General features: G+C 57.5%; 48 protein-coding genes and 1 tRNA gene (1 of these 49 cut by a window edge). 17 read left to right on the plus strand and 32 right to left on the minus strand.

The genetic code is table 11. The annotated features are described in order from the left end of the window. Nucleotides 1-1,560, minus strand: the 5' portion of a protein-coding gene (locus tag F0155_RS01300; RefSeq protein ID WP_208999071.1) for a M3 family oligoendopeptidase. 267 nt of this gene lie to the left of the window's left edge; the window shows 1,560 of its 1,827 coding nt (coding positions 1-1,560); it begins with the start codon at nucleotides 1,558-1,560; the stop codon falls past the left edge of the window. Nucleotides 1,561-1,764: 204 nt separating this feature from the next. Here F0155_RS01300 and F0155_RS01305 point away from each other — a divergent pair, with 204 nt between their 5' ends. Together F0155_RS01305 and mepK are read left to right on the plus strand one after the other, a co-directional pair. Beyond that, nucleotides 1,765-3,342, plus strand: coding sequence for a sigma-54-dependent transcriptional regulator (locus F0155_RS01305; RefSeq protein WP_150522663.1), 1,578 nt, complete (start codon nucleotides 1,765-1,767; stop codon nucleotides 3,340-3,342). A 255-nt stretch (nucleotides 3,343-3,597) separates the two neighbouring features. Further along, the gene (mepK, locus tag F0155_RS01310) at nucleotides 3,598-5,397 is read left to right on the plus strand and encodes a peptidoglycan L,D-endopeptidase MepK (RefSeq protein ID WP_244303444.1); all 1,800 of its coding nucleotides are present in this window, start codon (nucleotides 3,598-3,600) and stop codon (nucleotides 5,395-5,397) included. A 94-nt stretch (nucleotides 5,398-5,491) separates the two neighbouring features. On the opposite strand, the gene F0155_RS01315 is transcribed toward mepK, so the two are convergent. The 3 genes from F0155_RS01315 to F0155_RS01325 all read right to left on the minus strand — a co-directional run bounded on the left by F0155_RS01315 (nucleotide 5,492) and on the right by F0155_RS01325 (nucleotide 7,012). After that, complete coding sequence (locus tag F0155_RS01315) at nucleotides 5,492-5,752, minus strand: DUF2312 domain-containing protein (protein WP_150522665.1); 261 nt, start codon at nucleotides 5,750-5,752, stop codon at nucleotides 5,492-5,494. Between the two features lie 113 nt (nucleotides 5,753-5,865). Beyond that, nucleotides 5,866-6,162, minus strand: a complete 297-nt coding sequence (locus F0155_RS01320) for a DUF1244 domain-containing protein (protein ID WP_150522666.1) — start codon at nucleotides 6,160-6,162, stop codon at nucleotides 5,866-5,868. A gap of 52 nt (nucleotides 6,163-6,214) precedes the next feature. Beyond that, complete coding sequence (locus F0155_RS01325) at nucleotides 6,215-7,012, minus strand: N-formylglutamate amidohydrolase (protein WP_150522667.1); 798 nt, start codon at nucleotides 7,010-7,012, stop codon at nucleotides 6,215-6,217. 433 nt (nucleotides 7,013-7,445) lie between these two features. Between F0155_RS01325 and F0155_RS01330 the strand changes: the two genes are divergently transcribed. After that, nucleotides 7,446-7,862 carry a DUF1036 domain-containing protein gene (locus tag F0155_RS01330; protein ID WP_244303449.1) on the plus strand — a complete coding sequence of 139 codons (417 nt, stop codon included), beginning with the start codon at nucleotides 7,446-7,448 and terminating at the stop codon, nucleotides 7,860-7,862. After that, nucleotides 7,859-9,295 (plus strand): pyruvate kinase, encoded by a 1,437-nt coding sequence (pyk, locus tag F0155_RS01335; protein ID WP_150522669.1) that lies wholly within the window; start codon nucleotides 7,859-7,861, stop codon nucleotides 9,293-9,295. Before F0155_RS01330 ends, pyk begins: the two co-directional genes overlap by 4 nt. Before the next feature lie 91 nt (nucleotides 9,296-9,386). Here pyk and F0155_RS01340 read toward each other — a convergent pair whose 3' ends face one another. From F0155_RS01340 to cpdR, 4 genes are all read right to left on the minus strand, one after another. Next, the gene (locus F0155_RS01340) at nucleotides 9,387-10,025 is read right to left on the minus strand and encodes a tetratricopeptide repeat protein (protein WP_208999072.1); all 639 of its coding nucleotides are present in this window, start codon (nucleotides 10,023-10,025) and stop codon (nucleotides 9,387-9,389) included. A 110-nt stretch (nucleotides 10,026-10,135) separates the two neighbouring features. Beyond that, a complete protein-coding gene (ykgO, locus tag F0155_RS01345) occupies nucleotides 10,136-10,261 on the minus strand; it encodes a type B 50S ribosomal protein L36 (RefSeq protein WP_008551489.1) in 126 nt (41 codons plus the stop codon). Nucleotides 10,262-10,422: 161 nt separating this feature from the next. Beyond that, nucleotides 10,423-10,497 (minus strand) — tRNA-Val (locus F0155_RS01350). A 135-nt stretch (nucleotides 10,498-10,632) separates the two neighbouring features. Beyond that, complete coding sequence (gene cpdR, locus F0155_RS01355; RefSeq protein ID WP_150522671.1) at nucleotides 10,633-10,992, minus strand: cell cycle two-component system response regulator CpdR; 360 nt, start codon at nucleotides 10,990-10,992, stop codon at nucleotides 10,633-10,635. Nucleotides 10,993-11,213: 221 nt separating this feature from the next. On the opposite strand from cpdR, the gene F0155_RS01360 reads away from it, so the two are divergent. Continuing rightward, nucleotides 11,214-12,101, plus strand: coding sequence for an N-formylglutamate amidohydrolase (locus F0155_RS01360; RefSeq protein ID WP_150522672.1), 888 nt, complete (start codon nucleotides 11,214-11,216; stop codon nucleotides 12,099-12,101). A gap of 311 nt (nucleotides 12,102-12,412) precedes the next feature. Further along, nucleotides 12,413-13,201 carry a histidinol-phosphatase gene (gene hisN, locus F0155_RS01365; protein WP_150522673.1) on the plus strand — a complete coding sequence of 263 codons (789 nt, stop codon included), beginning with the start codon at nucleotides 12,413-12,415 and terminating at the stop codon, nucleotides 13,199-13,201. 7 nt (nucleotides 13,202-13,208) lie between these two features. On the opposite strand, the gene F0155_RS01370 is transcribed toward hisN, so the two are convergent. Both F0155_RS01370 and F0155_RS01375 read right to left on the minus strand, forming a co-directional pair. Continuing rightward, entirely contained in the window at nucleotides 13,209-14,255 is a 1,047-nt protein-coding gene (locus F0155_RS01370) for an alpha/beta fold hydrolase (RefSeq protein ID WP_150522674.1), read from the minus strand. A gap of 107 nt (nucleotides 14,256-14,362) precedes the next feature. Beyond that, the gene (locus F0155_RS01375) at nucleotides 14,363-14,815 is read right to left on the minus strand and encodes a hypothetical protein (RefSeq protein ID WP_150522675.1); all 453 of its coding nucleotides are present in this window, start codon (nucleotides 14,813-14,815) and stop codon (nucleotides 14,363-14,365) included. A 271-nt stretch (nucleotides 14,816-15,086) separates the two neighbouring features. Between F0155_RS01375 and F0155_RS01380 the strand changes: the two genes are divergently transcribed. Continuing rightward, entirely contained in the window at nucleotides 15,087-15,542 is a 456-nt protein-coding gene (locus F0155_RS01380) for an Hsp20 family protein (RefSeq protein ID WP_150522676.1), read from the plus strand. An 88-nt stretch (nucleotides 15,543-15,630) separates the two neighbouring features. On the opposite strand, the gene F0155_RS01385 is transcribed toward F0155_RS01380, so the two are convergent. The 5 genes from F0155_RS01385 to F0155_RS01405 all read right to left on the minus strand — a co-directional run bounded on the left by F0155_RS01385 (nucleotide 15,631) and on the right by F0155_RS01405 (nucleotide 19,422). Further along, nucleotides 15,631-16,686 carry a threonine aldolase family protein gene (locus tag F0155_RS01385; protein ID WP_150522677.1) on the minus strand — a complete coding sequence of 352 codons (1,056 nt, stop codon included), beginning with the start codon at nucleotides 16,684-16,686 and terminating at the stop codon, nucleotides 15,631-15,633. Nucleotides 16,687-16,732: 46 nt separating this feature from the next. Beyond that, nucleotides 16,733-17,317 carry a DoxX family protein gene (locus tag F0155_RS01390; RefSeq protein ID WP_150522678.1) on the minus strand — a complete coding sequence of 195 codons (585 nt, stop codon included), beginning with the start codon at nucleotides 17,315-17,317 and terminating at the stop codon, nucleotides 16,733-16,735. Between the two features lie 49 nt (nucleotides 17,318-17,366). Beyond that, entirely contained in the window at nucleotides 17,367-18,131 is a 765-nt protein-coding gene (locus F0155_RS01395; RefSeq protein ID WP_150522679.1) for an HvfC/BufC N-terminal domain-containing protein, read from the minus strand. A gap of 1 nt (nucleotide 18,132) precedes the next feature. Continuing rightward, nucleotides 18,133-19,023: an MNIO family bufferin maturase gene (bufB, locus tag F0155_RS01400; RefSeq protein WP_150522680.1), complete on the minus strand. Its 891-nt coding sequence runs from the start codon at nucleotides 19,021-19,023 to the stop codon at nucleotides 18,133-18,135. Between the two features lie 78 nt (nucleotides 19,024-19,101). Further along, nucleotides 19,102-19,422, minus strand: coding sequence for a BufA1 family periplasmic bufferin-type metallophore (locus tag F0155_RS01405; RefSeq protein ID WP_150522681.1), 321 nt, complete (start codon nucleotides 19,420-19,422; stop codon nucleotides 19,102-19,104). 602 nt (nucleotides 19,423-20,024) lie between these two features. Between F0155_RS01405 and gltB the strand changes: the two genes are divergently transcribed. Continuing rightward, nucleotides 20,025-24,752: a glutamate synthase large subunit gene (gene gltB, locus F0155_RS01410; protein ID WP_150522763.1), complete on the plus strand. Its 4,728-nt coding sequence runs from the start codon at nucleotides 20,025-20,027 to the stop codon at nucleotides 24,750-24,752. An 81-nt stretch (nucleotides 24,753-24,833) separates the two neighbouring features. Next, nucleotides 24,834-26,264, plus strand: a complete 1,431-nt coding sequence (locus tag F0155_RS01415) for a glutamate synthase subunit beta (protein ID WP_150522682.1) — start codon at nucleotides 24,834-24,836, stop codon at nucleotides 26,262-26,264. 73 nt (nucleotides 26,265-26,337) lie between these two features. Here the strand turns inward: F0155_RS01415 and F0155_RS01420 are convergent, their stop codons facing one another. The 3 genes from F0155_RS01420 to F0155_RS01430 all read right to left on the minus strand — a co-directional run bounded on the left by F0155_RS01420 (nucleotide 26,338) and on the right by F0155_RS01430 (nucleotide 30,300). Further along, the gene (locus F0155_RS01420) at nucleotides 26,338-27,474 is read right to left on the minus strand and encodes an SGNH/GDSL hydrolase family protein (protein WP_208999074.1); all 1,137 of its coding nucleotides are present in this window, start codon (nucleotides 27,472-27,474) and stop codon (nucleotides 26,338-26,340) included. Nucleotides 27,475-27,508: 34 nt separating this feature from the next. Beyond that, complete coding sequence (locus tag F0155_RS01425) at nucleotides 27,509-28,756, minus strand: lytic murein transglycosylase (RefSeq protein ID WP_150522683.1); 1,248 nt, start codon at nucleotides 28,754-28,756, stop codon at nucleotides 27,509-27,511. Nucleotides 28,757-28,842: 86 nt separating this feature from the next. Continuing rightward, nucleotides 28,843-30,300, minus strand: a complete 1,458-nt coding sequence (locus F0155_RS01430; RefSeq protein ID WP_150522684.1) for an outer membrane beta-barrel protein — start codon at nucleotides 30,298-30,300, stop codon at nucleotides 28,843-28,845. 210 nt (nucleotides 30,301-30,510) lie between these two features. On the opposite strand from F0155_RS01430, the gene F0155_RS01435 reads away from it, so the two are divergent. The 3 genes from F0155_RS01435 (at nucleotide 30,511) to F0155_RS01445 (ending at nucleotide 33,295) form a co-directional block, all read left to right on the plus strand. Beyond that, on the plus strand, nucleotides 30,511-31,524 hold the full coding sequence (locus F0155_RS01435; RefSeq protein ID WP_150522686.1) for a KpsF/GutQ family sugar-phosphate isomerase: 1,014 nt from the start codon (nucleotides 30,511-30,513) through the stop codon (nucleotides 31,522-31,524). A gap of 128 nt (nucleotides 31,525-31,652) precedes the next feature. Continuing rightward, on the plus strand, nucleotides 31,653-32,420 hold the full coding sequence (locus tag F0155_RS01440) for a motility protein A (RefSeq protein WP_150522687.1): 768 nt from the start codon (nucleotides 31,653-31,655) through the stop codon (nucleotides 32,418-32,420). Nucleotides 32,421-32,440: 20 nt separating this feature from the next. Next, the gene (locus F0155_RS01445; RefSeq protein ID WP_150522688.1) at nucleotides 32,441-33,295 is read left to right on the plus strand and encodes an OmpA/MotB family protein; all 855 of its coding nucleotides are present in this window, start codon (nucleotides 32,441-32,443) and stop codon (nucleotides 33,293-33,295) included. A gap of 75 nt (nucleotides 33,296-33,370) precedes the next feature. Here F0155_RS01445 and F0155_RS01450 read toward each other — a convergent pair whose 3' ends face one another. From F0155_RS01450 to F0155_RS01495, 10 genes are all read right to left on the minus strand, one after another. After that, nucleotides 33,371-33,826 carry an NfeD family protein gene (locus F0155_RS01450; RefSeq protein ID WP_150522689.1) on the minus strand — a complete coding sequence of 152 codons (456 nt, stop codon included), beginning with the start codon at nucleotides 33,824-33,826 and terminating at the stop codon, nucleotides 33,371-33,373. Then, nucleotides 33,823-34,809, minus strand: a complete 987-nt coding sequence (locus F0155_RS01455; RefSeq protein ID WP_192913734.1) for an SPFH domain-containing protein — start codon at nucleotides 34,807-34,809, stop codon at nucleotides 33,823-33,825. Before F0155_RS01455 ends, F0155_RS01450 begins: the two co-directional genes overlap by 4 nt. Nucleotides 34,810-35,007: 198 nt before the next feature. Further along, the gene (hemH, locus tag F0155_RS01460; RefSeq protein WP_208999088.1) at nucleotides 35,008-36,039 is read right to left on the minus strand and encodes a ferrochelatase; all 1,032 of its coding nucleotides are present in this window, start codon (nucleotides 36,037-36,039) and stop codon (nucleotides 35,008-35,010) included. Between the two features lie 150 nt (nucleotides 36,040-36,189). Continuing rightward, entirely contained in the window at nucleotides 36,190-37,425 is a 1,236-nt protein-coding gene (locus F0155_RS01465; RefSeq protein WP_150522692.1) for a phenylacetate--CoA ligase family protein, read from the minus strand. Nucleotides 37,426-37,464: 39 nt separating this feature from the next. Continuing rightward, nucleotides 37,465-38,322, minus strand: a complete 858-nt coding sequence (locus F0155_RS01470; protein WP_150522693.1) for an ABC transporter ATP-binding protein — start codon at nucleotides 38,320-38,322, stop codon at nucleotides 37,465-37,467. A 69-nt stretch (nucleotides 38,323-38,391) separates the two neighbouring features. Further along, nucleotides 38,392-39,723 (minus strand): ABC transporter substrate-binding protein, encoded by a 1,332-nt coding sequence (locus F0155_RS01475; protein ID WP_150522694.1) that lies wholly within the window; start codon nucleotides 39,721-39,723, stop codon nucleotides 38,392-38,394. 107 nt (nucleotides 39,724-39,830) lie between these two features. Continuing rightward, nucleotides 39,831-40,907 carry a branched-chain amino acid ABC transporter permease gene (locus F0155_RS01480; protein ID WP_150522695.1) on the minus strand — a complete coding sequence of 359 codons (1,077 nt, stop codon included), beginning with the start codon at nucleotides 40,905-40,907 and terminating at the stop codon, nucleotides 39,831-39,833. A gap of 6 nt (nucleotides 40,908-40,913) precedes the next feature. Then, nucleotides 40,914-41,867: a branched-chain amino acid ABC transporter permease gene (locus tag F0155_RS01485; RefSeq protein WP_150522696.1), complete on the minus strand. Its 954-nt coding sequence runs from the start codon at nucleotides 41,865-41,867 to the stop codon at nucleotides 40,914-40,916. Nucleotides 41,868-41,883: 16 nt separating this feature from the next. After that, nucleotides 41,884-42,705 carry an ABC transporter ATP-binding protein gene (locus F0155_RS01490; RefSeq protein WP_150522697.1) on the minus strand — a complete coding sequence of 274 codons (822 nt, stop codon included), beginning with the start codon at nucleotides 42,703-42,705 and terminating at the stop codon, nucleotides 41,884-41,886. Then, nucleotides 42,702-44,687: an AMP-binding protein gene (locus F0155_RS01495; RefSeq protein ID WP_150522698.1), complete on the minus strand. Its 1,986-nt coding sequence runs from the start codon at nucleotides 44,685-44,687 to the stop codon at nucleotides 42,702-42,704. The genes F0155_RS01490 and F0155_RS01495 overlap by 4 nt, the downstream gene beginning before the upstream one ends. Nucleotides 44,688-44,939: 252 nt before the next feature. Between F0155_RS01495 and F0155_RS01500 the strand changes: the two genes are divergently transcribed. Beyond that, nucleotides 44,940-46,904 carry a PAS-domain containing protein gene (locus F0155_RS01500; protein WP_150522699.1) on the plus strand — a complete coding sequence of 655 codons (1,965 nt, stop codon included), beginning with the start codon at nucleotides 44,940-44,942 and terminating at the stop codon, nucleotides 46,902-46,904. Then, a complete protein-coding gene (locus tag F0155_RS01505; RefSeq protein ID WP_150522700.1) occupies nucleotides 46,901-47,647 on the plus strand; it encodes a response regulator transcription factor in 747 nt (248 codons plus the stop codon). Before F0155_RS01500 ends, F0155_RS01505 begins: the two co-directional genes overlap by 4 nt. Before the next feature lie 92 nt (nucleotides 47,648-47,739). On the opposite strand, the gene F0155_RS01510 is transcribed toward F0155_RS01505, so the two are convergent. The 3 genes from F0155_RS01510 to F0155_RS01520 all read right to left on the minus strand — a co-directional run bounded on the left by F0155_RS01510 (nucleotide 47,740) and on the right by F0155_RS01520 (nucleotide 52,648). Continuing rightward, a complete protein-coding gene (locus F0155_RS01510; RefSeq protein WP_150522701.1) occupies nucleotides 47,740-50,406 on the minus strand; it encodes a TRAP transporter large permease subunit in 2,667 nt (888 codons plus the stop codon). Between the two features lie 20 nt (nucleotides 50,407-50,426). Then, a complete protein-coding gene (locus tag F0155_RS01515; protein ID WP_204934370.1) occupies nucleotides 50,427-51,464 on the minus strand; it encodes a TRAP transporter small permease subunit in 1,038 nt (345 codons plus the stop codon). Between the two features lie 83 nt (nucleotides 51,465-51,547). After that, nucleotides 51,548-52,648 carry a TRAP transporter substrate-binding protein gene (locus F0155_RS01520; RefSeq protein WP_150522702.1) on the minus strand — a complete coding sequence of 367 codons (1,101 nt, stop codon included), beginning with the start codon at nucleotides 52,646-52,648 and terminating at the stop codon, nucleotides 51,548-51,550. 194 nt (nucleotides 52,649-52,842) lie between these two features. Here F0155_RS01520 and F0155_RS01525 point away from each other — a divergent pair, with 194 nt between their 5' ends. The 3 genes from F0155_RS01525 to F0155_RS01535 are packed head-to-tail and all read left to right on the plus strand — an operon-like array spanning nucleotide 52,843 to nucleotide 55,668. Next, nucleotides 52,843-54,201 carry a cache domain-containing protein gene (locus F0155_RS01525; protein ID WP_150522703.1) on the plus strand — a complete coding sequence of 453 codons (1,359 nt, stop codon included), beginning with the start codon at nucleotides 52,843-52,845 and terminating at the stop codon, nucleotides 54,199-54,201. A gap of 25 nt (nucleotides 54,202-54,226) precedes the next feature. After that, complete coding sequence (locus tag F0155_RS01530) at nucleotides 54,227-54,892, plus strand: response regulator transcription factor (protein WP_208999076.1); 666 nt, start codon at nucleotides 54,227-54,229, stop codon at nucleotides 54,890-54,892. A 26-nt stretch (nucleotides 54,893-54,918) separates the two neighbouring features. Next, nucleotides 54,919-55,668 (plus strand): gamma-glutamyl-gamma-aminobutyrate hydrolase family protein, encoded by a 750-nt coding sequence (locus tag F0155_RS01535; protein WP_150522704.1) that lies wholly within the window; start codon nucleotides 54,919-54,921, stop codon nucleotides 55,666-55,668. Between the two features lie 19 nt (nucleotides 55,669-55,687). On the opposite strand, the gene F0155_RS01540 is transcribed toward F0155_RS01535, so the two are convergent. Further along, nucleotides 55,688-57,523 carry a HoxN/HupN/NixA family nickel/cobalt transporter gene (locus F0155_RS01540; protein WP_150522705.1) on the minus strand — a complete coding sequence of 612 codons (1,836 nt, stop codon included), beginning with the start codon at nucleotides 57,521-57,523 and terminating at the stop codon, nucleotides 55,688-55,690. Nucleotides 57,524-57,671: the final 148 nt, after the last annotated feature.

Genomic DNA, 57,671 nt, shown 5'->3' on the forward strand with positions numbered 1-57,671 from the left:
GGTCCAGAAAGTCTCATACCCTTCGTTCAGGCGGATCGCCGGCCCAAGGCTTTCTCCCTGAACGGACATCCAGAGTTCGCCGATCTGTTCGGATGTCAGCTCCCCCTTCTTGCGCTCTTCATGAAGTTTCCGCTCGAAGGAATAAAACGCAATCTGCCGCACGACCGTATTGATCATGTCCTCGGCCTTTGACGCCAGAAGGATCTTGCGCATCTCCGGCGTATCCGCCTTCTGCAGCAACGCCTGAAACGTCAACATTTCCCCGAACACGCTGGCCGTTTCGGCAAGGGTGAGCGGCGTTGGCGCCATGAGCGGACCGTTCTCGGCAGCCAGCACCTGATGCACACCATGCCCCAGCTCATGCGCAAGCGTCATCACATCGCGGGTCTTGCCCTGATAGTTGAGCAGGACATAAGGATGAGCGCTGGGAACTGTCGGGTGTGCAAAAGCTCCCGGAGCCTTGCCCGGCCGTGCCGGTGCATCGATCCAGTTTCGATCGAAAAACCGGCCTGCAATCTCGGCCATTTCACCGGAAAATCCGCCATAGGCATCCAGAACCATAGCTTTCGCATCAAGCCAGGGGATCACGCGATTGTCCGACTTGGGCAGCGGCGCGTTGCGATCCCAAACATTGAGCTGGTCAAAACCAAGCCACTTGGCTTTCAGTTTGTAATAGCGATGGGACAGACGCGGATAGGCTTCGCGCACTGCCGAGACCAGCGCATCGACCACATCGCGCTCAACCCGGTTGGCGAGATGGCGGCTGTCGGCAATGTCCTCAAATCCGCGCCAACGGTCGGAGATTTCCTTGTCCTTGGCCAACGTGTTCGTGATGAGCGCAAAGGTACGAAGGTTTTCACCAAAAGTCTTTGTAAGCGCATGGAATGCTGCTTCACGATGAGGTTGATCCGGGCTCTGCAGCTGATTGAGGGTGGGCTCCAGCGTCATCGTCTCGCCGGACACGTCAAAAGATAGGCCCGCCATTGTCTCGTCAAAAAGACGGTTCCATGCACCCCGCCCTGTAACCGACTTCTCGTGGAAGAGTTGCTCCACACGATCTTCGAGCTGGAAGGGCTTGTCCTTCCTCAGATCGTCGATCCAGGGGCGATAGTGAGCCAGACCCTCATGTTTCAGGGCCTCATCAAGCACCGCATCATCGATCTGGTTGAATTCCAGAGTAAAGAACAACAGGTGTGTGCTGGCCGCAGTTATGCGCTCCTGCACATCACCATAGAATTTCTGCACCTTCGGATCTGTGGTCGCACCGGAATAAACGAGGCCTGCATAGGAAATCAGCTTGCCCAGCCCGTCTTCCAGCGCCTCATAGGCGCGGATGGCCGTCACGAGGCCGTCGACATTGTTCGCCGCAAGATCCGCAAGTCGCCCCTTGTACGCACTTTCGAAGGTCTGCGCCTTTTCCCCGGCACCGCGCAGGTCGTCTTCCACTTCCGGTGACTCCATCGCCGGATAGAGATCGGTCAGATCCCATGTCGGCAGGTCTCCCATGGCGGCTGCCTTTGATTGGGCGTCTGCAGCACGGGCGGTTTGCGGAAAAGGCATGCAATGATCTCCACGACAATCGAAATAAGCCTAATCCCTAGCATGAAGTGCGGCAGATTGGTGAGGGGTCAATCCACACTAAATCCACGGCATTTCCGTCAGGGTCATTTTTTGGGCTCAAGCAGGAAGATTTATTTACCAGTCTACGACCAGAATGGTCCGAATTGACACACATTTTCAAAAAACCGGAAGACAGGGACACCCATGCAGGCAACACACGGCAAGATTCTCATCGTCGACGATGACCCGATTCAACGCCGCCTGTTGCAGGAAGCCGTTCACAAGTCAGGTTACAAAAGCCGAACAGCGGAAAATGGCGTCGAGGCAATCTCCATCATGATGGGCCCCGACGGATCGGACATCGATCTCATTATCCTCGACATGGTGATGCCCGAGCTGGATGGACTTGGTGTGCTCGCTAAACTGCGGTCGGAAAAAATTTCAACACCGGTCATCGTTCAGACGGCCCATGGCGGCATCGATGTTGTCGTCAACGCCATGAACGCCGGGGCGCAGGATTTCGCTGTGAAGCCGATCTCGCCCGAGCGACTGAATGTTTCGATCCGCAATCTCCTGAAGACTTCTGCACTTGAAGGCGAGATCACCAGATTCCGCAAGCAGGCTTCGGGCACCCTCACCTTCGATGACATCATCACCCACTCTCCTGCCATGGAGAGAGTGATCAGCCTGGGTCGCCGAGCAGCCTCCTCGCAAATCCCGATCCTGATCGAGGGAGAAAGCGGTGTCGGCAAGGAGCTGATCGCAAGCGCCATTCAGGGCTCGGGCGATCGCAAGTCCAAACCCATGATCACGGTGAACTGCGGCGCTATCCCGGAAAATCTCGTGGAATCGATCCTGTTCGGTCATGAGAAAGGTGCCTTTACCGGCGCGAACGACAAGCATGTCGGCAAATTCCAGGAAGCAAACGGCGGCACACTTTTCCTTGATGAGGTGGGAGAACTTCCACAGGACGTTCAGGTCAAGCTTCTCAGGGCCATTCAGGAAAACGAAATCGACCCCATCGGAGCAAAACGGCCGGTGAAGGTCGATTTTCGCCTGATTTCGGCAACCAACCGCCGACTGATCGAGGAAGTAAAGGACGGAGCGTTTCGCGAGGACCTTTACTATCGCCTGAATGTCTTCCCGATCTGGATCCCCCCGCTGCGTGATCGCCGCGAGGACATCCCGGCGCTGACCCGTCATTTCCTGGCGCGGTTCTCTGCCGAGGAAGGCAAACCGCAGGTTGCCGGTGTCGCAGCAGATACGCTCGACCTACTCCAGTCCTATCACTGGCCGGGGAACATACGGCAGCTGGAAAATGCGGTGTTCAGGGCCGTTGTCCTTTGCGATGGTGCTCAGCTGACGATTGACGATTTCCCGCAAGTATCCGCAGCAGTCGAGCAACCGCACTATGTGCGGCAGCCTCGCCTGCCCGAAGCCGTAGCACCGGAGCCTGCGCGCCAGAACCCGGCACCAGCGCCGGTGCAATCACACATGCAAGCAGGCGCAGCGCTGGCCCAGCCCCAAAGACAGGAGCCTGATGCAGGCGGGGCATCCGCCTTCGGCTCACGGGCTCCTTTCGGCTTCATGAGAAGCCTTGATGATGAGGGGCATGTCCGCAACCTTGCAAATGTCGAAGAAGAACTCATCCGCGCTGCCATCGATCACTATTCCGGACGCATGACGGAAGTGGCTAAACGACTCGGAATCGGACGCTCGACGCTGTACCGCAAATTGAAGGAATACGGGCTGGATGAAAGTGATGAAGGCGAAGCCGCTTAACCCTATCTGCGGGTAACACCATCATCCACCTTGCACCAAACCGTGCATAACGCTAATTTTCCGGAAATTCTGTGGAAGCGTTGCAATTCTGCCACGATCTTCTCGCATCTACAATCAAGGTAAAGGCTTCTTAACCACCACCGGTTTAAGATGATGTCCTGCTGGGGATTTTTTGGGACGTGGCCCGAGGGCCTTTCACTACGGCGAGTCAGATTATTGCGTAAACGATCGGGTGCATATGGTGCCGTATCTGGCGTGCAACGTATTACGGCTATTGCTGTAATATGTTCGGCATTCCTGTTCGGCACGTTTCAGGGCGCTGCAGAGGCAGAGACGCGGACCCTGAAGCTGTACAACAACCATACCAAGGAAAGCGTCTCCATCACGTTCAAGAAGAACGGACGATACGTTCCGTCTGCCTTGCGAGATGCAAACCATTTCCTGCGCGACTGGCGCCGGAACGAAGCGACCAAGATTGACCCGCGCCTCCTGGACCTCGTTTGGGAAGTCTATCAGGAAGTGGGGGCCAGCAAGCCGATCCACGTTGTTTCCAGTTACCGCTCTCCGGCAACGAACAATATGCTTCGCAGCCGCTCCAAGGGCGTTGCGAAGAACAGCCAGCACACGCTCGGCAAGGCGATGGACTTCTTCATTCCCGGCGTAAACCTTTCAAAGCTGCGGCAAACCGGCATGCGCAAGCAGGTTGGTGGCGTCGGTTATTATCCGAAGTCCGGATCACCCTTCGTTCACATGGACACCGGCAACGTACGCCATTGGCCGAAGATGACCCGCCAGCAATTGGCGCAAGTGTTCCCGGACGGCAAGACACTTCACGTACCCTCCGACGGCAAGCCGCTTTCCGGCTATAAGCTGGCATTGGCAGATGCCAAGTCAGGCCGCCTGGCAAAGCTGAACAACGGCCGCTCCTCACGCCCGACCATTGTTGCCTCAAACGACGCACCAGCACCGCGGACAACGGGGCAGAGCCTCTCCAGCGGCGATGTCGTACGCCCGAGCGCAGCCCCCCGCAGTCAATCTGGCGGTGGTGGCAGTCTGCTGGCCTCCCTGTTCACCAACGACGATGCCAGCCCGCAGGACCGGCCGACGCCTCCAGGCGCTATTGCGGCACGAACAGTCAACGCAACGCCAGCCGCCTCCGCTCCTTCGCCGGTTCTTCAGGCCCCGCCGATACCGTTGGCTAAAGTCGGGGACGAACCTACTCCTGCGCCCGAGGCTCTCCCGGCACCGGAACAACAGCCCGCGCCGGAAGTACAGGACATTGTTGTTCTGGCGAAGATTGCACCGGCACCGAAGCCGAGAAACTTCACGGCTCCCGGCATTCAGGTCGCAAGCGCCCAGCCTCCGGCACCCGGCACGCTTGACGCTCAGCGTGTGGCCCTTGAAACCGGTGCGCCGAATCCGGCGGCACCGCCACCGTCACCTGCTCGGTTTGAAGTTGCAGCAATCGTTCCCAACCAAAAGCCGCAATCGGAACTCATCACCGCCAGCCTGAACGCAGCAGTGAAACAGAAGCAGATTGCAGCGGGCATTCCGATCCCGCCGGCCTCTCCGGTTGATGATGCGGTTTCTGCAATAGCTGCTGCCACAAGTACAGGACCCGCTCCGACACCGGCCCTTCGCCCGGCAACGACGCTTGCCTATGCTTCTGCATCGGCGACACCGGTCGCACTTCGGGCAAGTCTTGAATCAAAGGCCATTGCCCACGCGCCGCAAAAGCCGGTTGCCCAGCGCAAGGCCCAACCGCAGCAGTCGGTCTCCGGTCGCATCCCGAAGGACCAGATCCAGGATCCGCTGGCTGGCTTTGCAGGACTGCCTGACAAGAGCGAACCGAAGCTGCTGTCCGGTGAAGGCACCATGCGCCGCGCGCTCTTTGCCTCTCTGCACCATCCGAACCAGCGCAAGATGAAAAACTTCTTTGCGCCGACCAATCGGTTCGTAACCGGCGGTTTCAGTGCAAGCCCATACGGCTCTCTCAGAACCGATCGGTTTGATGGTCCGGCAGTGATCGTGCTCCCCGTGACTTACACGCGGTAAAAGCTTCACAGAACAAAAACAAGAAAAGGGCGGCTCTGGAGCCGCCCTTTTTCGTATTCAAAACCACTGCCGCCAAAGGCGGCAGGCATCAGCCTCAGTTGCCCGAACCTGCCATCATGCCCAGTGCCTGAAGGTAGAGATCGAGAACAGCTTCTTCTTCCTCACGCTCATGCGGCTGCTTCTTGCGAAGAGAAACCACCTTGCGCAGGATCTTCACGTCAAAACCGTTACCCTTGGCTTCGGCATAAACGTCCTTGATGTCATCGGAGATGACTTTCTTTTCTTCTTCGAGGCGCTCGATGCGCTCGACAAATGCGCGAAGCTGATCGCCAGCTACTCCGCCCGGATCGGACATGCATATTCTCCTTGTTGGTCTGTCTTTTCGGAAAGGCAGTACACACCTGCCTCACCGAATCAAAGCGAGGGCATTATGGAGCCCGTTGATAGATCGACTTTCCTGACAGCCGCTTAATGAGACGGCTTGTTCAGTTCAAAAGCGGCCTTTTGTTCGTCACTTGCCTCAAGCTGGTGTTTCGCCTTCCACTCGTCATACGGCATGCCGTAAACCATTTCACGGGCAGCAGCCTTGTCGAGTTCAACACCCTTTGCTTCGGCAGCATCCAGATACCAGTTTGACAGGCAGTTCCGGCAAAATCCGGCGAGGTTCATCATGTCTATGTTCTGAACATCGGTCCGCTCGCGCAGATGGCTGACAAGCCGACGGAATGCGGCAGCTTCCAGTTCTGTTTTGGTCTGGTCGTCCACTTTCAATTCTCTTTCTGGCACTGGCCTCGCAGCAACCGAACGCAAAATCAGGTCAGTCGCACCGAGACGGGAAATGACGGATTTCGCGGCATTCTGCCCGCTCGGCGAGCCCAGTCAAGATCGGTTCAAGACGATCCGCCCATTCCACAATCCCGGCTTCATGCCCAATCAGGTCCTGCCGCACTTCCAACAGGGCATGAGCAAGGCCACGCGACGTACAATGTCTGTACATCGTGTCATTCTTGAGAGCGCCGTCATAAGGTTCATTATCGGCAACGACAAGATCTCCGCGCTCCTGCAGACCGTCCAGAAACGGGAATATCGCTCTTGGGTCCGAATCCCACAGCACTGTTCCATGCCAGGGCCGCGGGACACCCCGCCAGACCGGGGTGAAGCTATGGATGGAAATGATAACAGGTGGCGGCGCAACTTCCAGCATCGCATCAAGCGTGCGGTCAATCGCATCATGATACGGGCGGTGATAGTGCTCGATCCGGTGGCGTCGCTCATCCGCATCCACCTTGGCATTTCCCGGCACAACCGCACCGTCAGAAAGGCGCATGATGATTGTCGGATCGTCTTCCCCGCGGTTGGGGTCGATAAACAGGCGAGAATAGGTCGTCAGAAGCGCCGGCACCCCCAGGCGCTCTGCCAAGAGATGTGTCAGTGCCCTTGTCCCGATATCATAACCGATATGGCGCTCGAACTGTTCTTTCGGCACGCCCAGATCCCCGTAACCGGGTGGAACCGTGTTGCTGGCATGATCGCAAAGCAGCAACAGGCCCCGATCCAGATTTCCATCCAGCGCTTCATAGGGAGCGAAGGGTTCTGATGATAGGTGTGACGACATGATCGATGGGTGGCCCGCAGATTGGATTGCGGGTTCCATATCCGCCAATGTTGGCACGGGGCAAGGTAAATTTCATCTTTGTCGCCTAAGAGTGCCTTACCCGACAGGCGGTCACTCAACCAGGAAAATGTCGCCCAAGTATTTTCCACCAATGGTTATGCAGCCAAAAGAGTTTCCCCGCCTTCATACGGCCTCAATCATGGGGGTTAAAGCATAAGGAGCCAACATTTCTTGTTCCTGCACTTCACGCCCCGAATTTCCCACGCTTCTGTCAACGGGTTTTGCCATGGGAACGTTGACAATAGCCAGGTAGACGCGCAAAAAGCTAGAGTCTACAAAGCCGCAAGACGAATGATCAGCGATGCTTGAAACCACAAAACGACGTCAAGTCGTCTCCCGTCGCAAGTCGGGTAAAATGTCTAAAGCGCTCGCAATGATGGGCCTTGCAATGGTGGCCCTGGCTGCCGGCAGCAATTCGGCATGGGCAGATCTCAGACTGTGCAACAAGACCGAAAGCAAGGTTGGTGTTGCCATAGGTTACAAGGACAAGGAAGGCTGGGTCACCGAAGGCTGGTGGAACATCGGGTCCAACAGCTGCGAGACACTGTTTCCCGGCGCCCTTGTGTCACGTTACTATTACATTTACGCAGTTGACTACGATCAGCTTGGTGAGTGGGGCGGGCGGGCCTTCATGTGCACGCGCGACAAGGAATTCACCATTCGCGGTATCGAGGACTGTGTCGCTCGCGGCTATGAGCGAACCGGATTTTTTGAAATAGACACGGGAGAACAAAGCAGCTGGACTGTCCAGCTGACGGAACCCGTGCAACAGGGGACAGGTGGGCGATGAGGCGTAACCGACGAGTCAAGATTCTTGCAACGCTCGGCCCCTCCTCCTCAGAACAAGACATCATCGAAAACCTGTGGCGTGCTGGTGCGGATGTATTTCGTATCAACATGAGCCACACGGATCATGATCGTCTGGCAATGCTGGTTAACCGCATTCGTTCTGTCGAGGAGAAGGTTGGGCGTCCGATTGGCATTCTGGCGGACCTGCAAGGGCCGAAACTGCGCGTTGGCACCTTTGCCGATGGCCCGGTGATGCTGGAGAACGGGGCAACTTTTGTCCTCGACAACGACAAGGCGCCGGGCAACGCAGAGCGCGTGTACCTTCCGCATCCGGAAATCCTGAAAGCTCTTGAGCCGACACATCGCCTGCTTCTGGACGACGGCAAGATCCAGCTTCGGGTGACCGAAGCCAGCGCGACCCGCGCGGTGACCGAAGTCATCGTGGGTGGCAAGCTGTCAGACCGCAAGGGCGTATCGGTTCCCGATTCGGAAATCGCGACGAGCGCGATGACCGAGAAGGATCACCGCGACCTGATTGCAGCCCTCGAGCAGAATGTCGACTGGGTAGCGCTCTCCTTCGTGCAGCGGCCGGACGATATTGCCGAAGTCCGCAAGATCACCCGTGGCCGGGCCGGCGTTCTGGCCAAGATCGAAAAGCCTCAGGCGGTTGGCCGCCTTGACGAGATCATCGAGCTATCCGACGCCATCATGGTGGCCCGCGGTGACCTTGGCGTGGAAATGCCGCTTGAACAGGTTCCTGGCCTGCAAAAGCAAATCACCCGCGCGGCTCGCCGCGCCGGCAAACCGGTTGTCATTGCAACGCAGATGCTGGAATCAATGATTTCCGCTCCGGTGCCGACCCGCGCCGAAGTATCCGACGTTGCGACTGCCGTGTTTGAAGGTGCCGACGCCGTCATGCTTTCGGCAGAATCGGCTGCAGGTTCGTTCCCGATCGAAGCTGTCTCGACGATGGACAAGATTGCTCAGCAGGTCGAGCAGGATCGCAATTACCTGCAGATCATTCACGCCCAGCGGACCGATCCGGAAGCAACCGGTGCCGACGCGATTTCTGCAGCTGCTCGCCAGATCGCCGAAACGCTGAAACTTGCTGGCGTCATCTGCTACACGACCTCGGGTGCCACCGGTCTTCGCGCGTCCCGCGAACGTCCCTCCACGCCGCTTATCGTGCTCTCGCCTGTACTGGCGACCGCCCGCCGTCTTGCCCTTGCATGGGGCCTGCACTGCGTCGTCAGCGAGGATGCGGCAAACGAGGACGATATGGTTGATCGCGCTTGCCACATTGCGCATCAGGAAGGCTTTGCAAAGCCGGGACAGCGCATCATCGTCACCGCAGGTGTTCCTTTCGGCACACCGGGAACAACGAACATGTTGCGCATTGCCTTTGTCGGCAGCGACGGGCGCAGCGCCGTTTGACCATTCAATCGATTAGGTAGAGTGGAAGAAGAAGGGCGGCCCGGAGCCGCCCTTTTTGCTGTGCAAAAATTCGGAATTGGAGAGGCCTTGATCAGGCAGGCTCACCCTCAGCCTTCTCTTCGAGGTCCTTGACCGCTGACTTGGCATTATCAAGCTCGGGATGAATGGCCAACGCTCGCTTGAAAGTCTCCAGCGCAGACGCATCTTTCCCCAGCCGTCGTTGAATGATCGCCAGGCCGGAAAGAGCGCCCCAGTGGCGCGGCTCCAGCGCTAGCGTGCGCTCAATATCCGCGAGAGATTTGCCAAACTGCTCTTGCATGTAGAAGACCGACGCCCGGCGGTTCCAGCCTTCCGCATATTCCGGGCGCAGGCTCACCACAACATCAAGCAGGTCGAGTGCAAGACCGGTGTCATCGGAACGCAAAGCGGTCGCTGCGCGCTCCATAAGAACATCCACGGTATCACTGCCCGACTGAAGCCAGGCGATCTGGATATCGCGGGCAATCTTGTCCGCCTCAGGTTTTGATTTCGCAGAAGCGAGCTTGGAAAAGAGGTCATCAAGCTCGTTGATATCTTCTTCGCCGTCCGACACGACCTTGGCCGTGTCTTCCACGTCCAGATCAGGAAGCGCGTGAAGATCATCAAGAGACGGAGGAGTACTCTCCGGCCCAAGGTCAGGCGTAGGCTGCGCGATAGCCGCGCTGCACCCTGCAACAATAAGGATTTTCAACAAGAACAGCCGCATACCCGTAATTATGAACCACTGGATGCGGCGGTCAACTGGCGAACCGAGCGAAAATCGCGTTGTCCCAAGCCTCGCTCACACAAGGCGGGCCAAAATCAGCCCTGACGAGCCTTGAAGCGCGGGTTCTTCTTGTTGATGATGTAGACGCGGCCCTTACGACGAACCATGCGGTTGTCACGGTGACGGCCCATCAGAGCTTTGAGCGAGTTCTTAATCTTCATGACGCTGTCCCCCGAAAGGGCCTCACTTGCCTAACATAAAAAGAGCGCCACCGGCGCTCAGCTATTTGATCCCCAAGTCCGGCGGCGACAGCTTCCCGTCGCTCAAGCCTGCCCCTTTGGGACCGGTTCAAAGCTTCTCAACCCTACAAGAAGCCAGAAAATGGTGGGCGTGACAGGGATTGAACCTGTGACCCCTTCGATGTCAACGAAGTGCTCTCCCGCTGAGCTACACGCCCGAATTTCTTCGGCCAACGGCGTCTTACCGCCGTGGTGGGGTGCGGTATAACGAGGTTCCGCCGCCCTTGCAAGTCCCCTTTTTACTGATCTGTGAAAGAACTTCACAACCGGGGACAAAAACGGCAGATACCGGCCTATTCGGCCAGCATTTTATCCACTTCGTGCACCAGATCCTTCAGGTGGAACGGCTTCGACAGAACCTTCGCATCCTTGGGCGCATTGGACTCAGGATTGAGGGCTACGGCAGCGAAACCGGTGATGAACATGACCTTCAGATCCGGGTCAAGTTGCGTGGCCCGCCGAGCCAGCTCGATCCCGTCCATTTCCGGCATCACGATGTCGGTCAGGAGCAGCGAGAACGGCTCCTCGCGCAAACGCTCATAGGCGCTCTTGCCGTTGTCAAAGGACACCACGTCATGCCCGGCATTTTCCAGTGCCTTGGCAAGAAAGCGGCGCATATCGTTATCATCTTCCGCAAGAAGAATACGCGGCATTGTGTCAAACCATTATTGTGCAGTGTTGATTGAGGCGAGAGCCCCACGCGGATTTCTCATTTTCCGGTTATAATCGGAACTGGCCGTAAAGATAGGGTGAAACCGCTATCCAGAGGATTCCTTCCGGAATTTGTGGACTGCATGTTAATTCCTTGGCACCATACTTATCCAGTAGGGAACAAAAAACGCCTGAATGAAGATCAACGGACACGCGGGGACACGTGGCACATCCGGATTTCAATAGCTTTCCACCTTTTGAGGTCCTGACGCCCGCAGACCAGCGGCTACCCTTCGTCTTCAACTCGCCTCACTCCGGGCGACAATATCCCAAGAGCTTCCTCAACGCCTCTCGTCTGGACGAGACGTCCATCCGCCGATCAGAAGATGCCCATGTGGACGATCTTTTCAGTGGTGTCGTGACGCTTGGCGCTCCGCTCCTGAGAGCGCATTTTCCGCGCGCCTATCTGGATGTGAACCGCGAACCCTACGAACTCGATCCGAAGATGTTCGACGGTCGGTTACCATCCTATGCGAATGTCCGATCCATAAGGGTGGCCGGCGGGCTTGGAACGGTTGCCCGGATCGTCAGCGAAAACCATGAGATCTACAAGCACCGCCTGCCTGTGTCGGAAGCCCTCCAACGCATCGAGGACATCTACAAGCCGTACCACTCGACGCTGCGTAGGCTACTGGCGCAAACGCATGTAACCTTTGGCTACGCTGTTCTGATCGATTGTCATTCCATGCCATCCACGGTCAAAACCCAATCCGGCGAGGCGCGACCGGACTTTGTTCTGGGTGATCGCTACGGAACGAGCTGTTCGGTTGACCTGATGAACTTTGCCTATGAGACGCTGACCGGACTTGGCTATCGGGTTTGCCGAAACAAACCCTATGCGGGTGGGTTCATCACCGAGCATTACGGGCGTCCGAACAGTGGATTGCACGCGCTGCAGGTCGAGATAAATCGCGGTCTTTATCTGAATGAAGGCGACCAGACGCTCCATTCCGGCTTCAACCGGCTAAGGGACGATCTCGTCCATTTTGCGCGCGAGCTGACAGCAATGCCGGACGCGACACTACCGGCCGGAGCTATCGCAGCGGAATAACACGCTGTTCTGTCGACCACTTTGCACAAAAAAAGAGGCCGCCCAAAAATAGGCGGCCAGAGTCTAGGGAGGAAACGCCCATTGAGGGCGGCGGTACTCGGCCGAAGCCTTTCGCGCTGCAGCAAATGTACATTGCAACGCACAAAGTTCAAGTCCCAAAAAGTACGTAGGGGAAATTTTTCTGATCATGTCTCGAACAAGGTTCGCGAAAGGCATCCCTTTTTTCTTCGAAGAAGCTGCTGAAATCACAATTGAAATATGGCAGAAGACCTCAAGTTCCCTTCTTTGTGCCTGCAGCAGCGAGAACCGACATGACCTCTTCCGATGCCTTTCGCCCCTTTCTGGATGAGCTTGCTGATGCGGCCATCAAGGCAACCATCCCCCACTTTCGCGCTCAAAATGCCGTCGAAAACAAGCTCTCCTCCGGGTTTGATCCTGTCACTGTTGCTGATCGGCAAGCGGAAAAGGACATGCGGGCTCTGATCAATGCACGATTTCCCGACCATGGCATTCTGGGTGAAGAATATGGGCCGGAAAATCTGAACGCCGAAAATGTCTGGGTTCTGGATCCGATCGACGGCACCCGTGCCTTTATCACCGGGCTGCCAACCTGGGGCACGCTCATCGGTCTCACGACGAATGGCAAACCCAGCCTTGGCATGATGGTTCAGCCCTATGTGAACGAGCGCTATGCAGGCGACGGCTCGTCCGCCTGGTACACCGGGCCGCTTGGTGATCGCACGCTGCAAACACGCGCCTGCTCGCAGCTCTCCGACGCGATTTTGTTCACCACCACTCCGGCGCTCTTCACTGCCGAGGAACGGCCTGTCTATGACGCGATAGAGGCAGACGTGAAGCTCGCCCGCTATGGTACCGATTGTTATGGATACTGCATGGTGGCGGCCGGTCTCGCCGACGCCGTCATCGAATCGGGCTTGCAGGCCTATGATATTGTTGCCCTTGTCCCGATCATCGAAGGAGCAGGAGGTGTCGTCACGAGTTGGACGGGCGGCTCACCGGCAAATGGCGGGCGCATTCTTGCAAGCGGCTGTGCAGAGCTCCACGAGATCCTGCTGAAACGCCTGTCAAAGGTAGGTTGATCTTCGATCACCCATCCTTGCCGGGAATAAAGGCGTCGAAGGCTGCAAAGAGCTGGTCCCGATATCTGTCTTTTTCCATCAGGATTTCATGCGCGGCTCCGGGAATCTCCAGATACCCCGCCGCCGCCGTTCGTGAGCAGAAATCCTCAATGGCAGGCGTCGAGACAATGCGGTCATGCCCTGCGGCAACAATCAGGCTAGGCAGTTTCATGGACGGCCCGAATTCCCGGGCATTCAGCTGCGCCATGCAATTGGCCGCAGCCTTGACCCATCCGATGGTCGGCGCTCCGATCCCAAGTTCCGGAGATTGGCGCAAGACCTCGTTGAACCGCTTGAAACGCGCAGGATCGGATGTCTGCAGGTTCGTCTCGAAGCTCACATGGAGCTCGGCCTTGCCCCCTGGAATGAAGGTGCGACCCAGCCCGAGAAGACAAAGCAGCCGAGCCAAAGGAAACGCGAAACGCTCGATCGCCGTCGACGGCGCGCCCATACGCCGTTCAGAATAGTCTTCTTCATGACGACCGAGGCTCAGGACCTTCCGCAAGAAGCGCAAGGGAGCCAGCAATCGCCCTTCATGCCCGCTTCTTGGGAAAGCCAGCAGCGGCGCAGTGATGACAGCCCGGTCAAGCATTGTGCGAAGTCGAGCGGTATCGGACAGAAGAATCGCCCCGCCGGTTGAGTGAGCCAGGGCAAAATGAGGACCGGGATACTCGGCGAGCGAAACCTGTTTGAGGACCGTTCTGAGATCGTCCCGATACTGTCCGAAATCCGAAACGTGTCCTTTTCTCGGATTGCGGGTCAACCTGTCCGATCCACCCTGCCCTCGCCAGTCAAACGTGATCACGGCAAAGCCGCGGCCACGTAGATCCGAAATCACTTCAAAGTATTTTTCGATGAATTCCGCCCGCCCCTGAAGGACGGTCACAGTGCCGTGGCGCACCGGACCAAGAGCCGGCCAATGTGCGTAGCGCAACCTGACACCGTCGGATGCTTTCACATATCCGCAGACCGCATCGGCGGGAATCGGATTGTCGGGATGATCGATCAGCTTCATTCAGGCTTCGCACGAAACTCAGGTGATTCAGTGATATCCCCTGCAGCCTTCCCCCACAAGCGCGTTGGGCGCAATCTGTCTGGCCGATTGCGCCCATCAAGAACCTTTTACCAACGGTAGCTCCATTCGAAGCTGCCGCCCGGGCCGCCGCGACCACCCCCATGGTGGATGGGCTTGCGCCGCAGGATTTCTGCAGTCCGCGCATCAACAACAAGTTTGACCGGATGCCCGCGCCAACCAATGGCATGAACGATATAGGCTCCACGACGGCGATCAACGATATCAATCGCGCGGAAACCCCGATGGCGCAGGCTTCTACGAATCTGCCGCGGGTGCAGGGGACGGGCTTCCGAGCCGCCGTCATGCCAGCCGGGGCGACCCCGGCGATCGCGATAGTCGACATCCTGCGTTGCGGATGCACCCTTCTTGGCAACGGTTACATACGGCGAAGGGCTCAACTGCATCGGCGATGCAGCCTGTACCTGGGTTGCTCCAAGGACTGCGCCGGTGATCAGCAATCCTGCGAAGAGGGAACGGGCGGCTGTCTGCAAATTGGTCATGGCTATTCTCCTTCGGTTCGCTTGCCGTTTCCAAGCGTCAAGAAAAGAATAGGCCTGCCTCCTTGAACCCAACCGGAAGGCATCGTTCATCTGGCGTTCAGCGCATTTTTCCGTCCGCGAAGCACCTCTTGACACGAAAAAAGGGAATACCCATCTCACAAGAGCGGGCGCCGGAATGCCGGGTCCGCATGAGACTTCACCGGCTTTGCCACTTAATTCGGGAAGCTGGTTGAAACACGTCAGATGTTGCTCAAGATGAGGACACGAAACCATGCGTCACTTTGATTTCTCACCCCTTTATCGCTCCACCGTTGGCTTTGACCGCCTATTCTCCATGCTGGATGCGAACACTTCCGACACACAGACCTATCCGCCGTACAACATTGAGCGGACCGGCGAAAATGCCTACCGGATCACAATGGCAGTCGCAGGATTTGCAGAATCCGATCTGAATATCGAGGCGAAGGAACACACGCTCACCATCAAGGGCGAAAAGTCCGAGGACAGCGAAAAGGACCGCGAGATCCTTTATCGCGGCATTGCCTCACGCGCCTTTGAACGCCGCTTCCAGCTCGCGGAATACGTCCGCGTGGAGGGAGCGCACCTGGAAAACGGGTTGCTGCACATTGATCTGGTTCGCGAGCTGCCTGAAACGATGAAGCCGCGCAAGATCGAGATTGGCAACGGGACTGCGTCTCCCAAGCAGATCGACAACAAGCCGCACTAAGCGCTATCCGGCGAAGAATCAGCCATACGGGCTGAGAGCTGGCCGAAATCAGGGGCGTCCGGTTTTCCGGGCGCCCTTTGTTTTTGTGTCAGGACTTCATCAGGTCAAGAAATGCCGTGCAATCGGCTTCCGTCGTGGCAAAACTGGTCACAAGGCGGATCATCACCTCGTCTTCGGCAGGCTGATCTTCCTGTCGCAAGGAGCCGGTCGGGTATCCATAGAACTTGGCGCCGCCCGCTTCCAGTTTTTCAGCCATCGACCGCTTGATGATCGGAAGCAACTCGTTCGCTTCTACCGGCCACGGGAATCTGGCACCTCCAACAGCATCAATGCCCTGCTTGAGAACCTGTGCCATGGCATTTGAATGCCGCGCAGTATCCAGCCAGTTATCATTTTCGAAATAGCCTTCAAGCTGGGCTGAGACGAACCGGCTCTTTGAGAACAGATGTCCGCCGCGCTTGCGGAAATACTCGAAGCCGCGCGCAGCTTCCAGGTCGAAGAAGATAACAGCCTCCGCGCACCAGCATCCGTTCTTGGTTGCGCCAAAGGACAGAACATCGACACCGGATTTCCAGGTCATTTCGGCAGGCGTCACGCCAAGTGCCACCAGCGCATTGGCAAAGCGGGCCCCATCCATGTGCAACGGGATCTTGCGGGCTGTCGCCTCGGCCTTGATCGCCGCGATCTCATCAAGTGTGTAGATGGTCCCGCATTCGGTCGCCTGCGTGATGGAAACGGCAGCGACCTGCCCGTGGTGCACAACACCATCGGGATAGGCCGCCATCTTTTCCCGTAAGGCCTGCGGGGTGATCTTTCCGTTTTCGCCCGGAACACCAACGATGCGACCACCCGCCGTCATGAATTCCGGACAGCCGCATTCATCCACCTGAATATGCGAATCCTGATGGCCAAAATAGGCGCCACCCGGTTTTGCATAGGCGGCCAGCGCCAGAGAATTGGCAGCAGTCCCCGTGCCGACATAATAGACGGCAACATCCCGCTCGAAAATCTCGGCGAACCGCTTCGTCATCGCATCGGTGAGCGGATCGGTTCCGTAACCGGAGGCAACGCCGGTATTGTGACGGGCAAGGGCCGCCATCACGGCGGCTGTTGCACCAGTCCAGTTATCACTCGCAAAGTTCATGACAATCGGTGTAGGTCACCCCGTTCGAACGAAGCAAGTGCTCTGTTCAATAATACTGTTCCCGCTTGCGATAATAGGCGTCCAGCAAACTGTCGACCGACAGGAAGCCAGCCCCTTTCAGCATCGGCACCATCAGCAGGAAGATCCACAAAAGCCGATCATCTGAGATCACGCTGTAAGGGTCGCCGTCAAACAGCGCCCCGATGGTCTTGGCGTCAGCCCCGTGACCCGTGACATCGACATAGGACATCACGACGATGAAGACGATCATTCCCAAGCTCGCCGCCCGAGTAAACAGACCAATCACCACCAGTGCAGGCAGGATGAATTCAGCCCAGGTGCCCAAAAGGACGATCAGACCGTAAGGAAAGAAGGCAATCTGGCTGATATCGTAGCTGACTTCTTCCATCATCAACGGAAACATCTGCGCATAGGCACCTGCTCCCGGAGCGAAAATGTTCATGAAACTGCCGTCGATCTTGGTCATCGCCGAGTTCCAGAAGAAAACCAGCAGCACGGACGCAAAGATCGCTCTGGCGGTGACCCCCAGAAACCAGCCATCGGTCAGCCTCTCCAGCAGTCCGAAAATGCCGTTATAGAGCCGATAAAACACCCCAATCAAACCACTCATTTCGCCTCCACGCAGCTGTCTCTGTCTTTAATTCTGATTGCAGCCTAGCTCACATCAGAGCGGCAAACGCCCCTGTTTTCAAGGCATCAGCCAGATTTTCAGAAAGATCAAAGCCCTCATTGGCCTCAAGAGCCATCGATGCAGCGCTACCCAGCGCCTCACCGTCCAGCAGGGCTTTGAAAAACACATCTCCTCCTGCTCGCAGGGCAGTCAGCGCCACATCCACATCCGGGCGCGTTACAAGAACTGCCTCCCCCGAGGCCATATCGACCGGCTTGTTCGACCCGACAGAAAAACGGTTCGCTTCGACAAGCGTATGAATTGGCCAGAGTGAGCTGAGGAGTTGAGTGGCTGGATGAGCCTGAAACCTTGCTTCTGGCAGTTCTTCCGTCGGCAAACTGCCAAGCACGGCGGGGTCCAGCGGGGCAGCATCTGCGCTATGATAAGAAACCAGCCAGCTCCATTCGAGCCGAGCCACATCACCAAGATAAGGATAATCGGCGAGCGGGGGAAACGCATCGATAAAGCTCGGGAAATCGCCACCGTACCAGAGCATCACCGCAGAAGTCGGAGGGTGCTGTGTCACGAATTCTCTCGCGAGGGCCGTGAAATACTCCTCGCCGACCAAGTTCTGGATAGCCGGATACGTGGCCGCCATCGCTTCGCAAAGGCTCACCACCACATTATTGCGGTAGACGTTGAAGCGTTTGGGAGCAGGTTGACCATCCGGACCAACAACACCTTCCGGCACCGGCACATTCGCGGATAACAACGCATCACCAAATGTGTCTGAAAACCCCCGACTGGCTGGCATGTCAGACAGCTTTCCGCAGTGCAGTCGATCCCGCCCTGCTCAGGATCGCATCCGCGGCCTGCGCTTCTTCCACCAGAACAGGCCAGTTCGGCACATCATTGTCCCACTCAACGAGTGTCGGAATCGGGCCAAAGCGGGTGATCACATCTTCATAAAGCCGCCAGACTTGTTCATCCACCTTCCGGTCATGCGCATCAATCAGCAGCGGACGACCAAGATCATCCACATCAGGGGCATGGCCACCCAGATGGATTTCCTGAACCAATTCCATGGGAAAATCGTGAAGGTAATCTGCCGCGGACCGCTCATGGTTCGTGCAGGAAACATGCACATTGTTCACGTCCAGCAACAAGCCACATCCCGTCCGCTTTGCAACATCGGCAATGAACTCGATTTCACCCATGGTCGATTGGGCAAAGGCGACATAAGTGGACGGGTTTTCGAGCAACATCTGCCGCCCGACCTCGTCCTGCACTTCATCAATATGATCACACACGCGGTTCAGCGTTTCGCGAGTATAAGGCACCGGCAACAGGTCATTGAAAAAGGTCGTGTCATGCGTGGACCACGCCAGATGCTCGGAAAACAATCCCGGTTCGTAGCGTTGATTCAGGCTTTTGAGGCGCGCAAGGTGCTCGCGGTCCAACGGGCCTTCTCCGCCGATGGACAATCCGACGCCGTGAAGAGAAAGCGGATACTTCTCTCTGATGGCTTCCAGAATGCGATGCGGTGCACCGCCTGCCCCCATGTAGTTCTCGGCATGCACTTCAAAGAAGGAAACGCTTCGCACCCGCGACAGAATTTCAGGCGCATGTTCCGGCTTGAAGCCGACGCCCGCGCGCGCCGGGATGACATGATCCGCTCCAAATGGCTCGTTTTCACGTGTCGGCATGTCAATCCTCCCTGCCCCGTCTGGGGTGCGCCGGGCGGACCTGTTGGTCCACCCGAAGCAAGTCTAAGAATCCGCGGCTTACGCTTCAGGCAGATCGCGATCAAGCTCGGAAAGAGACCCCTTGCGGCCATCCGGCAGGCTGAAATCACCACCATCGACGCCGAACTTTACGCAATCGCCCTTCGGCACCAGAGTCCAGGCATTGCCCTGATAGTCGACGGTCGACGTTCCAGCGCAGGTCGTTCCCGGGCCTGCCTTGCAATCATTCTTGCCCTTCAGCGAAACGCCGTAGCACTTTTCCTTCGCCTGGGCGTGGGCCGGGATAGACGCGGACATTCCGGCGAGAGCGGTAGCAACGGCACCTGCAACGACTGCTGCGGACATGGCCTTGTTTTTCATCATGTTCTCCTCTGCGAGCGACTAAACTCCTGGTGGCAGACATTCCCTGACATCTGCCTCACCCCTGAATGTGGTACGCAGCCCTCCGGTTGTGAAATAAAAGCCCGATGACATTACCGCGATCAGACTGTGAGCAATATATCCGGACGTAATTTAATTTCGCAAACTGACTGAACAGCGATCCTTTCGAATAAATAGAAACACCATTCTGGAACTTATATAATACCCAGCCAAATAATCTCTCTTGCCCCCGGCAAGGAAACGTGGCATGGTCGCGCCGCTCGGAATAGGACAGGATCACTGTCCCATCTACATCACTTCCTGCAAGTTCTGCCAGTGAAGGACATGATATCCGGGCACCAGGCCAAACTGCCACTGGTTGCAGGGCAGGGTCTTTGGGGAACGACGTTTCCCGGCAGCGAAATTATCCACGCTGCGTCAAAGGGAGCGGTTCGCCTGGAGGCGGCGAGACGTTAAATACTTCGGCAAAGCCACGGCCGACGGCCTGGGTAGTCGCACGAGCCGCGTTTCCGAAAGGAGCGTGACCCGAACGGACCCCGGCGCTGTGATGGAGAGTGGCTATGAACATTGAGGGCGCGCACATGACGAAGATAGAGCTGACGACCAGCACAGCCTTGAGAACCGGGAGCGAAACGACCACCGCGTCGAAAACCGCCCTGCGAACTCGGTTGGATCTGGCCGCCAAAAACGGGCTCTACAATCCGTCTCGCGAACACGACGCCTGTGGTGTGGGCTTTGTCGCCCACATGAACGGAGAGCGCTCTCACAAGGTTATTGCTGACGGTCTTCAGGTTCTCGTCAACCTGACACACCGCGGCGCTGTGGGCGCAGACCCGCTGATGGGTGACGGTGCCGGCATGCTGGTACAAATCCCCCATGCATTCTTTGCTGCCGAACTGGCACAGGAAGGCAAGACGCTGCCCGCAGAGGGCGAATACGGCGTTGGCTTCTTCTTCATGCCACAGGACGATGCCCTTCGCGCGAAGTGCGAAGAGATCGTTGAACGGGTTGTAGGTCTGGAAGGTCAGGAACTGCTGGCATGGCGGTCCGTACCGGTCGACAACTCCAGCCTTTCGAAGGCACCGGACATTGCGGCAACAGAACCGGTCTCCCGCCAGATTTTCATTCGTCGCAAGAGCGATGAAGATCAGGATGCCTTTGAGCGACGCCTCTATGTGCTCCGCAAGGTAATCTCGAACACCGTCCGCGCTGAAACAGACGCCGTGAAGGAAGGTTTCTACGTGGTCTCCATGTCGAGCCGGACCATCGTCTACAAGGGCATGTTCCTCGCATACCAGCTGGGAGCCTACTACAAGGACCTGACGGACGACCGGTTCGTCTCCGCCCTTGCTCTGGTTCACCAGCGGTTTTCGACCAACACGTTCCCGTCCTGGGATCTGTCGCACCCTTACCGGATGGTTGCCCACAACGGCGAAATCAACACCCTGCGCGGCAACGTCAACTGGATGGCAGCCCGTCAGGCGTCTGTGTCGTCCGAGATCCTCGGCGAGGACATCTCCAAGCTCTGGCCGATCTCTTATGAAGGCCAGTCCGACACGGCATGCTTTGACAACGCACTCGAGTTTCTCGTCATGGGCGGCTACTCGCTCGCTCATGCAGCCATGATGCTGATCCCGGAAGCCTGGGCCGGCAACCCGCTGATGGACGACAACCGCCGCGCATTCTACGAGTATCACGCTGCCCTGATGGAGCCGTGGGACGGCCCGGCAGCGGTTGCCTTCACCGACGGTCGCCAGATCGGCGCGACGCTGGACCGTAACGGCCTGCGTCCGGCCCGCTATATTGTCACGGACGATGGATTTGTCATCATGTCTTCTGAAGTCGGTGTTCTGCCGGTCGAAGAAGAAAAGATCATCCAGAAGTGGCGCCTCCAGCCGGGCCGCATGCTCTTGATCGACCTTGAGCAGGGCCGCATCATTTCCGACGACGAGATCAAGCGCGAGCTGTCTACAGCCAACCCCTACAAGGACTGGCTGCATCGCTCGCAGATCGTTCTCGAAGACATGCCGGAAGTGCGTGGCCGCGCGCCTGTTGCCGGCGAAAGTCTACTCGATCGCCAGCAGGCCTTTGGATATACGCAGGAAGACATCAAGCTCCTGATGCAGCCGATGGCAACCATTGGTCAGGAAGCAATTGGCTCCATGGGCACGGACACGCCGATTTCCGCGCTCTCGGACAAGTCGAAGCTGCTCTATACCTATTTCAAGCAGAACTTTGCGCAGGTAACGAACCCGCCGATCGACCCGATCCGCGAAGAGCTGGTGATGAGCCTTGTGTCCTTTATCGGACCCCGGCCAAACATCTTCGACTTGAGGGGTGCTTCCACCTCCAAACGTTTGGAAGTACGCCAACCGATCCTGACGAACGAGGATCTGGAGAAGATTCGCGCCATCGGGGACATTGCCGACAACCAGTTCTCCGCAAAGACGCTGGACATCACCTACAATTCCGACAAAGGCGAAGAAGGCATGTCGTTTGCCCTCGACCGCCTGTGTGAGCGGGCAGAGAAGGCTGTTCTGGACGGTGACAACATCATCATCCTGTCGGACCGCCTGATCTCGCGGAACCGCATTGCCATCCCGGCGCTGCTTGCGACGGCCGCTGTCCACCATCATCTGATCCGCAAAGGTCTGCGCACGTCCGTGGGACTCGTTGTGGAAACCGGCGAAGCCCGGGAAGTGCATCACTTCTGCGTCCTTGCAGGCTATGGTGCCGAGGCCATCAACCCGTATCTTGCCTTCGAAACCCTTCTGTCCATGCATGCAGAGCTGGATTTCCCGGAAGAGGTTGACGCGAACGAAGTGGTTCGCCGCTACATCAAGTCCATCGACAAGGGCATCCTGAAAGTCATGTCCAAGATGGGCATCTCGACCTACCAGTCCTATTGCGGCGCGCAGATCTTCGACGCTGTTGGCCTTTCCAGCGATTTTGTCAAAAAGTTCTTCTTCGGAACCGCTACGACAATCGAAGGCATTGGCCTTGCCGAAGTCGCCAAGGAAACGGTCAAGCGTCAGGCAGCTGCCTTCGGCAATGTCCAGATCCTGCGTCGTTCGCTGGAAGTGGGCGGCGAATACGCCTACCGCACACGTGGCGAGAGCCACATGTGGACACCGGACTCCGTTGCCTACCTGCAACACGCTGTGCGCTCCAACCTGCCGGAAAAATATCGGGAGTTTGCCAATGAGGTGAACAAGGAGAGCGGGCGCTTTGCCATCCGCGGCCTGTTCCGGGTGAGAAGTGCGGAAGAACTGGGTCGCTCGCCGATCGATATTTCACAGGTGGAACCGGCAGAAAACATCGTGAAACGGTTCGTCACCGGTGCCATGTCATTCGGCTCGATTTCCCGCGAGGCTCATACGACCCTTGCCATTGCGATGAACCAGATCGGTGGCAAGTCGAACACTGGTGAAGGCGGCGAGGAGCCCGAACGCTTCAACCCGCTTCCGAATGGCAAGATGAACCCGCAAAGGTCTGCCATCAAGCAGGTCGCCTCCGGTCGTTTTGGCGTGACCACGGAATATCTCGTCAACTCCGACATGATCCAGATTAAGGTCGCTCAGGGTGCAAAGCCCGGTGAAGGCGGTCAGCTTCCGGGTCACAAGGTTGATGCGGTGATTGCAAAGGTGCGTCACTCCACGCCGGGCGTGGGCCTGATTTCTCCGCCTCCGCACCATGACATCTACTCGATCGAGGATCTGGCTCAGCTGATTTACGATCTTAAAAACGTGAACCCGGCTGCCGACATTTCTGTCAAGCTGGTATCCGAGGTAGGTGTTGGTACGGTTGCGGCTGGTGTTGCCAAGGCACGCGCCGACCACATTACCGTCTCCGGTTTTGATGGCGGAACGGGCGCTTCACCGCTCACATCAATCAAACATGCCGGAAGCCCGTGGGAAATGGGTCTTGCAGAGACCCAGCAGACCCTCGTTCTGAACGGCCTGCGTTCACGCGTTTGCCTTCAGGTTGATGGTGGTCTTCGCACCGGTCGCGACGTCCTCATCGGCGCACTGCTTGGTGCTGACGAATTCGGTTTCGCCACCGCCCCGCTGATTGCCGCAGGCTGTCTGATGATGCGCAAGTGTCACCTCAACACCTGTCCGGTCGGGATTGCCACGCAGGATCCGGTTTTGCGCAAGCGCTTCAAGGGCACGCCGGAGCATGTCGTGAACTACTTCTTCTTCGTCGCCGAGGAAGTTCGCGAGATGATGGCATCTCTTGGTGTAGCAAAGCTCGATGACCTGATCGGCCGCGCGGAGTTCCTCGACAAGGAAGCGGCAATCAATCACTGGAAAGCCAAGGGCCTCGACTTCTCCCGCATGTTCCACATGCCGGAAGCAAGCAACGAGGAAATTCGCTGGACCGCAAAACAGGAACACCCGATTGTCGACATTCTCGACCGTCGCCTCATCGCAGCAGCCGGCCCTGCCCTGGAAAGCAAGGAACCTACGGTCATCAACGAAACGATCTGTTCCGTTGACCGTTCGGTCGGCGCTATGCTCTCCGGGGAGATTGCCAAGCGCTACGGCAGCAAGGCTCTTCCAGATGGCACCTTGCAGATCAAGCTGACGGGCACCGCAGGTCAGGCGTTCGGCGCGTTTGTTTCCAAGGGTGTAACCATCGAGCTGGAAGGCGATGCCAACGACTATGTCGGCAAGGGTCTTTCCGGTGGCCGGATCATCGTGCATCCGCCGAAAAACACCCGGATCGTACCTGAAGACAGCATTATCGTCGGCAACACAGTGCTTTATGGTGCGACCACCGGCGAGTGCTACTTCCGCGGTGTTGCAGGCGAGCGCTTTGCCGTTCGCAACTCCGGCGCGGTTGCGGTTGTCGAAGGCGTTGGCGACCATGGCTGCGAATACATGACCGGCGGGGTTGTCGTTGTTATCGGCCAGACAGGCCGCAACTTCGCGGCAGGCATGTCCGGCGGGATCGCCTATGTCCTCGACGAAGATGGATCCTTCGGTTCTCGCTGTAACCTTGCGATGGTCGAACTGGAGCCGGTGACGGAAGAAGACGACCTTTTGGAAAAGCTGCACCACCATGGCGGTGACATCGAGCACAAAGGACGCGTTGACGTGACCGGCGACATGACCCGTCACGATGACGAACGCCTGCGTCAACTGCTGAAAAAACATATCGACTACACCGGTTCGACCCGCGCCCAGGAAATCCTGGACAACTGGACCACCTACCGGCCGAAATTCGTCAAGGTCATGCCGGTCGAATATCGCCGCGCCTTGCGCGAAATGGAGCAGCAGCGTCTGGGAATGGTCGCAGCCGAGTAACAGACACCACAGGAAGCTCTCGGGCGCCAAAGCGCCCGATGGCAGCTCACCCGTGAAGCCAGGAAATTTGAGGAGGTCACCTTGGGCAAGGTCACCGGATTTATGGAAATCGACCGGCAGGAACAAAAGTATCAGCCGGCATCCGATCGTATTCGTCACTTCCGCGAGTTCACCATTCCGCTGAACGACAGCGAAATTGAACGTCAGGCGGCGCGCTGCATGGATTGCGGCATCCCGTTCTGTCATGGCCCGACCGGTTGCCCGGTCAACAACCAGATCCCCGACTGGAACGATCTGGTCTATCAGGGCGACTGGGAACTGGCCGTGCAGAACCTGCATTCGACCAACAACTTCCCGGAATTCACCGGTCGTGTGTGCCCGGCGCCTTGCGAGGAAGCCTGCACACTCAACATCGAAGACATTCCGGTCAACATCAAGAGCGTCGAACAGGCGCTTGCCGACAAGGGCTTTGCCGAAGGCTGGATCGTTCCGCAACCAGCTCCGATCAAGACCGGCAAGACAGTTGCAATCATCGGCGCAGGTCCGGCCGGCATGGCAGCAGCACAACAGCTTGCCCGCGCCGGACACACGGTTCACGTCTATGAGCGCGAACCGAAGGCCGGCGGCCTGCTGCGCTATGGCATTCCCGACTTCAAGATGGAAAAGCACTATATCGACCGCCGCGTCGAGCAGCTTGAGGCAGAAGGCGTGACCTTCCACTACGGGGTGAATGTCGGCGTCAACGAATCGATGGAAGACCTTGCAGAGCGTCACGACGCGGTCATCCTGTGTGCGGGAGCCGAACGCCCTCGCGACCCGGGTGTCTCCGGCATGGAGCTGGAAGGCTGCCATTGGGCGATGGATTATCTGGTTCAGCAGAACCGCCGCGTTGGCGGAGAACCGGCAACCAACGCTGCGCCGATCTGGGCTGGCGGCAAGCATGTCGTCGTCATCGGCGGCGGTGATACAGCCTCTGACTGCGTCGGAACAGCCTTCCGTCAGGGCGCGCTCTCTGTCACCCAGCTGGACATCCGCCCGATCCCGCCGATCAAGGAAGACAAGATGGCGGTCTGGCCCTACTGGCCGACGAAGTTCCGCACATCCTCCTCGCAGGCTGAAGGCGCAGAACGCGAGTTCTCCGCAGCAACGCTCGCCCTCGTGGGCGAAGAAGGCCGCGTGACAGGCGTCAAATGCGCCCGCGTTGATGAAAAGCGTATTCCGATCGAGGGCTCCGAGTTCATCCTGCGTGCGGATCTCGTCATGGCGGCCATCGGCTTTTCCGGTCCGCTGCTCGACACGTACATTGCCCAAAGCGGCAAAAAGCTGGAACTGGACGGACGCACCAACGTCAAGGCCAATACGAACGACTACAAGACCAGCATGGACAAGGTCTTTGCCGCAGGCGACGTGCGTCGTGGCCAGTCGCTCGTGGTTTGGGCGATCCGTGAAGGCCGTCAGGCAGCCCGTGCCGTGGATGAGTTCCTCACCGGCAAGAGCGATCTGCCTCGCTGATCACCACTTATCGAAAATGCACTAAACGAGGGCCGCCCCATAAAAAGGGCGGCCTTTTCCATAGGAGCCCAGTTTATTGCAATTGGGTGTCGTCAACCCGCCCCGGAACTCTCGGCAGGTTTTCACCGCGAACAAGAAAGCCGTAGGTAGCACTGCCCTTGTCCGGATCCTGAATGCGGGCATCGCCGCCCAGAAGCTCGGCCTCCGGGGAGGTTGTTCGACCGGTCAGGACGATGAAGTTCGGGTCATCTTCGACGCCTTCAAACGCCAACCCGCCATATCCGCCGAGCAAGCGAAGCAGCTCACGCTCCACGAAGAAGGCAACCTTCTGGTTTCCGGCCCAGGTAAAACCAATCCTGTCGTCACTGCGCAGCTTGCGGCGTTTGCCGTCCACATCCGGACCGTAGGAGGAATAGGTGCCCTGCTCTGACAGGAAAATGTCCCATATGTCGACGAACCGCGTCCGACGATCTTCAGCGGCCCGGCGAAACAGACTGTTGAGCTCCAGAAAATCATCATTCCGGTTCTTTGCACCGGTTGGCGGCAGGCTGACCCAGACAATCGGCAGGCGCTCCCGCCGAACCACCCGTACCAACCCCTGAACCTTCTTCAGATAGGCGGACGACCAACCGTCATTCAAAAAAGCGACCGGAGGATCCCCCGGAAGGGATTCACCCCGATCCCGGCTTCCGAGCATGACGACCACTGCCTCGACACTCGCACCGCGTGCCCGTGAAAGCACATCGGCTTCCCAGTTCGGCGCTTCCAGACCGGCCAGACCGCGGCGCTCGTGAATGAGCATGTCAACCCGCACGGCAGGCTGATTGGCGAGGGAATGGCGAAGGCCTTCAGCGAGTCCCTTTGCCATTTCGTCGCCAACCACAAGGATGACGCCAGCATCCGGGTTCTTGGGCAACTCCTCGATTTTCGGCGCCGCCTGAACAGCCGCCGGAGCACGTTTGCGTGTCGTTCTCGGCGCCTGCTGTTTTTTGGGTTCCTTCTTGTTCTGAAACATCTTGAAGAAGGACTTGAACGGATTGAACCCCTCGGCCTGTGCCACTTGAAAGCTCTGCCCCATGCCCTCGGCGAGCACAGGTCTGCCCACAAAGGAGACGCCCAGCATCACCGCCAAGGCCCAGACAAGCAAAAGGTGACAGCCGATACGGCTGCCACCCCAAATTTTCTTTCCATCAAGGAAAGTTCTCAACACGCCAACAACTCCGATCCGAATTCCTCGGACGAGTTTAGCTTCCCTGACGGATGCGCGCCAGCAAAACTACCGACGCATACCCATCGGGCACCATGCCACGTGACACCTGATAGGCCCGAATGCCCTTGCGTGTCGCCGGACCGATCCGGCCATCTGCGCTACCAACGTTGAATCCCTTGCGGTTCAACGCATTCTGCAATTCCGCAACTTCGCTGCGCTTGAGAGGCAGATGATCGCGCGACCAATCGCTGACCAGAGCACCGCCACCAATGATCCGGTCGGACAGATGTCCAACGGCCAGAGCATAGGCGGTCGCATTGTTGTAGCGCTTGATGACATAGAAATTCTTCAACATGAGGAACTTCGGGCCGTTCACGCCAGCTGGCAAAACCAGAATCGCCCGGTCTGACGCGCGCGGGAAGCCGCGTCCATTCACACGCCCGACACCACGCCGCTCCCACTCACCAAGGGTCATGGTGGTCTCGTCATCTGCGAGGCTGTAGTTAAAGTTGGACGGCAGGGCCACTTCATAACCCCACGTCTTGCCGGTCTCCCAGCCATGCTTCTTCAGATAGAAGGCTGTCGACGCGAGTGCGTCCGGAATGGTGGTCCAGATGTCGCGACGTCCGTCGCCATCAAAATCGACTGAATAGGCATTCCAGCTGGTCGGCATAAACTGGGTATGGCCCATTGCACCTGCCCAGGAGCCTTCCATGTCTTCAAAACGGACGTGCCCACCCTGAACGATGTAGAGCGCTTTCAAGAGCTCCTTGCGCCAGAATTCCTGGCGACGCGGCGCGGCATAGGCGAGCGTTGCAAGAGCTTGCACCACATTGTGCTTGCCCATGAAGCTGCCGTAGTTGGTTTCCATGCCCCAGATCGCCAGCACCGCTTCGCGGTCAACGCCGTAGCGCGCTTCGATCGCGGTCAGTACGTCCCGGTATTCCACCAGCAGCTCCTTGCCGCGAGAAACGCGGGTGTCGGAGACGGCGCTATCGAGATATTCCCAGATCGGCTTGACGAATTCCGACTGCTTGTTCATCAGCCGCAACGTATCGTCGTCAGGCTTCATGCCGACAAAGACGCGATTGTAGACATCGGGCTTGATCCCGAAGGACTGGGCCGACGGCCAGAAATCGCGGAGGAACTGATTGAACCCGGCGTCCGCATGCGCCTGCACACCGGACACCAGAAAGAAACAGGAAAACAGACTCACCTTGAGGCGTGAGAACCACTTTTGACCGTCGAGACGCATGATTGGATCGATAACTCTAGACTTCATACAGGCCTCCCGGTGCCCTGCTGCCGTGTCGTGCCCCCCAGCATTCTGGCCCCTTAAGGAAATCATCTAAAAGGGTAACCAAAGGCTTAATGTCTGAAGCGAACACCAGCCTCGATAGTGTTTTCCGTGTAGTCGCTGGCGTTATTGCTGCTGTCGAATCTTCTATGCGTATATTGTGTTGTAAGCGCGACATTGCGCGAGAGCGCGTAGGTCAAGCCCGCCTGCCCGGTCAAGGTCCGCTCTTCAATGTTGGCACCCTGATAGTCGCGCATCTGGTATCCGAGACCCAGCTCACCTGACAGACGATCGCTGAAACCATGCGCTATTCGAAGGTCACCGGAATAGAGGATGGAGCCACTCGCCCCGTCGATATCGGTCGTGTCAAACGAGGTTGCAAGACCTGCGGTGACGGTTGTCAGACGGCTGGGAGACCAAACAAGAGATCCGTCGACGGTCAACCCGGCGATATCATCGAGCCGCTTGTCATCAAGATCCTCAATCCGGTAACCGGCACCGATTTCACCATTGAGTTTTGGACCGGACGCGATCGCAACACCGCCACGCAGCGCATAGCCCTTCGAGTTTCGATCTTCGCAAATCGAATCACTGCACGTCTTGTCGAACCGCCGCCAAAGGAAGGAACCCTCGACAAACGGGGTTAGCACACTTCCCGTGTTGCCATTCAAACGCAGCCCGGCTGAATAGAGCGTGTTGTCCCGCGAACTGGAGTTTGACACCCCGCCATTGTCATCCGCCGTGTAGATGCTGCGATTGACACCGGCATTTGCGGTCACTGACACAAGACCGGCATCGCGCGTTGCTCCCAGATCAAGCGAAACAGAATGAACATCATCGGTCCCGTTGGCACTTTCCGCGCTTGAGCTGTCTTCCTGCGAATAGGAATAGGCAAGTCCCGCTGTCACCGAGGTTCGGGTGGAAACATCCAGACGAAGACGGGCAGAGGCGGTCGCGTTGGTGTCGTCATTGTCAGACGAATCCGGATAACCGACAAATGTACCGCGCAAGGCAAAGTCCAACTGGTGCCGCGACCAGTCGGACGTCGCAGTTATGTTTGGCGAGATCCGGTAAAGCTGCCCGGATTCGCCATTTGCGGACCTGGACTGATTGTCTGTCCAACCACCGGTGATCGTGAGTTCGGGAACAATGGTGAAGGTTCCGACCCTCAACCCTCGCGGAGCATCAAATGTGGTGTCGCCCGCATAGACGCCCTGATCAATGAGTGTTCCATTGCCGCCATTTCGGGACACTGCTGTTAGACGGTCGGAAAAAGGACGAGCTGCCGTTGCCCGGTTTCCAAGCCTCAGCCCCGTTGACCCGCGCTCTGCTGTTGCCGTGTTTGACCGCCCGAGAACGGATGTCTGGCCCGCACGCCCATCCGCTTGTTGAGGTGCCGGATCATCCAGAACCGGATCAACATCATTTTCAATCACGGCCCCACGCAGATCCAATCCCGCATCTTGCGCTTGTGCCAAAGCGCCAAGGCCGAGCCAGAAAGCAAGGAAATATTTGGGAAAGCTCGGCATTCCGGTCCTGAAGTGGGCAATGTAAAGGGTTCTTGGTGCCTTAATATCTCCCAAACTATAGTTAATGGTTGGTTTCCAACCGTTGCAAATGGCGAAAAAGAAATAACGTATTCTGCCATTTATTAACTTCTGGGTCGCGGATCTTGCGGCTAACCAAAGACTACCTTATGGGTCTCAGATCAATTCGCGAAATCATAACAAGGCGCGTACATGGCTCAGTCCTCCAACACCAACAACGATACGGGATTTGATGACATGGACGCGAGAAGCCTCGTCTCCGCAGAACGAACCCTGGAAACCGAAATTGCGGGCTTGAGCGCCCTGCGCGCCGCATTAAAGAACGGTCTCGCGAAACCCTTTGCAGCGACCGTACGGCTGATTAAGGAAAGCAAGGGCCGCGTGGTTGTTTCCGGCATTGGCAAGAGCGGCCATATCGGAACCAAACTGGCCGCGAGCATGGCGTCCACCGGGACACCCGCCTTCTTTGTCCATGCCAGCGAAGCCAGCCATGGCGATCTGGGAATGATTACAGAGAACGATGTGGTCATCGCTCTTTCGTGGTCGGGCGAAACGCAGGAACTGGCTGGCATCGTCGCCTATACGCGCCGTTTCAAAGTCCCCTTGATCGCTCTTACATCTCAAAGTGACAGCACACTTGGCCGCGCGGCGGACATCGTGCTCTGCCTGCCCAAGGTTACCGAGGCCTGCCCGCATGGCCTGGCACCGACCACATCGGCGTTGGTCCAGCTGGCTCTGGGTGATGCACTTTGTGTTGCCCTTCTGGAAAGCCGGGGCTTCTCCGCTCAGGACTTTCGTGTATTCCACCCCGGCGGCAAGCTGGGCGCAAGTCTTTCGACCGCTCGTGACATCATGCACAAGGAGGCTTCCCTCCCTCTGGTGGGCATGTCGACGCTCATGCGTGAAGGCATCGTCCTCATGACCCAAAAGGGTTTTGGCGTCCTTGGTGTGCAAGGCCCTATGGGAGAACTCGTCGGCATCATCACCGATGGCGATCTTCGGCGCCATATCAGCACCGACTTCCTGGATGCCCCGGCCTCGAAAATCATGACCAAGAACCCGAAAACAGTTCATCCGGACATGATGGCGGCATCAATCCTCGAGTTGCTCAACAGCGCTGCAATCACTTCGGCCTTCGTTGTCGAAAATGGCAAGCCGGTTGGCATCGTGCACCTGCACGACCTGCTCCGGATCGGGGCCGCGTAAAAAAAAGCGCGCTAAAGATTGGAATTAATCGAGTTTCTGGCCATCGATTAGGATTTGATTAGCCTAGTTCTACTTAAATTGCACACAGATGAGTAACGGGCTCTGTGCCCCTCAATTCGGTGTGTTTGATGGATCTCGCGACCCTAATTGGTATCGTAGGCGCGTTCGGCATTGTCGCAGCAGCTATCGTCATGGGCGGGAGCTTCAATCAGTTTGTTGACATTCCATCCGTGCTGATCGTGTTCGGGGGCGGCTTGGCTGCCACCCTGATCCGCTTCCAGCTTAATGACATTGCGACAGCGTTCATTACGGGTTTCAAGGTCGCCTTTGCCGGCAAGGGCCCGTCGCCGCGAGATCTCATTGAGGAAATCACCAATCTTGGAGAGATCGTCCGCAAGTCCGGTCCGCTGGGTCTGGAGAATGTCGATATTTCCGATCCCACTCTGGCAAAAGGCGTCCAGTACATCGCCGACGGCTATGAACTGGACTTCATCAAAGATTCAATGGAACGCGAACGCGACCTCAACCTGACGCGCCTCTCCGAAGGCAAGCGGGTCATGAAGGCGCTCGGGGATTCTGCTCCGGCATTCGGCATGATCGGGACGCTCGTCGGTCTGGTGCAGATGCTTGCAAACATGGACGACCCGTCCGCAATTGGCCCGTCCATGGCGATCGCGCTTCTTACGACCCTGTATGGTGCGCTTATCTCCAACGTGGTCTGTCTTCCGTTGGTGGACAAGCTCGACGCCAAATTTGACTCCGACGAGCTGAGTCAGACCCTGATCATTGACGGTGTATTGCAGATCCGCGAATCGAAAAGCCCTGCCTTGATCAAGGAAATGCTGATCGCATACCTGCCGGAAAAAGCCCGGGCAGAGTTTGCCGAAGCGGCATAGCAGCATAAGAGGCATCTGAGGTGGCAAAAAAGAAACCCCAAGGCGGCGGCGGCGCTCCGGAATGGCTGGTGACATTCGCCGACCTCATGTCCCTGCTCGTGTGTTTCTTCGTTCTGATCATCTCCTTTTCCATTCAGGACAAGCAGAAAATGCAGGTCGTCGCTGGCTCCATGAAGGACGCATTTGGGGTGACCGACAGTTCACGAAAAGTCGGTGTGATTGAAGTCCAAGGCATTCCAATCCGCGACTACATGAAGGACATCAGCCAAGTCGAACAGGACCTTGATTCCGATTTTTCCGAAGAAAGTCACGACCGCAAGCGCAAGCAGGGCCCTGAAGCCAATACCCATGAAACCATGGAAGCGGATATCGAGCGCCCGCGCCAGTTCGCAACAGCAGCTGCTTCCCTGCGCCAAGCTTGGCAGGAGATGCCGGAGATCAACGAGATTTCCAACAACATCATCCTGGAAGAAAGCGAAGAGGGGCTGAACATCATGCTTGTCGATCAGGATGGTCGTTCGATGTTCCGCGAAGGCTCCAAATATCCGTACGAGACAACACGCCGCCTTCTGGCAAAGATGGCCCCCGTGCTCGCACAAATGCCAAATCGGGTGGAAATCACCGGCCATACGACGGCAGGCGGGCGAACTGTCGACCCGTCTTATTCGGGATGGGACCTATCATCTGAGCGCGCAAACGTTGCGCGACAAATCCTTGCAGAATATGGCATGCCTGCCGACCAATTTTACGCAGTGATCGGAAAGTCGGACACCGAACCGCTCTTTCCAAACGATCCGTATCTGGCCTCTAACCGCCGTGTGGAAATCCTGCTGAAGGCAGAAGCTCCACCTGTTCCGCCGGATCACAAGCCATAAGCAAATCCAAAAACGCCCGCGTCAGACAAATCTGACACGGGCGTTTTGCTTTTCATCCGAGGCTGTCAGGTCCGGTCAGTCGACATTCGCCGCTTCGACAACCAGCTTTGCCCCCTGAACACTGGTGATTTTCACCTGCGTTCCGGCCGGGAGGTCCGGTCCGGTCAAACGCCAGATTGTGTCATCAATCGACAACCGCCCATCCCCATGTTCGATCGGGTCTGCAAGAACAAACTGACGGCCCACATAACGGCTACCGCGAACATTGAGGTTTGGATCACCGGATGTCGTGTCTTGACCGGCCATGAACTTGCGCCCCACCAGCAGACTGGCAAGGGACAGGACCATGAAGATCGCCAAATTGGCCTGCCAACCGAAATCCGTGAAGAAGGCCAGCGTTCCGACCAGGACCGCGGAAATCGCGAACCACAGGAAAAACGTGCTTGGCACCAGGATTTCAAGCCCGAGAAGCACGAGACCCAGGATCCACCAGTTCCAGGGCCCCAGCTCCTCAATCAGACGCATGATCATGCGTTGTCTCCACCGTCAGTGCGCGACGTGACCGGAACCCGGCCCGAAGAGGTGCGTGGAGCTTCGGCATCCTTGCCAAATGCCTCCTTTGCAATCTCGCCAATACCGCTCAGCGAGCCAAGCAGGGAAGAGGCCTCCATCGGCAAGATCAGGGTCTTCTGGTTGCGCGAATTTGCCAGTTCCTTGAAGGCCTCGACATACTTGCTGGCCACGAAGTAGTTGATAGCCTGAATGTTTCCTGCAGCGATGGCGTCACTGACCATCTGGGTCGCCTTGGCTTCGGCCTCGGCGGAGCGCTCGCGTGCCTCCGCATCACGGAAAGCCGATTCCTTACGGCCCTCGGCTTCAAGGATCAGGGACTGCTTTTCGCCTTCCGCCTTGAGAATTTCGGACTGGCGCTTGCCCTCGGCTTCCAGAATGGCAGCGCGCTTCTCGCGCTCGGCCTTCATCTGGCGACCCATTGCATCCACGAGATCCCGCGGCGGGTTGATGTCCTTGATCTCGATGCGGGTCATCTTGACACCCCACGGCTCTGCCGCAGCGTCGACAACCTTCAGGAGGCGAGCATTGATTTCATCACGGTTTGAAAGCAGCTCATCAAGATCCATGGACCCCATCACGGAACGGATGTTGGTCATGGTGAGGTTCAGGATTGCGTTTTCAAGTCCGAGAACTTCGTAAGCTGCGCGGGCAGCGTCCAGCACCTGATAGAAGGTCACCCCATCAGCTGTGATGGTCGCGTTATCGCGCGTGATGACTTCTTGGGAGGGAACATCGAGAACCTGTTCCATCATGTTCAGTTTGCTGCCCACCTTGTCAACAAACGGCACGATGAGATTGAGACCCGGGGTAAGGGTCCGCCGATAACGTCCAAAACGTTCAATCGTGTAGTTATAGCCTTGGGGAACCGTCTTGACGCCTGAGAAGATGACAAGAACGACGAGAACCAAAAGGCCGATAATGAAAATATCAAACCCCAGCAAATTTCCGGGCATCATAAACTCCGTCGCAATTCAACAAACGATTTGCGGCGGAGTATGCTTCGGAAAAATGTCGATATCCAGTCTGGGACAGAACTTTTAACAGGCAAGGCTAACGCTGAGGCATTCGCCTTGCACCTGAATTTACCTTAAGCTGTTTGGATTTCCCGGAGAAACACGCCGCCTGATCGTCCACACAGCCTAAAGCCAGCCGGAAAGTTCCTTGCGCACGATGTGCTCAATAACTTCCATGCCGAGTTCGCTGTCATTGAGACATGGAATGTGGGTGAAATGCTCACCGCCATTTTCCTCGAAGATTTCCCCGGCCTCGCCGGCGATTTCTTCAAGAGTTTCGAGGCAGTCAGACACAAAACCCGGATTCATGACGGCAATGTTCTTCACACCGTCCTTGGCAAGCTGCTCCACCGTCTTGTCGGTGTAAGGCTGAAGCCATTCTTCGGGACCGAAGCGGGACTGGAAGGTCAGTTTCAGCTTCTTTCCGGTTTCGCCCATGACCTCACTCATCAAACGCGTGGTCTTGTGGCAATGGCAGTGATAGGGATCACCGCGCTTGAAATAGGACTGCGGGATGCCGTGATAGGAAGTCAGGATCAGATCCGGCTCAAAGTCCAACCCCTCAAGATGCTGTTCCACGGACTTGGCAAGCGCGGTCACATAGACCGGATCATCATGATAAGGCGGCACCGTCCGGATGGCCGGTTGCCAGCGCATGTCCATGAGCGTCCGGCAAACCTCGTCGACAACCGTTGCCGTTGTGGAAGCAGAATATTGCGGATAGAGCGGGAAGATCAGAAGCCGATCACAGCCCTTGTCCTTCAGCGCCTGCAACCTGTCAGGAATGGATGGCTGGCCATAGCGCATGGCCCAGTCGACATGTAGGCGTCCGTCCTGCTCGCCAAGCATCTCCGTCAGCTTGTCGGACTGGTTGCGCGTGATGGTCCGCAGCGGCGACTCGTTCTTCTCGTGGTTCCAGATTTCCTCATAGGCCTTGCCGGACTTGCCCGGACGGGTCATGAGAACAATGCCATAGAGGATCGGATACCACAGGGCCTTCGGCCATTCGATCACGCGCTTGTCTGTGAGGAACTGCTGCAAATACCGACGCATCGGCCAATAGGACGTTGCATCGGGAGTTCCCAGATTGACAAGAAGCACCCCAACCTTCCCGGTCTTGACCTTCGGATGGTCGGCCGGAAGTTTTACAGTCCTCATTTCCTGCTCTAGATCTGCAGAAATCGGCGAAGTTGGCTGGATGGTCATCAGGTGTCCACGGCTATTGGTTTCTTGGTTATCTAATAGGGGAGACGGCGCAGTTCGCCAACCCGCTCTCACCAATACGTGACAATTCACCTCTGGATCACATCAGCCGTAATCCCTCTCGTCCGAAATGACCTTGCCATCATTGGGAAGACTGCCGACCGGAACCAGTTCGATGTCCCCTTTCAGGCGGGTGATATCGCGAAGGCTCTGGCCAACCGCTGCCTTGAGGGCCTCATCAAGAGAGGCGCATTCCGCCGCAAGTACCATCGCATCACTTTCGCCTGCCCGCTTGACCGTCAGCCGGGCCTTGCCGATCTGCGGATGTGCCTTTTGCAATTCCGCGATCTGGACGGGGTCAACAAACATGCCCTTGACCTTGGTGCGTTGATCCGCCCGTCCCATCCAGCCGGCAAGACGCATATTGGTTCGCCCGCAAGCCGATGTGCCTGCAACAACCTTGGAAAGATCACCGGTGCCAAAGCGGATCAGCGGATAGGTCCTGTTGAAACAGGTCACGACAAGCTCGCCGACCTCACCGTCGGGAACCGGGTCATTTGTTCCCGGCCTGACAATTTCCACGATGTAATCTTCGTTGACGATCATCCCGTCTTGGGCTTCGCTTTCATAGGCAATCACGCCAAGATCAGCTGTGGCGTAGCACTGGGCAACGGCCACTCCCCTGTCGGCGTATTCCTGCCGAAGGGAGGGAAACAGGGCCCCGCCGGAGACCAGCGCCCGCTTGATGGATGACACATCCCGCCCCGCTTCAACGCCGCGATCCAGAAGCACCTTCAAGTAATCCGGAGTGCCCACATAGCCGGACGGTTTGAAAACCTCGATCGCTTCCACCTGCATGTCCGTATTCCCGATCCCTGCCGGGAAAACCGAGCAACCAAGGGCCCGCGCGCCGCTATCGAGAATGAAACCACCCGGAGTGAGGTGATAGGAAAACGCATTGAGGACAATGTCACCCTTTCGGAACCCCGCAGCATGAAGGGCCCGTGCGCCATTCCACGGATCATCTCCAACGGCCTGCGGCTCCCAGATGGGCCCCGGCGACATGAAAACGCGCTCCACACCTTCAAGGGTTCCAGCCAGAAAGCCGCCAAAAGGAGGAGCTTCCTTCTGCTTTGCCATGAGGTCTGACTTGCGCAATACCGGCAGACGAGACAACTCGCCACGTGACGTGACACTGCCGGGCTCAAAGCCGTTCAGATGCTGTTGCCAGCCCGGAGCCTTGTCTACCGCGTGCCGGATGAAGTCCGGCAAACGGCCAAAGAGATCCTGTTCGCGCTCGGCACTGTCTTGCCGTTCGCGCGCGTCAAACATGTCGCTCATTGTTGTCTCCGCCCGTGTTCTACCTGCTGATCATCTGCATCAGGCAAGCCAGCGTTTTCTGCGTTTGTAGTGCTTCACATTCCGGAACGAACGGCGGCCCTCTCCCCCGACTCCCAGATAGAATTCCTTGACGTCCTCATTCTCGCGAAGAGCCTTGGCATCACCATCAAGAACGATACGGCCAGATTCCAGAATGTACCCGTAGGTGGCATAGCGCAGCGCCACATTGGTGTTCTGTTCTGCCAGAAGGAAGGACACACCCTCCTTGTCGTTCAGCTGTTTCACGATTTCGAAAATCTCTTCAACCAGCTGCGGAGCCAGCCCCATGGACGGCTCATCAAGCAGGATCATCTTCGGACGGCTCATCAGCGCGCGGCCAATGGCGCACATCTGCTGCTCGCCGCCGGATGTGTAGCCCGCCTGACTTTGGCGGCGCTCCCGCAAACGCGGGAAATAATTGTAGACCATCTCGAGGTCAGCTTTGACCGCAGCCGCTCCATCCCTGCGGGTATAGGCGCCGGTGAGAAGGTTTTCCTCAATGGTCAGGTGGCCAAAGCAATGACGGCCTTCCATCACCTGAATGCAGCCCCGCCGCACAAGGTCGTTCGGAGAAAGCGCCTGCACTTCCTCCTTCTCAAAGACGATCTTGCCCTTGGTAACTTCGCCGCGCTCGGCACCCAGCAGATTGGAGATCGCTTTCAGGGTCGTCGTCTTGCCTGCCCCGTTTGCGCCGAGCAACGCCACGATACCACCGCGAGGGACGGTCAGGGACACACCCTTCAACACGAGGATCACATGATCATAGATCACCTCGATGTTGTTTACCGACAAGATCGGGTCCTGGCTGGCTGCCTTTGCGCCTGCATCACCGGGACGGTCAAGTTCGAGCGTCGACATGAACCTGCATTGCTCCACTAAAAAACTTCCAGATTCCCCCGCCGCAGGTAGCGGCGGGGGAAAGAGACATCAGTTCGGGCAAGCTTCCGTGCGTGCCGGCCACGGAGCATTCTTCTCCGCATAGTCCTTGGCAGCTTCTTCCAGAAGCGGACGAACCACATCCTTCATCGGCTCGATCCAGTCTGTGACCTTGACGAATTTCTCGCCGTCCCACTCCTGAATGAACACCGGATGGCTGCCTGCATGGTCTTCGCAGGTGACCTTCATCGGATGAGCGAAACCGCCGAGGCCGAGTTCTGCAAGGCGCGCTTCATCCAGATTGAGGGACTCAAGGCCCATGCGCATGTCTTCGCCGGTCAGAACCTTCTTGCCGGTCTTTTCCTGCGCAGCACGGATACCTTCGGCAATGATGACCGAGTTCAGAACACCGCGGTTATAGAGCGTCCCGCCCATGCTTTCCGGGTCTGTCGGCGACTTGCCGGCATCAACCACGTACTTCTTGATGTCCTGCAGAGCCTGGAAATCCATGCCGACGCCGGAGAAGTTCAGAGCCTTGTAGCCTTTGGCCTGAGCGCCACCCGCAGCTGCATCATCCTCGCCAGCGGACCACCACACACCAATGAACTTGTCCATCGGATAGCGGATCTTCACGGCTTCCTTGATCGCCGTCGGGTTCATCGCACCCCAGCCCCACATCACCATGTAATCCGGACGGTCACGGCGCACATTCAGCCACTGCGAGGACTGGTTCTGCATTTCCTTGCCCGGAACCGGGTATTGCAGGAGTTCAAAACCGTATTTGCTGGCCAGCTGCTCAAGAAGCGGGATCGGCTCGCGGCCATAACCGGCATCAAGGAAGATGTAGCCGATCTTCTTGCCCTTCAGGTTCTCAAGTCCGCCTTCCTGCTCGCCGATATACTTGATCACGACCGACGCGCCGTCCCAGTAAGTGTCCGGCACGTTGAACACCCACGGGAATGTGCCACCAACGGCGGCTGCCGACAGGCCATAGCCCATGGACAGAACCGGGATCTTGTCGACAGAAGCTTTCGGGATCAACTGAAGCGTGATGCCGGTTGAGTACGGGTTATAGACAAGAGCGTTCTTGCCCTTGGTCGCCTCGTAGCACTCGACGCCTTTTTGCGCGTCATAGCCGGTTTCACATTCCTCGATTGTCAGCTTGACGCCGCCAATGCCTCCGTCGCGCTCGTTGAGCATCGCCAGATAGTCAGCCATGCCGTTTGCGATATGAATACCGGAACCGGCGTAAGGACCAGTGCGATAGGTCAGCAGCGGCACATAGTTGGCGTCTTCTGCCTGAGCTGCCTGGGGAACGACACCACCCAGAGCAACACCAAGCGCAACAGCCGAGCCGAGCGCGAAGTTCTTGAAGTGTTTCATGCATTTCCTCCCTTGCGGTTCTAACAAGCCGAGAAACCGCCGGGCCCGGCTGGCCATTCCTCCCCGGACGGGGCCCGTCGTCCGGATGACATACCAAGGTCCGCCCGTCAGTAGGGGAACGGCCAGACCCGAAGCTTCTGCTTGGCAATCTGCCAAAGTCTTGCAAATCCATGTGGTTCCACGATCAGGAAGAAGATGATCAGGGCACCAACGATCATGAACGTCAGGTGTTGAACGGTCTCCGCGCCGACCTCGAGCCCGATCGTACCCGGAATAAACTTCAGGAACACGGGCAGGATCCAGATGAAGGCAGCCCCCATGAAGGCTCCGCCGAGGCTGCCGAGACCGCCAAGGATCACCATGAAGAGGATCTGGAACGACAGGTTGATGGAATAGGATGATGGCTCCGCAGCATTCAGCCAGAAGAACACCATCATCGCACCGGCCACGCCGCAGATGTAAGACGAGACGGCAAAGGCCATGAGTTTGGTCTGCAGTGGCCGAATACCCATCAACTCGGCAGCAATGTCCATGTCACGGATCATCATCCAGGAGCGCCCGATCCGGCCACGCAGGACGTTGGCAACCAGAAAGGCAATGAAGACGACAACGGACAGAACCACAAAGTAGCGGGCAATCGGGGTGGCCTCAGCGCCGGACACGATCACGCCAAACATTTCGCGTGTGGGAACCTCGATCGCACCGGAGGCGTTGTAGTTGTAGAGCCACGGAATACGAATGAAGCACCACTCCAGAAAGAACTGCGCGGCCAGCGTGGTCACGGCAAGATAGAGCCCCTTGATACGCAGGCTCGGCAGGCCAAAGATTGCCCCCACAAGCGCCGAGAAGATCCCTGACGCGAGCACGAGAAACACAACATTCACGTCCGGGAAGATGGTGGTCAGCTTGTAGGCAGCATAGGCGCCAACACCCATGAAAGCCCCGGTTCCGAGCGAGAGCTGACCGCAATACCCGGTGAGCACATTCAACCCGATTGCCGCCAGCGAGAACACCAGGAACGGGATCATGATCGACGTCAGGAAGAAGTCGTTCGCAGTCAGGGGAATGAGGACAAAGGCAACCGCCAGAATAACCGCCATGCCGACCTTGTCCTGCAGGATCGGAAACAGCGCCTGATCAGCCTTGTAGCTTGTCTTGAATTGTCCGGCTTCACGATAAAACATGTCGACTTACACCCGTTCGATGATTTTTTCGCCGAAGAGACCTTGCGGCCGGAACAGCAGGAAGATGAGCGCGATAATGTAGGCGAGCCAGGATTCGATGCCGCCACCGACAAGACCACCCCAATAGAGTTCACCGATCTTTTCGCCGAACCCGATGATCAGGCCGCCGATAATCGCACCGGGGATGGAGGTGAACCCGCCAAGGATCAGAACCGGGAGCGCCTTGAAGGCCACGATCTCAAGTGCGAAGGACACATCTGATCGCGCGCCCCACATGATGCCGGTTGCCAGAGCCACAAGACCGGCAGCGAACCAAACGATCGCCCAGATCTGGTTGAGCGAGATGCCCACGGAGAGCGCTGCCTGATGGTCATCAGCAACAGCGCGAAGCGCGCGGCCGATACGTGTCTTGTTGAAGAAGATACCGAGCGCCGTCACCATGATGATCGCAATCACGGCAGCTGCAATGTCGATATGCTGCAGGATGATCAGTCCACGTTCGCCCATCTCGATTGCGGTAGACCCGGTCGGCAGCCAGAGTTCTTCGGCGATCATGCGCTTCGGCTCGCCGCCGAAGATGAACTCTCCGAACCCGATCAGGAAATAGGTCAGGCCGATGGTTGCCATCAGAAGGATGATATCCGGCTGGTTTACCAGCGGGCGCATCACCACCCGCTCAATCCCGTAGGCCAAAATGCCCATCACCACGATGGTAAGTGCCAGCGCCACGAAGGCGGGCACCCCGTTCTCGTACAGCCCCACAAGTGTCAGGCCGGCGAACACGACCATGATGCCTTGGGCGAAGTTGAATACCCCGGAAGCCTTGAAGATCAGCACGAACCCGAGCGCGATCAGCGCATAGAGAATTCCGGCCACGAACCCTTCCCAGAGGACCTGCAGAAAGAAGTCAGGCATCTGGTACATCTGGACGAAGGGATCAATGAAAATGTCATACAGCATGGATGGTCCCCTTCCCCTAGTGGCTCACGCCGAGATACGCGTCGATAACGGCCTGGCTGGCCTGCACCTCTTCGGGAGGTCCATCGGCAATCTTCTTGCCGTAATCGAGCACCACAACGCGGTCCGACAGGTCCATCACAACGCCCATGTCATGTTCGATGAGCGCGATTGTCGTGCCGAATTCCTGATTCACGTCGAGAATGAAGCGGCTCATGTCCTCTTTTTCTTCAAGGTTCATGCCCGCCATCGGCTCGTCCAGAAGAAGCAGCTCTGGTTCCATGGCCAGCGCACGGCCAAGTTCCACGCGCTTCTGCAAGCCGTAAGGAAGCCGCCCCACCGGCGTCTTGCGGATTGCCTGAATCTCCAGAAAGTCGATGATGTCCTCAACCTTGCGGCGATGTTCGATCTCTTCCTGCTCGGCCGGGCCACGCCACAGCATCTGCCAGAAGAAGTTCTTGTTCATTTTCAGAGATCGACCGGACATGATGTTGTCCAGCGTCGTCATGCCCTTGAACAGGGCAACGTTCTGGAAGGTTCGCGCGATGCCCTGTGTTGCCGCCTCATAGGGCTTCATCTTCCGGCGCACTTCACCCCGCCAGGTGATGGTGCCTTCCTGAGGATGGTAGAAGCCGTTGATGACATTCAGCATCGACGTCTTGCCTGCCCCGTTCGGCCCGATGATTGCCCGGATTTCGCCTTTCTGGATATCGAGGGAGATGTCGGTGATCGCCTTCACGCCGCCGAAGGACAGCGACACATTGTCGACCTTCAGCAGCACTTCCCGTTCTGTCACAGGTGCGGTTGCCGTCATGTCGTTGTTGGTAACGATGGCGTTCATTCGGCGGCCTCCTGCAGGTCGGTCGCGGCAGCATGCGGCGTCATGTTGCGGATTTCGACAGTCGCCTCGATGGCGCCCTTTCGGCCATCCTCGAAGGTGACTTCGGTCCGGATGTGCTTGGAGGTTGAACCGTCGTAGAGCGCCTCGATCAGCGGCTCATAGCGTTCCGCGATGAAGTTTCGGCGCACCTTCTGGGTCCGGGTCAGCTCGCCGTCATCAGCGTCCAGCTCCTTGTGGAGGATCAAGAAGCGATGCACCTGCGCCCCGGCCATCATCGGTTCACCGGCAAGGTCGCGGTTCACCTGATCAACATGGCCCTCGATCATGGCATAGACATCCGGATGAGCGGCGAGCTCCTGATAGGAAGCGTAGTTGACGTTGTTCCGCTCCGCCCAGGACCCGACGGCGGTCAGATCGATGTTGATAAACACCCCGACCATGTCCCGCTCGTGACCAAAGGCCACGGCTTCCTTGATATTGGGGAAGAACTTCAGCTTGTTCTCGATATATTTCGGCGCGAACAGCGAGCCGTCATTCAGCTTGCCGACATCCTTGGCCCGGTCAATGATCTTAAGGTGCCCGTTGTCGGCGATGATGCCCGCATCCCCCGTATGGACCCAGCCCTCTTCGGTCTTGGTCGTGCGGGTTGCCTCGTCATTCTTGAAGTAGCCGATAAAGACACCCGGCGAGCGATAGAGCACTTCGCCATTTTCGGCGATCTTCAACTCGACATCCGGAGCAGGTTTGCCAACCGTGTCGCCGAAGATTTCGCCGTCCGGCTGCAGCGTGATGTAAACACTGGCTTCCGTCTGGCCATAGAGCTGCTTTAGGTTCAGGCCCAGCGAGCGGAAGAACTGGAAGATTTCCGGACCAATGGCTTCACCAGCCGTGTACCCCACCTTCAACCGCGTAAGGCCCATCCGGTTTTTCAATGGGCCGTAGACGCAGAAATCGCCAATCGCATAGAGCAGACGATCCGTTGCGGAAACCGGTTCACCATTGAGGATCTTCTCGCCCGCCCGGCGCGCAACGCCCATGAAATAGTCGAACATCTTGCGCTTGAACGGCCCGGCATCCTCCATGCGCACCATGATATTCGTCAGCATGGTTTCAAAGACACGCGGCGGCGCAAAGAAATAGCTCGGCGCAATCTCCAGACGATCCACGTCGATCGTTTCCAGGCTTTCCGGGCAATTGACGCAGAAACCCGCCGTATAGGCCTGGGCAAGCGAGAACACATGATCCCCAACCCAGGCAAGCGGCAGATACGCAATGATCTCGTCGGTCTCGTCGAGGCTGTCGAACTTGTTGGCGTTGCGTGCCGAGATGACCAGATTGTCAAAGGACAGCATCACCCCCTTGGGGCGCCCGGTGGTCCCGGATGTGTAAAGCATCACGGCAAGATCACTGCCCTTGCCCGTGGCAATGCCCTGCTCCCAGCGTTCAAGGCTCGAGGGGTCGGAAGCGATAATGTCCGCACCGAGCTTCTGCACATCTTCAAAGCCGTGAAGACGGGTATGGTCGTAATCCCTGAGGCCCCGCGGCTCATCATAGATGACATGCGCCAGCTTCACCTCGGCAGTATCCATGGAGAGGAGCTTGTCGACTTGCTCCTGATCTTCCACGACGGCAAAGCGGGCTTCAGCGTGGGAGAGAACGTAGATCATCTCCTCCGCTACTGAATCTGCATACACGGGAACCGGTACGGCACCGATTGCCTGCGCTGCCACCATGGACCAGTAGAGGCGCGGTCGGTTGGAGCCCACGACGGCAACCTTGTCCCCCGGCTGAAGCCCAAGTTTCTGCAGGCCCAGAGAGAATTTGCGGATTTCGTCCAGAACCTCGGACCAGGTCCAGCTCTGCCAGATCCCGAAGTCCTTTTCGCGAACCGCTGTCCTGTCTCCGAAGACCAGCGCATTATGCAGCAGGATCTTCGGAAAGGTGTCCCCACCGCGCTGAGCGGCGTCGGCCAACCCTGCCATAGCGTTCCATCCTCCCAGATGCGTGCCCCGTTTTCCGGGGTCAACTTATACGAGCCATGAAACAACCCTCCCACCCTCACCGCAAGAACAACTTTCGTTCCGATAGAGGAGGCTGTCTGACCTTGGCAAAAACGCTATTGCGGCCACGTTGCGCCAATATGATGCAATTGTTACGAAATGTGTCGCGCAGATAAATCGTTTAAGTTTCAAAGGCATCTGGTCAGAAAACAATCTTCGGGCTAGGCTCCGGCCATGAACGAAAACGAGCATCTGAAATCGCAACTCGACCTGATGCAGGCTGCCCTTGATCACCTTAGTCAGGGATTCTCCGTCTTTGATGCGAATCTGGAACTGGTTGCATGGAACCGGGGCCTTTGGGAGATGCTCGACTTTCCCGAATCCCTTGCAAGGCGCGGCACTCATCTTGCCGAATTTCTCCGGGTGAATGCCGAGCGCGGCGAATATGGCTGGGGTGATATCGAAGGCAAGATCCAGAGGCGCGTGGAGCGCGCCCGATTGTTCGAGCCTCATTACCTTGAACGGGTCCGGCCAAATGGCCAGATCATCGCCATCAACGGCACCCCCCTGCCGCAAGGCGGTTTCGTCACCACTTACACCGATGTGACAGAGGAAAGGCGTCGCCAGGAAACGCTCGAAAAGACCGTTGAGGAGCGAACCCGCGCCCTTCGCCAGTCGGAAGACTGGCTGCGGCTGGTGACGGACAATATCCCCGCACTCATCGCCTACATCGCGCCGGGTCCCGTCTTTCGTTTCGCCAACCGACGTTATGCGGAATGGTTTGGCCAATCGCCCGCGTCGATCGTCGGCATGAAGGGGGAAGACGTCGTCGGGTCCGATCTCTTTGCCGAAATTGGTCCCAAGATCGCGCATGCTCTGCAAGGCAACCTCGTATCCTATGACTATCAGCGGGTTCGGGCGGATGGCACCAAGGCCCATATGCGCTCGACACTCATTCCAGACATGACTGTAGATGGAAGAACGCTTGGCGCCTTCGTCCTGTCTCTTGATGCAACCGAGGAAAAGCTCAACGAGGAAAGCCTGCTCCACACACAGCGCATGGATGCGGTTGGCAAACTGAGCGGCGGGCTTGCCCATGACTTCAACAATCTTCTGACCATCCTAATGGGCAACATGCTGACCCTGCGCAGGAAGGCAGGTCCGGTCAGTTCCGACGAGCTGAAAAAGCACCTTGAGCCCATGTTGGCCGCCGCCCAACGAGGCTCTGACCTGACCCAACGGCTTCTCGCCTTCAGTCGTGGGCAGGCAGTCGACCCGCAGCTCGTTTGCCTCACCGATGTCATTACGAATGTGGGAACGCTCCTCACGGGGTCGCTTCCCGGATCGGTCACCCTCGAATTTCTGTGCGACAACACAAAGCCGCTGTTTGCCCGCATTGATCCCACCCAGCTTGAAACGGCTCTGGTCAATCTCGCGTTCAATTCCCGCGATGCCATGCCGACCGGCGGCGTCCTGACCATTGGTCTTGAAGATGTCCGTGTTGAAGGCAGGCAGGCGCGCAATCTCGGTGTGGAGGACGGCAGGTATGCGCTGATCCGTGTGTCTGACACCGGCGAGGGCATGGAAGAGGATATCCGGCTGAAAGCCTTTGAGCCCTTCTTCACCACCAAGGCGTTTGGAACGGGAAGCGGCCTCGGACTTTCCATGGTCTATGGCTTTGTCCGCCAATCCAACGGCAATATCGACATCCGTTCAAAACGGGGTGCGGGGACCGATATCCTCATCTACCTGCCGCTCGAAACCAGCCCTGGCAAGGCACCGTCCTTGGCGGCTGAAGGCGCAGACGAGGGAGAGGATCTTCCGCGCGGCCGCGGTGAGTTGGTGCTGCTGGTGGAGGACAATCCGGATGTCGCCGCCGTCATCGCCGGACAGGTGCAGGACCTCGGCTATAGTGTAATCGTTGCCGAAGATGCAAACGATGCACGGAACCTTGCAATGGAACTGCAGGAAGTGCGCGGCGTCCTGAGCGACATCGTCATGCCCGGGCAAATCAACGGGCTGGCCCTTGCCCGGGAAATCAGATCGGCGCGACCACAGATCGGCATTGTGCTGATGACGGGATATGCAAACTGGTCGCCCCAGGACGAAAACGCCGACCGCTGTGAATTCCCGGTCTTGTCAAAGCCGTTCGAAAGTGAAAGCCTTGCGCACACCTTGAAGGAAATCATGGTTCGATGACCCGGATTGACCCAAGCCCACCTGTTCCGCCACCCGGCCAGATCGCAAGAACGATGACTTACATCGTTGATGACGAGCCGGATATCTGTGCGCTTCTGGTGGATACAATGGCGCCCTTCGGAATGGATACCCGCGCCTTTTCGCGCGCCGGCGACATGTTGTCCGCTCTCAGACAGAAAGTGCCGGATGCCTGCATCATCGATCTCGGGCTTCCGGACATGGAAGGCATGAATCTGATCAATGAAATCCGCAAGATTTCATCCGTCCCGATCATTGTCCTGTCTGCCAGAAGCCACGCTTCGGATCGTGTCATGGGTCTGGAACTCGGTGCAGACGACTATGTCGTCAAACCATTCGATCCTCGGGAAGTCGTCGCGCGGATCAGGACCGTACTGAGGCGAACCGGCGAACCGGTTGCTGCCAAATCCGCCTCGGAAAAAGCCCATTTTGTCGGCTGGAGCTTCTGCCCCCAGTCCCACTGCCTGACCGAACCGCAAGGCGAGGAAATGTTCCTGTCGACCGGTGAAGCTCATCTGCTGGAAGCGTTGCTGCGCGCGCCCAAGCGCGTCCTGACCCGTGACTATCTGCTGGAACATGGAGGCCGGGACGACAGCCTCGACCGATCCATCGATGTTCGAATCTCTCGCATCCGCAAGAAGCTCTCCCGCCCGGATCATCCGGAAATCATCCGAACGGTCTATGGCGCGGGCTACATGTTCACCGTCGGTGTCGACTGGGCCTGAGGATTTGATCGCGCCCTTCGGTGTTTCATCACAAACGAAAAACGGCGGGAAGATATCTTCCCGCCGTTTCTTTTTCCGAAGTTTCGCTGGTGTCAGAAGTTCAGCGAAATGTCCCGGTGATCGGAGAGACAGGAGGCGACATCAAGCGCCATGTCTTCCGGCAGACGGTCCTGCTGACGTAGACCGATGTTGCGGTTGATCACCTGATCATAGGCCACGAGTTCCGGCAGCAGCTCTTTTGCCGCCTTCTGGCGCCAGGAAAGATCCGCCTTGAGTTCGGCAATCGTGTTGTCGATCTCGGCAGTGGCTGCAGCAAGGTCCGGCGTACGGCTACGCATGATCTTGCGTGCCTCGGTCAGCCCCTTGCGGATATCGCTGGTGCCCTCGATCTCGCCAACCCGACCACGCATGTCGGCAATTGCCTCCACAGCAGCATCAGGTTCCATGGTCTGGATCTGCTCCCTGAGGACCTCAATCTCGCTTTCGATTGCTGCGAGCGTGTCGGCATGCCTCAGGATGGCTTTCGCCTCCAGAACAGGCTGATAGGCGTCGTCCACTGTCCGGCGATAGGACCGGCGAGCATTGGTTTCTGCCTTCTGGATTGCGGCGAACTCCTTGTGGACCCCTTCCCATTCAGCTGGGATCTGGGCCAGAAGAGCATCGCGTTCGCCGGTCAGTGTCTTGATACGATTGGCAGCGCGTTCACCCTGCTCCTGCGTATAGATACCGGTCGGGCCTGCACGGTCGACGATGACCTGCAACTCTGCAATCCGCGCATCAATCCGGCGCGCATCGCGTTCCAGCGCACGAACCTGCGAGTGGAACGGACGATAGTCCACAGCAGCAACTTCGACAGCCGCTTCCGCATCGCGGATTGCTGTCATTTGCGGGATCGCTTCACGTGCCGTTTCGAAACCCTTTGCCAAATCCTTTTGCAAGCTCTTCGGCAAGTAGCTCATGTCCAGAGCTTCTGCCTTGGAGATGGCGGCCAGAATCGTGTCGCCGTTCTTCTGGAAATCCGCATAAATCAGGTTTTCCATGCAGTACTGCAGACGCGGGTTCTGCGGAGGCGGCGCCGTTTCGGACAGAAGCGACGAACGGTTCGGCAGGTAGTTCACCAGCTGCGGGTAGAGACCCACGATGCCAAGCGCAATCAGCTGCAAGGTGATGAACGCAACAACACCCTTGTACATGTCGATCGTCTTGACGACAGCCGGAGCAACACCGCGCAGGTAGAAGAGCGCAAAGCCGAACGGAGGTGTCAGGAACGACGTCTGGATGTTGAGGCCGATCATTACGCCGAGCCAGACAGCCGTGACGTTTGCAGACGGATCAGCAAGCAGGATCGGAGCAACGATTGGCACCACAACCACGGCAATCTCGATGAAGTCGAGGAAGAAGCCGAGGATGAAGATCACCAGCATCACGATGAGGAACTGGGCCCAGAAACCACCCGGAAGACCTTGAAGGAATTCCTTGACCAGGTGCTCGCCGCCAAAGGCGCGGAAAGCAGAGGTCAGCATGGCCGCGCCCAGAAGAATGATGAACACCAGAGACGTGGTCTTGGCCGTTTCGACCATCACGCCGCGCAGCGTGTCCTCGAACTTCAATGTGCGCCATCCGCTCCAGAAGATCGCGATCAGGATCAGGGATACGGAGATCAGGGCAAGAACCAGAGCCACGACATCCTGGCTGGTCTCGATGCGCTTGATGTTCACCGCTCCGAAGAAGCTGATGACAACAGCAAGTCCGAGAAGCGCAATCACGCCCAGAATTGCTGGCGTATAGGCTCCCTTTTCACCTTCCTTCAGACGGTAACCGGCCATGACCATAGCGCCGACAGCGCCGATCGCACCGGCCTGATTGACGGTTGCGACACCGGCAATGATCGAGCCCAGAACAAGGAAGATCAGCGCAAGCGGCGGAACAAGGGTCATGAACACCTTGCCAGCAAACTCGCGAGTGAAAGTGCCTTCCTCATGCACGGCGGGAGCCGACTTCGGGTTGATCAGCGCAAAGCCCAAGATGAAGAGCATGTAAAGGCCGACGAGAACCAGCCCCGGCAGGAATGCCCCGAGGAACATTTCACCGGCACTGGTCGAAACCACTGCAAAGTCGGACGGCATGGACAGTTCGCCGGTGGAATCCTTGAAAAGGGTCTGGCGAAGCGATCCGGCCTGATCGACGGCACTGGCGAGCTGGTCGGCCAGAATGATCAGAACAATAGACGGCGGAATGATCTGGCCCAGCGTGCCGGACGCGGCAATCGTGCCGGTGGCCAGCGGAACAGAGTAGTTGTTCCGCAGCATGGCCGGCAGGGAGATCAGACCCATGGCAACCACGGTCGCACCAACGATACCGGTCGTGGCGGCAAGAAGCGCGCCCACGAAAACAACGGAGATGCCGAGACCGCCGGGAACCGGACCAAACAGACGGGCCATGGTGACCAGAAGATCTTCCGCGATCTTCGAACGCTGCAGCATGATGCCCATGAAGACGAACAGCGGAATGGCAATCAGCGTATCGCGTTCGGCCTCCCAGTAGATGCCGCGGAAGTTCGTGACACCTGCGCTGAGCCACTGATAGGCACCGCCCGTGTCAAAGAAGGCATCAGGGCCCGTGGAGAAAATAAATCCTGTCGCCGCGGCAATGCCGATCGTCAGGATTGCTGAACCGGGCAGCGCGAAGGCCACCGGAAAACCCGACCCCAAGGCAAACGCCATCAGGAGAACGAGAAGGGCAAGAAAGAAGAGTTCCATGTCAGGCGATCTCGATCTGTCTATTGAACGGCGTGGGAATCATGATCCCGGCCGCCGGGTTCTCCGCGCATGTCCGCCACGGCATCCAGAAAGTAGCTGACAAACTGGATCATCATGGAAACGGCGAAGACACCAAGGAAACCTGCCATCAGGTATTTGACGTAGAGGCCAAAGCCGGCCTGTGTCGTCTCGTAGGACAGAATGGGGGCATTGATGATGTTCTGCTTGCCGCCCATGCCGATCGCCAGAATGGTGGCACAGAGCGTCATGCCCAGCAGCAACGAGCCCGCAGCATTCACCAAGCCTCGGGTCTTGGGAGCCAGACCTGCATAGAAGACGTCGACCCGCACATGCCCTTCTTCCAGCAACGTGTAGGCACTGGCGAACAGGAACAGGGCCGCGTACCAGAAGCGCACGAGATCGGCCATGAAAGCCTGTTCATAAGACAGGATGAAACGACCGACAACGATCAGGAGTTCGGCGACCACCACCAGCAGGGCAAGCCACGTAAAGCCAAGCGTTCGCGTGAACGCGGCAATGACGAAGGACAGGGCAATCAGCGGCATATGGATATAAGCACCGCGATAATGGCTTCGACCAATATTGGATGACATCTCTTCACCCACGATGCCGACCAGCAGGTCTTCCACGCGCAGGAAGGAGATCACCGTATCCACCAAACCGACGATCAGCACCGCGAAGAACATCGCCCGGATGAGATACGCGTTGATGTTGCTGATCCGCTTGCTGTCCTCGCGCAAGGTCATGGACTTGCTTTTCTGGACATACACCACGGCAAGGATGATGCCGATTGCATAAAGACCTAGCTGAACTGCAGACAGCGCAGGAGCGGGGGCTCCGTTCGCAGCGCCGCCGAACAACGGCGCGACGCCGGGCATGTCTTGCCAATAGGTCAGGTAATTGTTCAACAAAAACGCAGCCATGATGGCAAGAACCATCCACCCGAAGGTGCGAACTGGTGCTGCGCTTTTTTGCGCTCCCTGCGGAAGGTTCCCGCTTGTAGACACTTCGTTTTGAACGCCGCTCATGGTCGCCATGGCGAGTGTGCCCTTATAAGTTATGTGTATACGGAAAGGGGACAGGAAATTCCTGCCCCCAATTTGTGTTTTTACCGGCCGGATTAGACGGTAATGCCGAGAACCCGGTTACGCTGCTGCGTGTAACCGGTGTCGGCGAGAAGCATCCAGCGTCCGATTTCCGAACGGGCCTTGACGAAGCTCTCGTGCGTACGAGCAGCAAGGTCAGAGTGCTGAATGGTTTCTTCGAACACTTCTTCAGCTGCTTCGCCGAAGGCGTCGTAGACTTCATCGCTGAACTTCTTGATAACCACGCCATGCTCGTTGATGAGCTTGTCGAGATACACACCGTTCTGGGCGTTGGTTTCAGCCATCTGACGCGCGTTTTCTTCGTTACACGCAGCCTGGATGATTGCCTGATCGGTTGCAGACAGCTTGCTGAACCAGGACTTGTTGATGCCGAGAGCGAGCTGGGAGCCCGGCTCGTGCATGCCCGGATAGTAGTAGTACTTCGCAGCTTCGTAGAACTTCATGAAGTAGTCGTTGTACGGACCTACCCACTCGGTTGCGTCAACTGCGCCGGACACAAGGTTTTCGTAGATCTGGCCGCCCGGCAGAGATACCGGAGACGCACCCAGCTTTGCCATGACGTCGCCGCCAAGACCCGGGATACGCATCTTCAGACCCTTGAGGTCGTCAGCGGTTTCGATTTCCTTGTTGAACCAGCCGCCCATCTGGACGCCGGTGTTGCCGCAGGCAAAGTTCTGCAGGCCAAAGCCGTCTGCCAGCTCGTCCCAGAGCTCCTGACCGCCACCGAACTTGATCCATGCGTCGATTTCAGCATAGGTCAGGCCGAACGGAACAGCCGTGAAGTAGTTCCAGGCTGCGTGCTTGCCCTTCCAGTAGTAATCAGCGCCGATATAGGCCTGAGCATTCCCGGATGCGACTTCGTCGAAGGAGTCGAATGCGCCAACGCGCTCGCCTGCTGCGAAGTACTGGACATTAATACGGCCTTCGGTGAGTTCACCGATACGCGCAGCAACACGCTGAGCGGAAATGCCGAGGCCCGGGAAGTCACGCGGCCAAGTTGACACGATGACCATGTCAGTCGTGGACTGCGCGATTGCCGGAGCTGCCAGAGTGGTTGCAGCGGCTGCACCGCCTACGCCAAGACCAGCCTTTTTGATAAACGAACGACGATCCATGTAAGGTTATCCTCCCATATAGGATTTCCATCCAAACCAGCGCTACATTTGCACCGATCTGGCAGTATGTCTAGGTGAATGACGTGTGAGTCCGCCATTCGTGGTTATGCGTAAAATCTCGGTACTACTACTGAGAAGCTCGCGTAAGTTTCAATGGCAACCGCTTTGAAACCGCGCAAAACAGGGGTAGTTGGGTGTCGCTAAAACTAAAGTTGCTCCTTGTCACAATCCTTCCGATGATCGTGATTTCGGTGCTGATCGGGACCACCACCTACTTTCAGGCTCTGGACCTCATTGATTCTGAAACCGCTGCTGTCGAGAAGCGGATCCTGGCATCAAAGAAACAGGAAATTCAGAACTACATCAGCCTTGCGCTGACCTCGATCGAACAGACCTACAATGAAGAACCAAACGGCCGGGCCAGTGCACAGGAAGAAGTGCGCCAGATTCTCGACAACATGACCTTTGGCGAAGATGGCTATTTCTTCGTCTATCAGCTCGACGGCACGAATATCGTACATCCCAAGCTCGCCCATCTCGTCGGCAAGAAGTGGTGGGATCTTCAGGACCCGGAAGGCGACTATGTGATCCGCAACCTGATCGAGAAGGCACAGGCAGGGGGCGGATTTCACCCATATGTCTGGCATCGCCCGTCTACCGACCTTGTCGAAGACAAACTCGGATATGCAATCCTTCTCGACAAGTGGGGCTGGATGCTCGGCACGGGGCTCTACCTTGATGACATTGCACGTGAGGTATCGGCCATTCGGGAAGACTTTGCGACAAGCATCCGGGAGACGACAATCGTCATCTTCGTCATCACACTGGCCGCAATTCTCATTGCCGGCACGCTGATTGCCAGTATCAGGTTCTCCGAACAGCGCTTTGCGGACACCCGCCTGAAGGAACTGACCACACGTGTATTCGAGGTTCAGGAGCAGGAGAGAAAGCGCGTCTCGACCGAGCTTCACGACGGCATATCGCAACTTCTTGTCTCCGTACGCTACGGGCTGGAAATGATGGAGAGCGAGGCTCATGAGCTTCCAGCCCTTCACGGTCAGGCGGGGAAGTCTCTGCATATTCTGGACGAAGCCCTGAACGAGATCAGGCGTATATCGAGAGACCTTAGGCCAAGTGTACTGGACGACATGGGTCTCGCATCCGCCCTGAAAAGTCTTGGCAAGGAATTCCAGACCCAGTCCGGCATCGCCGTGTCGGTCATCGCTGACCGGGCCCACAATCGCCTGTCGGACCGCGCGAAGACGGCCCTTTACCGGGTAGTGCAGGAATGCCTGACCAATGTCGCCCGACACTCGAAGGCGAAAAACGTCAACATAGAACTTCTGGTTTCACCAAAGCTCTTGACGTTGAAAGTGGAGGATGACGGTATAGGCCTTCCAAATCCGATCCCGAAATCCGGCGGCCTCGGCTTCCGCAACATCAGGGAGCGAATGGAAATTTACGGTGGGGATGTCAGTCTTTCGAGACCCGCAACCGGTGGCACACGGATCGACATTTCCCTCCCCCTGACGAAAAAGTCGAGTCTGGACTAACCAGGCCCGGCAGGAAGGCAAAGGCGTGAACAAGATCGAGGCGGTGGCCCCCTCTCCCATCACGGTGGTTCTGGCAGACGACCACGAACTCGTTCGTGACGGCATTCGCGCCCGCCTTTCACGTGTCGAATCGCTGGAAGTGATTGGCGAGGCGACAAACGGCAAGGAAGCGCTTGAACTGGTAGCTGCGCTGAAGCCGAGCGTGGTGCTCATGGACGTTTCCATGCCGCTGATGAACGGTCTGGAGGCCGCAAGCATCATCCGCAACCAGTATCCGCAAACCCGCGTGCTTATTCTCTCCATCTACGACAATCCGGAATATGTGCGCGGTGTGGTTCAGGCTGGAGCAAAGGGCTATATCCTCAAGGATATCTCCGCAAAGGAGATGATCACCGCCATTCTCAGCGTGGCAAATGGCGGCTACTACTTTTCCTCGGCGGTGGGCCCGACACTCGTTGGCGCCACCAAGAGTGCCCCGGTTGATGACCCTTATGGCCTGACGGACCGGGAAAAACAGGTCCTTGCGGCCATCGCCAAGGGACAACCGAACAAGGAAGTTGCCAAGAATCTCGGCATCAGCGTACGTACGGTTGAATCCCACCGGCTGAATTTGCGCGAAAAGGTTGGTTGCAAGAACGCCGCCCAACTCTACAAGGTCGCCCAGGAACTCGGACTGCTCCTGGAAGGCTAATTCTCAACTCCCCGTGAAGGCATCACATGTCGAAACCGCTTATCCTGATCACTTCGGACGTCAAACCTGTCGACGGCTACAAATGGCATGCAGCACCGTCCACTTACCTGAATGCGGTCCTCAAAGGTGCTGACGCCATTCCGGTCATCCTTCCCTCTCTGGGCGACGACCTCGCTCTGGATGATGTCCTTGACCGTGTGGACGGCGTGCTGGCGACAGGGTCACGTTCGAATGTCTATCCGGAACTCTATGGCGAGGTTCCGACCGAAGAGAACGGTCCTTATGACCGCGAGCGGGATGCGACGACCCTCCCCCTTTTGCGCAGAGCCGTTGCACGCGGCATTCCGGTCTTTGCGATTTGCCGGGGAATGCAGGAGCTGAACGTCGCATTCGGCGGATCATTGCTGACGGAGATACAGGAACTGGACGGTCGCATGGATCACCGTGCCGCCGTGTCCGAAGACCAGAATGAGCGGTTCAAGATCGCCCATCCGATCGAAATCAAGGATGACAGCAAACTTGCCGACGTTCTCGGCAACGAACCGGTTGAAGTGAATTCGCTCCACCGGCAGGCTCTCGGCGAACTGGGATCTTCTCTGGTGGTCGAAGCGCGCGCAGCTGACGGCACAATCGAGGCCGTCTCTGTCGATGGTGCGCCGGGATATGTTCTGGCGACCCAGTGGCATCCGGAATTCTGGGTGGCAACGGATAGCCCATCCAAGAAGCTGTTCAAGGCCTTTGGCGAGGCTGCACGAGCCTACCGCGCACAGCGCTGAGATCGCGAAGGTGGGGCGCTCAGCCCCACCCGATCGCTGCGGTCAACAAGGTTGCTCCCAATAGGAACACAACAAGCGCAGCGGCGATTTCGATGCTGTTGAGCACATAGGCCGTCGTCGAGCTGTCATGGCCGAACAGACGCACCGCAACACCCTTCGCCCCTACGGCCAGCCCCGCCAGAACGGAAACGGTGAGCGCCGTTCCAACAGCCATGGCGAGTGTCGCCCCGATACCGGCCAGCACCATGCCCTGTGACAGGGCAAACACAAGAACCACCAGAGCTCCGGAACAGGGGCGCAATCCGACGGCCAGGATCACAGACGCCATCTTGGCTATCGACATCTTGCCTTCCACCATTGCCGGAGTGGGCGCATGAACATGCCCGCACGTGGAGCAGGCCCCATCCGGCCCATGGTGGTCATGATTGTGATCATGGTGATGGTGGTGGTGCGCGCTGCCATGGCCATGCGCATGGTCATGGTCATGGTCATGGTGGTGCTGGTGGTGGTCGTGGTGCGAGTGCGCAGCTGCGGATTTTCCACCCAGCTTCTGCAAGAGCGGACGACCCGCCTTCTGCCAAAGAAGCCACAGACCCAGCACGGTAACCAGAGCATAAGAGCCGATTTCAAACCACCGGGCTGTATTCTGGATGGCAATCGACGTCATGCGGAAAACCAGCGCAGCACCACCGACAAGCAGGATTGCCGTCACAGCTTGCGCAAACGCAGACAGGAATGACAGCAGGATGCCCTTCTTCAGAGTCTCGTGATTGGCCAGAACATAGGACGAGATAATCGCCTTTCCATGCCCCGGGCCGGCTGCATGAAAAACCCCATACCCAAAGGACAGTCCAATCAACAACCAGGCTGCGTTCGGATTTGTCTGGAACGCCCGAAGTGCCCCGACCAGCTGTTGATAAAAGTCCTTTTGAAGCGCGGCAATCTTTCCGAAGAAGGCATCAAACGGGCCGGTTTTGATTGTAGTTCCGGCAGGCTCGGTCGACGCCGCCGGGCCTTCAGCCACAGTCTCGCTGTCGGAAACAGAATCGACCTGCTTCTCGACCGGCGCGCTTACATTCGCCGCAACCTGATCATTGCCGCCACAGACGACGACCATCTGATTGACCTGCGTTTGCGCCGCGGACTGAAGCTCCGGCGGCAGGTCACGCTGATCCGGCCCGATCTGGGCAAGAGCGTAGGCGACAGCGTCATCCAGCGGAGGCGGATCGCGGCGCTCGACCGCGCAGGTTGATACAGAGTTATCGACCCCCAATGCTCCTTCTGCCCGCGAGAAGCGGAAATCGACGTAATATGTCGGGTCATAGACATCCAGCGTGATCGTGCGCGTCGCGGACACCGGTTCCTTCAGCGGCAAGGTGAAGTGCAGTTCCAGAAGATCAACCGTCTCCGGAACACTGCCTCCATTCAACCGAACATCTTCGCGCATGGCTTCAATGTCTTCCGGCTTCATCGCCCAGTAGTCATCGATCGATACGGTGGCCAGTTCAAGCCAGAAGTCGGTTGGTGCCGTAAAATCCAGCTCCACCTTGGTGTCATCGCCAAAGGTGAAGAAGCCGAAATCAGCCATGCTTTCGACGTTGACCTCGGCTAGCTCGCGCAGCTCTTCGGGAGAATATTTGCCGTCCAGATTTGTATCGAAGCCCTGCACGGCGAAAGCACTATAGGCGTCGTCAAAGCGAAATACGTGCTTCACCGCCACGGCAAGACCGTTTTCATTGAGGACAAGACGCGACCGTGCCTCAACGAAGATATGCGGGTGAGCAAAGACAACCGGCGCACCCAAAACTGCAATGGCAAGAGCGACGACAAGCGACCGCAAATATCGAAAAGTCATTGAAATGAACCGCCTCGGCTGACCGCAATGGGAAGCATGACACGACTGTTTGGCAAGCGATCACGGCGGGATCAAGACCGCCTCTTCCGCAATGCACGGGTTTCAGCGAAAAATATCCACTAACAACAGGAAAAAATCGGAAGATTTC

The organism is Roseibium sediminis, assembly GCF_008711325.1.
Lineage (GTDB): Bacteria > Pseudomonadota > Alphaproteobacteria > Rhizobiales > Stappiaceae > Roseibium > Roseibium sediminis.

Bases quoted from the DNA above. Each gene is read 5' to 3' on its own strand.
- F0155_RS01395 (WP_150522679.1), bottom strand. From the start codon at position 18,131: ATGCCAGCCAGTCGGGGGTTTTCAGACACATTTGGTGATGCGTTGTTA.
- F0155_RS01330 (WP_244303449.1), top strand. From the start codon at position 7,446: ATGATGGGCCTTGCAATGGTGGCCCTGGCTGCCGGCAGCAATTCGGCA.
- F0155_RS01535 (WP_150522704.1), top strand. From the start codon at position 54,919: ATGTCGAAACCGCTTATCCTGATCACTTCGGACGTCAAACCTGTCGAC.
- F0155_RS01505 (WP_150522700.1), top strand. From the start codon at position 46,901: ATGACCCGGATTGACCCAAGCCCACCTGTTCCGCCACCCGGCCAGATC.
- F0155_RS01325 (WP_150522667.1), bottom strand. From the start codon at position 7,012: ATGTCGTCACACCTATCATCAGAACCCTTCGCTCCCTATGAAGCGCTG.
- F0155_RS01470 (WP_150522693.1), bottom strand. From the start codon at position 38,322: ATGTCGACGCTCGAACTTGACCGTCCCGGTGATGCAGGCGCAAAGGCA.
- F0155_RS01375 (WP_150522675.1), bottom strand. From the start codon at position 14,815: ATGACCAATTTGCAGACAGCCGCCCGTTCCCTCTTCGCAGGATTGCTG.
- F0155_RS01315 (WP_150522665.1), bottom strand. From the start codon at position 5,752: ATGTCCGATCCGGGCGGAGTAGCTGGCGATCAGCTTCGCGCATTTGTC.
- bufB (WP_150522680.1), bottom strand. From the start codon at position 19,023: ATGCCGACACGTGAAAACGAGCCATTTGGAGCGGATCATGTCATCCCG.
- F0155_RS01515 (WP_204934370.1), bottom strand. From the start codon at position 51,464: ATGGCGACCATGAGCGGCGTTCAAAACGAAGTGTCTACAAGCGGGAAC.
- F0155_RS01305 (WP_150522663.1), top strand. From the start codon at position 1,765: ATGCAGGCAACACACGGCAAGATTCTCATCGTCGACGATGACCCGATT.
- ykgO (WP_008551489.1), bottom strand. From the start codon at position 10,261: ATGAAGATTAAGAACTCGCTCAAAGCTCTGATGGGCCGTCACCGTGAC.
- F0155_RS01510 (WP_150522701.1), bottom strand. From the start codon at position 50,406: ATGGAACTCTTCTTTCTTGCCCTTCTCGTTCTCCTGATGGCGTTTGCC.
- F0155_RS01385 (WP_150522677.1), bottom strand. From the start codon at position 16,686: ATGAACTTTGCGAGTGATAACTGGACTGGTGCAACAGCCGCCGTGATG.
- F0155_RS01485 (WP_150522696.1), bottom strand. From the start codon at position 41,867: ATGCTGTATGACATTTTCATTGATCCCTTCGTCCAGATGTACCAGATG.
- F0155_RS01435 (WP_150522686.1), top strand. From the start codon at position 30,511: ATGGCTCAGTCCTCCAACACCAACAACGATACGGGATTTGATGACATG.
- hisN (WP_150522673.1), top strand. From the start codon at position 12,413: ATGACCTCTTCCGATGCCTTTCGCCCCTTTCTGGATGAGCTTGCTGAT.
- F0155_RS01425 (WP_150522683.1), bottom strand. From the start codon at position 28,756: ATGAAGTCTAGAGTTATCGATCCAATCATGCGTCTCGACGGTCAAAAG.
- F0155_RS01430 (WP_150522684.1), bottom strand. From the start codon at position 30,300: ATGCCGAGCTTTCCCAAATATTTCCTTGCTTTCTGGCTCGGCCTTGGC.
- gltB (WP_150522763.1), top strand. From the start codon at position 20,025: ATGACGAAGATAGAGCTGACGACCAGCACAGCCTTGAGAACCGGGAGC.
- hemH (WP_208999088.1), bottom strand. From the start codon at position 36,039: ATGAGGACTGTAAAACTTCCGGCCGACCATCCGAAGGTCAAGACCGGG.
- F0155_RS01495 (WP_150522698.1), bottom strand. From the start codon at position 44,687: ATGGCAGGGTTGGCCGACGCCGCTCAGCGCGGTGGGGACACCTTTCCG.
- pyk (WP_150522669.1), top strand. From the start codon at position 7,859: ATGAGGCGTAACCGACGAGTCAAGATTCTTGCAACGCTCGGCCCCTCC.
- cpdR (WP_150522671.1), bottom strand. From the start codon at position 10,992: ATGCCGCGTATTCTTCTTGCGGAAGATGATAACGATATGCGCCGCTTT.
- F0155_RS01405 (WP_150522681.1), bottom strand. From the start codon at position 19,422: ATGAAAAACAAGGCCATGTCCGCAGCAGTCGTTGCAGGTGCCGTTGCT.
- F0155_RS01520 (WP_150522702.1), bottom strand. From the start codon at position 52,648: ATGGATCGTCGTTCGTTTATCAAAAAGGCTGGTCTTGGCGTAGGCGGT.
- F0155_RS01370 (WP_150522674.1), bottom strand. From the start codon at position 14,255: ATGAAGCTGATCGATCATCCCGACAATCCGATTCCCGCCGATGCGGTC.
- F0155_RS01500 (WP_150522699.1), top strand. From the start codon at position 44,940: ATGAACGAAAACGAGCATCTGAAATCGCAACTCGACCTGATGCAGGCT.
- F0155_RS01380 (WP_150522676.1), top strand. From the start codon at position 15,087: ATGCGTCACTTTGATTTCTCACCCCTTTATCGCTCCACCGTTGGCTTT.
- F0155_RS01490 (WP_150522697.1), bottom strand. From the start codon at position 42,705: ATGAACGCCATCGTTACCAACAACGACATGACGGCAACCGCACCTGTG.
- F0155_RS01465 (WP_150522692.1), bottom strand. From the start codon at position 37,425: ATGAGCGACATGTTTGACGCGCGCGAACGGCAAGACAGTGCCGAGCGC.
- F0155_RS01480 (WP_150522695.1), bottom strand. From the start codon at position 40,907: ATGTTTTATCGTGAAGCCGGACAATTCAAGACAAGCTACAAGGCTGAT.
- F0155_RS01475 (WP_150522694.1), bottom strand. From the start codon at position 39,723: ATGAAACACTTCAAGAACTTCGCGCTCGGCTCGGCTGTTGCGCTTGGT.
- F0155_RS01540 (WP_150522705.1), bottom strand. From the start codon at position 57,523: ATGACTTTTCGATATTTGCGGTCGCTTGTCGTCGCTCTTGCCATTGCA.
- F0155_RS01390 (WP_150522678.1), bottom strand. From the start codon at position 17,317: ATGAGTGGTTTGATTGGGGTGTTTTATCGGCTCTATAACGGCATTTTC.
- F0155_RS01450 (WP_150522689.1), bottom strand. From the start codon at position 33,826: ATGATCATGCGTCTGATTGAGGAGCTGGGGCCCTGGAACTGGTGGATC.
- F0155_RS01440 (WP_150522687.1), top strand. From the start codon at position 31,653: ATGGATCTCGCGACCCTAATTGGTATCGTAGGCGCGTTCGGCATTGTC.